General features: G+C 61.3%; 56 protein-coding genes and 4 tRNA genes. 46 read left to right on the top strand and 14 right to left on the bottom strand.

All coding sequences use genetic code 11. The features are described 5' to 3' along the window. Positions 1-29: 29 nt before the first annotated feature. The 3 genes from GSQ75_RS04755 to dnaQ are packed head-to-tail and all read left to right on the top strand — an operon-like array spanning position 30 to position 1,883. Positions 30-713 (top strand): methyltransferase domain-containing protein, encoded by a 684-nt coding sequence (locus GSQ75_RS04755; protein WP_158753344.1) that lies wholly within the window; start codon positions 30-32, stop codon positions 711-713. Between the two features lie 25 nt (positions 714-738). Then, the gene (gene rnhA / locus GSQ75_RS04750; RefSeq protein ID WP_158753343.1) at positions 739-1,182 is read left to right on the top strand and encodes a ribonuclease HI; all 444 of its coding nucleotides are present in this window, start codon (positions 739-741) and stop codon (positions 1,180-1,182) included. Next, entirely contained in the window at positions 1,179-1,883 is a 705-nt protein-coding gene (gene dnaQ, locus GSQ75_RS04745) for a DNA polymerase III subunit epsilon (RefSeq protein WP_158753342.1), read from the top strand. Before rnhA ends, dnaQ begins: the two co-directional genes overlap by 4 nt. A 297-nt stretch (positions 1,884-2,180) precedes the next feature. Here the strand turns inward: dnaQ and GSQ75_RS04740 are convergent. Continuing rightward, a tRNA-Ser gene (locus GSQ75_RS04740) sits at positions 2,181-2,270 on the bottom strand. 111 nt (positions 2,271-2,381) lie between these two features. Here GSQ75_RS04740 and GSQ75_RS04735 point away from each other — a divergent pair. Further along, positions 2,382-3,083, top strand: a complete 702-nt coding sequence (locus GSQ75_RS04735) for a protein phosphatase 2C domain-containing protein (RefSeq protein WP_158753341.1) — start codon at positions 2,382-2,384, stop codon at positions 3,081-3,083. 110 nt (positions 3,084-3,193) lie between these two features. Here the strand turns inward: GSQ75_RS04735 and GSQ75_RS04730 are convergent, their stop codons facing one another. From GSQ75_RS04730 to ppsA, 3 genes are all read right to left on the bottom strand, one after another. Then, entirely contained in the window at positions 3,194-4,585 is a 1,392-nt protein-coding gene (locus GSQ75_RS04730) for an outer membrane protein transport protein (protein WP_158753340.1), read from the bottom strand. Positions 4,586-4,712: 127 nt separating this feature from the next. Beyond that, positions 4,713-5,513 carry a TetR/AcrR family transcriptional regulator gene (locus tag GSQ75_RS04725; RefSeq protein WP_158753339.1) on the bottom strand — a complete coding sequence of 267 codons (801 nt, stop codon included), beginning with the start codon at positions 5,511-5,513 and terminating at the stop codon, positions 4,713-4,715. Between the two features lie 309 nt (positions 5,514-5,822). Further along, positions 5,823-8,195 (bottom strand): phosphoenolpyruvate synthase, encoded by a 2,373-nt coding sequence (gene ppsA / locus GSQ75_RS04720; protein WP_158753338.1) that lies wholly within the window; start codon positions 8,193-8,195, stop codon positions 5,823-5,825. Between the two features lie 231 nt (positions 8,196-8,426). Between ppsA and GSQ75_RS04715 the strand changes: the two genes are divergently transcribed. Further along, positions 8,427-9,242, top strand: coding sequence for a pyruvate, water dikinase regulatory protein (locus GSQ75_RS04715; protein WP_158753337.1), 816 nt, complete (start codon positions 8,427-8,429; stop codon positions 9,240-9,242). A 26-nt stretch (positions 9,243-9,268) separates the two neighbouring features. After that, a complete protein-coding gene (locus GSQ75_RS04710) occupies positions 9,269-9,730 on the top strand; it encodes a DUF1249 domain-containing protein (RefSeq protein ID WP_158753336.1) in 462 nt (153 codons plus the stop codon). 59 nt (positions 9,731-9,789) lie between these two features. Here the strand turns inward: GSQ75_RS04710 and GSQ75_RS04705 are convergent. The 3 genes from GSQ75_RS04705 to GSQ75_RS04695 form a co-directional block, all read right to left on the bottom strand. After that, positions 9,790-9,866, bottom strand: a tRNA-Asp gene (locus GSQ75_RS04705). Positions 9,867-9,896: 30 nt separating this feature from the next. Beyond that, positions 9,897-9,972: transfer RNA gene (locus GSQ75_RS04700), tRNA-Glu, on the bottom strand. 9 nt (positions 9,973-9,981) lie between these two features. After that, positions 9,982-10,057 (bottom strand) — tRNA-Ala (locus GSQ75_RS04695). A gap of 169 nt (positions 10,058-10,226) precedes the next feature. Between GSQ75_RS04695 and GSQ75_RS04690 the strand changes: the two genes are divergently transcribed. From GSQ75_RS04690 to GSQ75_RS04670, 5 genes are all read left to right on the top strand, one after another. Continuing rightward, on the top strand, positions 10,227-11,993 hold the full coding sequence (locus tag GSQ75_RS04690; protein ID WP_158753335.1) for a cation:proton antiporter: 1,767 nt from the start codon (positions 10,227-10,229) through the stop codon (positions 11,991-11,993). A 162-nt stretch (positions 11,994-12,155) separates the two neighbouring features. After that, the gene (locus GSQ75_RS04685) at positions 12,156-12,935 is read left to right on the top strand and encodes an FKBP-type peptidyl-prolyl cis-trans isomerase (protein WP_158753334.1); all 780 of its coding nucleotides are present in this window, start codon (positions 12,156-12,158) and stop codon (positions 12,933-12,935) included. A gap of 132 nt (positions 12,936-13,067) precedes the next feature. Beyond that, on the top strand, positions 13,068-14,411 hold the full coding sequence (locus GSQ75_RS04680; protein ID WP_158753910.1) for a UDP-glucose/GDP-mannose dehydrogenase family protein: 1,344 nt from the start codon (positions 13,068-13,070) through the stop codon (positions 14,409-14,411). Then, positions 14,408-14,629: a SlyX family protein gene (locus GSQ75_RS04675; RefSeq protein ID WP_158753333.1), complete on the top strand. Its 222-nt coding sequence runs from the start codon at positions 14,408-14,410 to the stop codon at positions 14,627-14,629. The genes GSQ75_RS04680 and GSQ75_RS04675 overlap by 4 nt, the downstream gene beginning before the upstream one ends. A gap of 31 nt (positions 14,630-14,660) precedes the next feature. Beyond that, a complete protein-coding gene (locus GSQ75_RS04670; RefSeq protein ID WP_158753332.1) occupies positions 14,661-15,242 on the top strand; it encodes a DUF2058 family protein in 582 nt (193 codons plus the stop codon). Positions 15,243-15,328: 86 nt separating this feature from the next. Here GSQ75_RS04670 and GSQ75_RS04665 read toward each other — a convergent pair whose 3' ends face one another. Continuing rightward, positions 15,329-17,410, bottom strand: coding sequence for a 3-hydroxyacyl-CoA dehydrogenase NAD-binding domain-containing protein (locus tag GSQ75_RS04665; RefSeq protein ID WP_158753331.1), 2,082 nt, complete (start codon positions 17,408-17,410; stop codon positions 15,329-15,331). A 306-nt stretch (positions 17,411-17,716) separates the two neighbouring features. Here GSQ75_RS04665 and GSQ75_RS04660 point away from each other — a divergent pair, with 306 nt between their 5' ends. The 11 genes from GSQ75_RS04660 (at position 17,717) to recO (ending at position 29,988) form a co-directional block, all read left to right on the top strand. Further along, on the top strand, positions 17,717-18,217 hold the full coding sequence (locus tag GSQ75_RS04660; RefSeq protein ID WP_158753330.1) for a hypothetical protein: 501 nt from the start codon (positions 17,717-17,719) through the stop codon (positions 18,215-18,217). Positions 18,218-18,245: 28 nt separating this feature from the next. Continuing rightward, positions 18,246-20,810, top strand: a complete 2,565-nt coding sequence (locus GSQ75_RS04655; protein ID WP_158753329.1) for a bifunctional diguanylate cyclase/phosphodiesterase — start codon at positions 18,246-18,248, stop codon at positions 20,808-20,810. A gap of 218 nt (positions 20,811-21,028) precedes the next feature. Further along, the gene (gene rpoE / locus GSQ75_RS04650; RefSeq protein ID WP_174236690.1) at positions 21,029-21,622 is read left to right on the top strand and encodes an RNA polymerase sigma factor RpoE; all 594 of its coding nucleotides are present in this window, start codon (positions 21,029-21,031) and stop codon (positions 21,620-21,622) included. Further along, a complete protein-coding gene (locus tag GSQ75_RS04645) occupies positions 21,619-22,287 on the top strand; it encodes a sigma-E factor negative regulatory protein (RefSeq protein WP_158753327.1) in 669 nt (222 codons plus the stop codon). Before rpoE ends, GSQ75_RS04645 begins: the two co-directional genes overlap by 4 nt. A gap of 180 nt (positions 22,288-22,467) precedes the next feature. Further along, positions 22,468-23,943 carry a DegQ family serine endoprotease gene (locus GSQ75_RS04640; protein ID WP_158753326.1) on the top strand — a complete coding sequence of 492 codons (1,476 nt, stop codon included), beginning with the start codon at positions 22,468-22,470 and terminating at the stop codon, positions 23,941-23,943. A 187-nt stretch (positions 23,944-24,130) separates the two neighbouring features. After that, complete coding sequence (lepA, locus tag GSQ75_RS04635; RefSeq protein ID WP_158753325.1) at positions 24,131-25,924, top strand: translation elongation factor 4; 1,794 nt, start codon at positions 24,131-24,133, stop codon at positions 25,922-25,924. Between the two features lie 45 nt (positions 25,925-25,969). Then, the gene (gene lepB / locus GSQ75_RS04630; RefSeq protein WP_158753324.1) at positions 25,970-26,881 is read left to right on the top strand and encodes a signal peptidase I; all 912 of its coding nucleotides are present in this window, start codon (positions 25,970-25,972) and stop codon (positions 26,879-26,881) included. A gap of 164 nt (positions 26,882-27,045) precedes the next feature. Beyond that, entirely contained in the window at positions 27,046-27,429 is a 384-nt protein-coding gene (locus tag GSQ75_RS04625; protein WP_158753323.1) for a DUF4845 domain-containing protein, read from the top strand. A 3-nt stretch (positions 27,430-27,432) separates the two neighbouring features. Continuing rightward, a complete protein-coding gene (gene rnc / locus GSQ75_RS04620; protein WP_158753322.1) occupies positions 27,433-28,092 on the top strand; it encodes a ribonuclease III in 660 nt (219 codons plus the stop codon). A gap of 129 nt (positions 28,093-28,221) precedes the next feature. After that, complete coding sequence (gene era, locus GSQ75_RS04615; protein WP_158753321.1) at positions 28,222-29,154, top strand: GTPase Era; 933 nt, start codon at positions 28,222-28,224, stop codon at positions 29,152-29,154. Positions 29,155-29,277: 123 nt separating this feature from the next. Next, positions 29,278-29,988 carry a DNA repair protein RecO gene (gene recO / locus GSQ75_RS04610; RefSeq protein WP_158753320.1) on the top strand — a complete coding sequence of 237 codons (711 nt, stop codon included), beginning with the start codon at positions 29,278-29,280 and terminating at the stop codon, positions 29,986-29,988. A 19-nt stretch (positions 29,989-30,007) separates the two neighbouring features. On the opposite strand, the gene GSQ75_RS04605 is transcribed toward recO, so the two are convergent. Then, on the bottom strand, positions 30,008-30,745 hold the full coding sequence (locus GSQ75_RS04605) for a response regulator (protein WP_158753319.1): 738 nt from the start codon (positions 30,743-30,745) through the stop codon (positions 30,008-30,010). Positions 30,746-30,790: 45 nt separating this feature from the next. Between GSQ75_RS04605 and GSQ75_RS04600 the strand changes: the two genes are divergently transcribed. The 13 genes from GSQ75_RS04600 (at position 30,791) to GSQ75_RS04540 (ending at position 43,850) form a co-directional block, all read left to right on the top strand. Next, entirely contained in the window at positions 30,791-32,812 is a 2,022-nt protein-coding gene (locus tag GSQ75_RS04600; RefSeq protein WP_158753318.1) for a hypothetical protein, read from the top strand. Between the two features lie 52 nt (positions 32,813-32,864). Next, positions 32,865-33,473, top strand: coding sequence for a YdbL family protein (locus GSQ75_RS04595; protein ID WP_158753317.1), 609 nt, complete (start codon positions 32,865-32,867; stop codon positions 33,471-33,473). A gap of 85 nt (positions 33,474-33,558) precedes the next feature. After that, a complete protein-coding gene (gene rlmD, locus GSQ75_RS04590) occupies positions 33,559-34,896 on the top strand; it encodes a 23S rRNA (uracil(1939)-C(5))-methyltransferase RlmD (protein WP_158753316.1) in 1,338 nt (445 codons plus the stop codon). 5 nt (positions 34,897-34,901) lie between these two features. Next, the gene (locus GSQ75_RS04585; protein WP_158753315.1) at positions 34,902-35,423 is read left to right on the top strand and encodes a CYTH domain-containing protein; all 522 of its coding nucleotides are present in this window, start codon (positions 34,902-34,904) and stop codon (positions 35,421-35,423) included. After that, a complete protein-coding gene (gene nagZ / locus GSQ75_RS04580) occupies positions 35,417-36,433 on the top strand; it encodes a beta-N-acetylhexosaminidase (protein WP_158753314.1) in 1,017 nt (338 codons plus the stop codon). The genes GSQ75_RS04585 and nagZ overlap by 7 nt, the downstream gene beginning before the upstream one ends. Continuing rightward, entirely contained in the window at positions 36,430-36,990 is a 561-nt protein-coding gene (locus GSQ75_RS04575) for a hypoxanthine-guanine phosphoribosyltransferase (RefSeq protein WP_158753313.1), read from the top strand. Before nagZ ends, GSQ75_RS04575 begins: the two co-directional genes overlap by 4 nt. Continuing rightward, positions 36,987-37,733 carry an S-methyl-5'-thioinosine phosphorylase gene (locus GSQ75_RS04570; protein WP_158753312.1) on the top strand — a complete coding sequence of 249 codons (747 nt, stop codon included), beginning with the start codon at positions 36,987-36,989 and terminating at the stop codon, positions 37,731-37,733. Before GSQ75_RS04575 ends, GSQ75_RS04570 begins: the two co-directional genes overlap by 4 nt. A 160-nt stretch (positions 37,734-37,893) precedes the next feature. Beyond that, positions 37,894-38,097: a cold-shock protein gene (locus GSQ75_RS04565; RefSeq protein ID WP_158753311.1), complete on the top strand. Its 204-nt coding sequence runs from the start codon at positions 37,894-37,896 to the stop codon at positions 38,095-38,097. An 81-nt stretch (positions 38,098-38,178) separates the two neighbouring features. Then, positions 38,179-39,234, top strand: coding sequence for a N(4)-(beta-N-acetylglucosaminyl)-L-asparaginase (locus tag GSQ75_RS04560; RefSeq protein WP_158753310.1), 1,056 nt, complete (start codon positions 38,179-38,181; stop codon positions 39,232-39,234). A gap of 12 nt (positions 39,235-39,246) precedes the next feature. Next, positions 39,247-39,978, top strand: coding sequence for a copper homeostasis protein CutC (locus tag GSQ75_RS04555; protein ID WP_158753309.1), 732 nt, complete (start codon positions 39,247-39,249; stop codon positions 39,976-39,978). Positions 39,979-40,045: 67 nt separating this feature from the next. Next, positions 40,046-41,563 (top strand): FAD-dependent oxidoreductase, encoded by a 1,518-nt coding sequence (locus tag GSQ75_RS04550; protein ID WP_158753308.1) that lies wholly within the window; start codon positions 40,046-40,048, stop codon positions 41,561-41,563. Positions 41,564-42,284: 721 nt separating this feature from the next. Continuing rightward, positions 42,285-43,487 (top strand): enoyl-ACP reductase FabV, encoded by a 1,203-nt coding sequence (fabV, locus tag GSQ75_RS04545; RefSeq protein WP_158753307.1) that lies wholly within the window; start codon positions 42,285-42,287, stop codon positions 43,485-43,487. A 111-nt stretch (positions 43,488-43,598) separates the two neighbouring features. Then, the gene (locus tag GSQ75_RS04540) at positions 43,599-43,850 is read left to right on the top strand and encodes a WYL domain-containing protein (RefSeq protein ID WP_158753306.1); all 252 of its coding nucleotides are present in this window, start codon (positions 43,599-43,601) and stop codon (positions 43,848-43,850) included. A 21-nt stretch (positions 43,851-43,871) separates the two neighbouring features. Here the strand turns inward: GSQ75_RS04540 and GSQ75_RS04535 are convergent, their stop codons facing one another. The 4 genes from GSQ75_RS04535 to GSQ75_RS04520 all read right to left on the bottom strand — a co-directional run bounded on the left by GSQ75_RS04535 (position 43,872) and on the right by GSQ75_RS04520 (position 49,303). Beyond that, positions 43,872-45,281, bottom strand: coding sequence for a DUF2130 domain-containing protein (locus tag GSQ75_RS04535; RefSeq protein ID WP_158753305.1), 1,410 nt, complete (start codon positions 45,279-45,281; stop codon positions 43,872-43,874). Positions 45,282-45,283: 2 nt separating this feature from the next. Then, the gene (locus GSQ75_RS04530; RefSeq protein ID WP_158753304.1) at positions 45,284-47,164 is read right to left on the bottom strand and encodes an ATP-dependent endonuclease; all 1,881 of its coding nucleotides are present in this window, start codon (positions 47,162-47,164) and stop codon (positions 45,284-45,286) included. A gap of 188 nt (positions 47,165-47,352) precedes the next feature. Beyond that, a complete protein-coding gene (locus tag GSQ75_RS04525) occupies positions 47,353-48,288 on the bottom strand; it encodes a reverse transcriptase domain-containing protein (RefSeq protein ID WP_158753303.1) in 936 nt (311 codons plus the stop codon). After that, positions 48,281-49,303: a retron St85 family effector protein gene (locus tag GSQ75_RS04520; protein WP_158753302.1), complete on the bottom strand. Its 1,023-nt coding sequence runs from the start codon at positions 49,301-49,303 to the stop codon at positions 48,281-48,283. The genes GSQ75_RS04525 and GSQ75_RS04520 overlap by 8 nt, the downstream gene beginning before the upstream one ends. Before the next feature lie 447 nt (positions 49,304-49,750). Between GSQ75_RS04520 and GSQ75_RS04510 the strand changes: the two genes are divergently transcribed. The 11 genes from GSQ75_RS04510 to GSQ75_RS04460 all read left to right on the top strand — a co-directional run bounded on the left by GSQ75_RS04510 (position 49,751) and on the right by GSQ75_RS04460 (position 55,727). After that, positions 49,751-50,458, top strand: coding sequence for a hypothetical protein (locus tag GSQ75_RS04510; RefSeq protein WP_158753300.1), 708 nt, complete (start codon positions 49,751-49,753; stop codon positions 50,456-50,458). Between the two features lie 316 nt (positions 50,459-50,774). Further along, positions 50,775-51,002 carry a type II toxin-antitoxin system PrlF family antitoxin gene (locus GSQ75_RS04505; RefSeq protein ID WP_158753299.1) on the top strand — a complete coding sequence of 76 codons (228 nt, stop codon included), beginning with the start codon at positions 50,775-50,777 and terminating at the stop codon, positions 51,000-51,002. After that, positions 51,002-51,403 (top strand): type II toxin-antitoxin system VapC family toxin, encoded by a 402-nt coding sequence (locus GSQ75_RS04500; RefSeq protein ID WP_158753298.1) that lies wholly within the window; start codon positions 51,002-51,004, stop codon positions 51,401-51,403. The genes GSQ75_RS04505 and GSQ75_RS04500 overlap by 1 nt, the downstream gene beginning before the upstream one ends. Before the next feature lie 30 nt (positions 51,404-51,433). Further along, positions 51,434-51,949 carry a DUF2127 domain-containing protein gene (locus tag GSQ75_RS04495; RefSeq protein WP_158753297.1) on the top strand — a complete coding sequence of 172 codons (516 nt, stop codon included), beginning with the start codon at positions 51,434-51,436 and terminating at the stop codon, positions 51,947-51,949. A 177-nt stretch (positions 51,950-52,126) separates the two neighbouring features. Further along, positions 52,127-52,396, top strand: a complete 270-nt coding sequence (locus tag GSQ75_RS04490) for a YlcI/YnfO family protein (protein WP_158753296.1) — start codon at positions 52,127-52,129, stop codon at positions 52,394-52,396. Continuing rightward, positions 52,393-52,701, top strand: coding sequence for a type II toxin-antitoxin system RelE/ParE family toxin (locus tag GSQ75_RS04485; RefSeq protein ID WP_158753295.1), 309 nt, complete (start codon positions 52,393-52,395; stop codon positions 52,699-52,701). Before GSQ75_RS04490 ends, GSQ75_RS04485 begins: the two co-directional genes overlap by 4 nt. Positions 52,702-52,776: 75 nt before the next feature. Continuing rightward, positions 52,777-52,992, top strand: a complete 216-nt coding sequence (locus tag GSQ75_RS04480) for a hypothetical protein (RefSeq protein ID WP_158753294.1) — start codon at positions 52,777-52,779, stop codon at positions 52,990-52,992. Between the two features lie 202 nt (positions 52,993-53,194). Continuing rightward, positions 53,195-53,506, top strand: coding sequence for an antibiotic biosynthesis monooxygenase family protein (locus GSQ75_RS04475; protein ID WP_158753293.1), 312 nt, complete (start codon positions 53,195-53,197; stop codon positions 53,504-53,506). A 46-nt stretch (positions 53,507-53,552) separates the two neighbouring features. Further along, on the top strand, positions 53,553-53,867 hold the full coding sequence (locus GSQ75_RS04470; RefSeq protein ID WP_158753292.1) for an EthD family reductase: 315 nt from the start codon (positions 53,553-53,555) through the stop codon (positions 53,865-53,867). Positions 53,868-53,979: 112 nt separating this feature from the next. Continuing rightward, positions 53,980-54,873 (top strand): alpha/beta fold hydrolase, encoded by an 894-nt coding sequence (locus tag GSQ75_RS04465; protein WP_158753291.1) that lies wholly within the window; start codon positions 53,980-53,982, stop codon positions 54,871-54,873. Further along, on the top strand, positions 54,870-55,727 hold the full coding sequence (locus GSQ75_RS04460; RefSeq protein WP_158753290.1) for a sigma-70 family RNA polymerase sigma factor: 858 nt from the start codon (positions 54,870-54,872) through the stop codon (positions 55,725-55,727). Before GSQ75_RS04465 ends, GSQ75_RS04460 begins: the two co-directional genes overlap by 4 nt. A 184-nt stretch (positions 55,728-55,911) precedes the next feature. Here the strand turns inward: GSQ75_RS04460 and GSQ75_RS04455 are convergent, their stop codons facing one another. Beyond that, positions 55,912-56,292: a VOC family protein gene (locus GSQ75_RS04455; protein WP_158753289.1), complete on the bottom strand. Its 381-nt coding sequence runs from the start codon at positions 56,290-56,292 to the stop codon at positions 55,912-55,914. Positions 56,293-56,416: the final 124 nt, after the last annotated feature.

Below are 56,416 nucleotides of genomic sequence, written 5' to 3'. Positions count from 1 at the left end.
TGGAAACAGATTGGGATCAGGCCTGTTGCATGCTTCAACGTGATCACGACATCTATGCCAGTGCGCCATTGCGCCGATTGCTGGATGACCAGATGCGTGTGATGGCCACTGACTTGCAGCGCTGTTTCGGTTCGCATGGGCTGCTGTTGGGCGCTGCCGTGGGTGATACACCACCCGCGTTGCCATTGCTCGGCTGCTGGACCCGACTGTGGGTGGACAACAGCCGTTATCGTGGAGATCTGCACGCGGCAACGGATGAACCGCTGCCGTTCGTGGATGATGCGTTCGACTTGGTACTTTTGCGCCATGCGCTGGAAGTCGTGCCAGCGGCACCAGCCTTGCTCGCCGAAGCAATGCGCGTGCTGGCACCAGGTGGCGTGCTGGTGGTAACCGGTGTGCACCCACTCAGTGGCTGGGCACCTTGGTTCTACTGGCGCGCGCGCGGCAAGCGACAGGCCATGCAGGTCCCGTTGTGGCTCAGCCACAGCCTTCAGCAAGCAGGGCTGGAGATCGAACGTGCACAGCGGGTGGGTTGCGCGTGGCCCATGGCGACAGGGGCCCCGATCGGCGTGAATGCCTGGGGCGGCGGCTATGTGTTGATCGCGCGCAAGCGACACCGCATGGTCACGCCGCTACGGATCAAGCCGGTGCCGGTTCGGGTGCCGGCCAGTGGCCGATTGTCGCCTGGTACTCGGCGCAGTTCGGCGCTGTAACTTTCTATGGGATACGTGGACAACGATGAGCGAAGTGGAAGCATTTACCGACGGTGCCTGCCTGGGCAATCCGGGGCCGGGTGGTTGGGCGGCGCTGCTGCGCGCCAAGGGCAGCGAACGCATGGTCGCTGGCGGTGACGCAGCGACCACTAACAACCGGATGGAGCTGATGGCAGCGATTGGCGCCTTGGAGGCATTGACGCGCCCCTGCCAGGTCACTCTCACGACCGACTCGCGCTATGTGATGCAGGGCATCGAGGAGTGGGTGCCGAAGTGGCGTCTGAATGGCTGGCGTACCGCGGACAAGAAGCCGGTGAAGAACCAGGATCTATGGCAGCGCCTGTCCGCGGCGGTCGGCACCCATCAAGTGCGCTGGAAGTGGGTGAAGGGCCACAACGGTCACGCCGAGAACGAGCGGGTCGATCAGGCCGCGCGTGAACAGGCCGAACTGATGAAGGTTACGGCATGAGACAGATTGTCCTCGACACGGAAACCACCGGCCTGGAAGTCCGCCAGGGGCATCGGCTGATCGAAATTGCCTGCGTCGAGATGTTCGAGCGTCGTCTTACTGGTCGGCACTACCAGACCTATCTCAACCCGGATCGTGCCATCGACGAAGGGGCGCGGCAGGTCACCGGCATCGCCGATGAATTCCTGCTCGACAAGCCGCGCTTCGCCGAAGTCGTGGATGAGTTCCTGGCCTTCATCGACGGCGCCGAACTGATCATCCACAACGCCAGTTTCGATATCGGATTCCTCGACGCGGAACTGGCGCGACTGGATAACGGCAGTGGCCGGATTGGAGACCGGTGCAGTGTGCTCGATACCCTGGCGCTGGCGCGCGAACGCTACCCGGGTCAGCGCAACAGCCTCGATGCGCTGTGCAAGCGCTTGGGCGTGGACAACTCGCGGCGTGATCTGCATGGCGGCCTGATCGACGCCCAGCTGCTTGCTGACGTTTACCTCGCGATGACATCGGGGCAGGAAGCCTTCGATCTGGGCTTTGGTGGGGCGACCGAACAGCGCGATAACGCGATTGCCGCGCCAGTGGTATTGCATGCGCGTCCACTTGTCCTGCGTGCTTCGGCGGAAGAGCTGGCTTTGCATGAGCAGCGGTTGGATGCGCTGGACAAGAGTGCGGGTGGGATGAGTGTGTGGCGGGTGGGGTGATTTTGCTGGAGAGGTAAAACGCCGCATGTTCGATGCGGTGACGTGTGGAGTGGGATAGTTCGGCCCATCCTTGGGCCGAACCCCTTCGCTGCGGGACCAGGGGGCCAGCTATTCGGCTGTCCAAATTCGTTCCGGACGAATTGTCGACTGCGGAGGCAGGATGTGGGAGCGAACGTCGGCGCAGCCGACGGCTCGAAGGACGAGGCACAGGAGTGCCGAGTAACCCGGGTGGGTTCTCATCCCCGCCGTCACCATCAGAAAAGCAAAACGCCCCACTCGTGGGGCGTTTTGCTTTTCTGGCGGAGAGGGTGGGATTCGAACCCACGGTGCGCTTACACGCACGCCTGATTTCGAGTCAGGTACATTCGACCACTCTGCCACCTCTCCAGTGGGTTGCATGGTGGCTCATGCGAGCCGGAGATAATACGCGAGAGGACTTGCCGTGACAACAAGCAGTAGTTCCGGCATGCTGCAACAGCTCGCCTTACCTGAAAGCCCATGATCGAATTCGGACACGGAACGCATGTTGGCCTACGCCGCACGCGCAATGAGGATACGTATTACGCCGATGCCTCGCTCGGCCTGTTTCTGGTGGCCGATGGCATGGGCGGCCACCAGCACGGTGAGGTTGCGTCCGCCTTGGTGCGCGATGCCATGGTCGACCTGGTCAGTCGTGGACAGAGCCTGATCGAGGCGGTGCATGGTGCCGCTGAGCGGATGCAGGCCCACGCCCGTCCCAGCTTCGATGTACTGCCGATGGGGACGACGATTGCGGCGCTGCGATTGACCGTCGACGGCTACGAAGTTGCCTGGGTGGGCGACAGCAGGGTCTACATGTGGAAGCAGGGGCTCCGGCAGATCAGTCACGATCACTCGCTGGTGCAGGCGCTGGTCGAGGCCGGTCAGCTTGATCCGGCACAGGCGTCACAGCATCCACAGCGCAGTGTTCTTACCCAGGCGCTGGGTGTGACGGGCGCCGAGCAGCTGCACATTGGTATGGCACGCGGGCAGCTGGAGCCTGGCATAGGCTTTCTGTTGTGCAGTGATGGTCTTACCGAGAGCGTTAGCGACGCGTCGATTGCACGTACGGTCGGACGTACCGACCTGGCATCGCAGGAATGCGTCGACCAGCTGCTGTTGAGCGCGCTTGACGGTGGTGGCGACGACAACATCACCGTGATCATCGTGCGCTCCAGCTGAGGACATCGTGACTGCAGGCGGCGGCACGTGCATCCATCGATGCCTGCTCCGTCAGCAGAAAAGACAAGGGCCGCTTGCGCGGCCCTTGTCTTTTCCGGGTGCTGCATGACTCAGAAGCGATAGGTACCCGACAGGCTTACCACGTCACCGTGGTCGTTGAACTTGCCATTCATGGTGCCGGCACCCAGAGCCACCTGGTTGGTCTGGTTTACTGACGTATCACCGACGAACTGATGCTGATAACCCAGATCGACGGTCATGTGATCGGTAGCCTGGTAGCCGAAGCCGAAGCCGACCAGACGACGAGAGCCGTCCGGAATGCGCGGGTCGCGGCTGATGATGTTGGTCGGGGTTTCGTCATAGCCAACGCCAGCGCGCAGCGTCCACTGGTCGTTCAATTTGTAGTCGCCACCGACTGCATACATCATGCTGTTGCTGTATTTCTGCGGCAGGTTGACCAGCGTCTGGCCGTTTGAGGTGAGCACAAGGCTCTGGAAGCTGGACCACTGCGTCCATTTCATGGTGCCGGCCACGCTCAGGCGATCGCTGAACACGTGCAGCCAGTCGATGCTGGCGAACGCAGGCGTATTGAGATTGGCGCTGGCGGGGGTTTCGCCATTCGGATTCAGCACGGGCAGGTTCGCATTCGGAAATACCGTCGGAGCCAATGCGATGAGCGCCTTGCCAGCGTCGCTGCCATAAAGTTCGTAGTGGCCGCCCAACGTCTGGTTTACCCGCGAGTGATAGCTCAGGCCAAGGGAGTCCTGCTGAGTCGGTTTGAACTCGGCGCCCAGGAAGTAGCCGAATGCAAAGCTCTTCTTGACGGTCACATTCAGCTGCACATCACCGCTCTGCGGGGCGCCGAGGATGGGTGCGCCGAACAAGGCCGCTGCGGAGCCATACGGGTCAAGCGTGGTGTTGAGCTGCGCCTTGGTACGCTGGCCCAGAATGCCGGCGCCGAGGGAGAGCTGATCGTTGACCTTGAAGCCGGCCGAGAAGCTCAAGGCGATCGATTGCAGGCTGGTCTTGGTACCGAAATAGCGTCCCTGCCAGTCCGGGTTGTAATTGCTGGCGAGGCCGAACGGCACCGTGAGGCTGCCACCGAGGGTCAGGCGGTCGCTGACGGGTGCAGCAAAGGCCATGTTCGGGAACGGCACGAACTTGCCGAAGCCATTCGGATTGCCGCCGGTTGTCGGATTGCCCTGTTCGTCGCGGAACGAGCCCTCGAACTGCGAGCTCGGACGAATACCCGTGCCAGTGGCCTGAAACACCGGACCCGTAAAGAACGCCATTGCAGCCGGGTTGTTGAAGACCGCCGTGGGATCGTCGGTGAACAGCGAACCGCCGGCATTGGCGCGTGCCCAACCGGCGGCATTGTCGGTGGGGAGCTGGAAGGCACCGGCTTCGGCGCGAAGGGGATGCAACAGGGCGGTCGCCACGGCTAGGGCGAGGCTGGCCTGGGTGCCGAAACGGGCAAAGCGCTGCAGGTTATGACGGTTCACGATGGTTCTCCTCTGTTGGCAGTCTGGGGTGGGTGCCCACAGAATGTTTGCTTCTTGGTTACGGACTGATGCGTCTGGGGTAGTCGTCGGCAATGCCGGCAGTGATGATGGCTGGTGGTTGTTTTGTTCAGGAGGCCAGCCTCCCTTCCTTGATCCATTGCTGGTCGCCGAGTCTGCCACGGGTCTCATGGTGCGGTGTAGCAAGTGGTTCCGCGTTGGCGACGGCTGTGCTGTTGTCAAGTTGCAGTATCCGGTCGATCAGCTGGATCTGTTCGGGGCTGTCGAAAGGGGCGGTGAGTATGGGGGATATCAGCGAGATCAGCCGCGCCAGCAGTTCAGCGTCGTTGATCGCCTCCCCCTTGCTGATGCTGGCGATCAGCTCCTGCATGTCCTCACCAGCCAGCATGCCGGACAATGCCTTCAGCGCGAAGTGCAGGCGCAGCCCAAGTTCGTGGCGTGGCAGTGCGGGCAGGGCGCGCGAGAACGCCTCGAAGAAACGTCCGGAGATCGACCGGTAGTGTTCTTGCAGATAGCCATGGATGAAGGGTGATGGATCGCTGTAGACCCGACCGAGCAGGCGCATGAACGCTGGACCCGACGTGCTGCCATGGCTGAGTCGGAACGCGGGTACAAACAGCATGCCGAGCACGGTCGTGGCATCCAGGCCTGTGGGATTCAGCTGCTCACAAGCGCTGAGCAGTTGCAGGCGTTCGCGGTTGAGTCGATCCAGGCGTTGCGACAGCAACTCCTGCATCAACGCTTCCTTGCCGCCGAAGTGATAGTTCACGGCGGCGAGATTGGCGCCGGCTCGTGCCGTGATGTGACGCAGCGACATCGCCTCGTAACCGCGGTCGATAAACAGCCATTCGGTGGCTTCAAGCAACCGTTTGCGGGTATCGCTGTGGCCGTGGCGCTGGGTTGTACTCAAATGGTGTGCCCCAAGGCGAGTGTCGAGAATGGCGCTGACAGCTGCTTCAAATATTGGATTGAAACAAGTGTATGAACGCTACCGATGGCGTCTCGCTGGGGCAAGTTGCAGTGCACGATCGGCGCAGGGGGCGAAGGGTGACGCAAGAAATAACGTGTCGCCAGGACTCGCTGTCCCTTGCTAGGCAACGAATAACTAACGAACCGAAGGCGGTTTCGATAGTGCCCATAGAATGGAAAGGGCCGGATGATTCCGGCCCTTTTGTTGCGCTGCAATGTCAGATGTACCTGGCAACGAGGCGAAAACGGCTCACTCGGCCTTCTTTTTTGCCAATCGCAACCAGGTATCGACCACGGTGTCCGGGTTCAGCGACAGCGATTCGATTCCCTGTTCCATCAGCCACTCGGCCAGATCCGGGTGATCACTCGGGCCCTGACCGCAGATGCCGATGTACTTGCCCTTGGCGCGGGCGGTCTTGATCGCCATCGACAGCAATTTCTTCACCGCCGGGTCGCGCTCGTCGAACAGGCTGGCGACGATGCTGGAGTCGCGGTCGAGACCGAGCGTGAGCTGGGTCAGGTCGTTGGAGCCGATCGAGAAGCCATCGAAGATGTCGAGGAATTCATCGGCGAGCAGGGCGTTCGAGGGTACTTCGCACATCATGATGACTTTCAGGTCGTGCTCGCCCTGCTTGAGGCCGTTCTTGGCCAGCACTTCGATGACCTTGCGACCCTCGCCCAACGTGCGCACGAACGGGATCATCACCCAGACGTTGTCCAGGCCCATCACCTCGCGCACGTGCTTGACCGCCTTGCACTCGAGTCCGAACGCTTCGGCGAAGCTGGGATCGACGTAGCGGCTGGCGCCACGGAAGCCGATCATCGGGTTTTCTTCGTGCGGCTCGTAGCGCGAGCCGCCGAGCAGACCGGCGTATTCGTTGGACTTGAAATCCGACAGGCGCACGATCACTGGCTTCGGATAGACCGAGGCGGCGATGGTGGCGATGCCTTCGGCGAGGCGGTCGACGTAGAAGCTCACCGGATCGGCGTAGCCGGCAATGCGCTCGTCGATCTTCGCCTTGGTCGCGGCATCCTGCTTGGCGTATTCGAGCAGTGCCTTCGGATGCACGCCGATATGGCTGGCGATGATCATCTCGAGACGTGCCAGGCCGATGCCTGCGTTCGGCAGCATGCCAAAATCAAAAGCGCGCTCCGGGTTGGCCACGTTCATCATGATCTTCAGCGGCGCTTCGGGCATCGCACCGAGGTCGGCGGTGATGCGCTCGAACTTCAGGATGCCCTCGTAGATCGTGCCGGTATCGCCTTCGGCGCAGGACACGGTGACCTCGGTGCCGTCCGGAATCTTGTCCAGCGCATTGCCGGTGCCGACCACTGCCGGGACGCCCAGCTCGCGCGCGATGATCGCTGCGTGACAGGTGCGACCACCACGGTTGGTGACGATCGCGGAGGCGCGCTTCATCACCGGCTCCCAGTCGGGATCAGTCATGTCGGCGATCAGCACGTCGCCTGGCTGGACCTTGTTCATGTCGGCCAGCGAGCGGATCACGCGTGCCTTGCCGGCACCGATCTTCTGGCCAATCGAACGACCTTCAGCCAGCACCTTGCCCTTTTCGTTGAGGCTGAAGCGCTCGAGCTGGGTGGCATGGGCACGCGATTTCACGGTTTCCGGGCGCGCCTGCACGATGTACAGCTTGCCGGTGTTGCCGTCCTTCGCCCACTCGATGTCCATCGGACGGCCGTAGTGCTTTTCGATGATCAATGACTGACGCGCCAGCTCCTGCACATCCTCGTCATTGATGCAGAACTTGTTGCGCATCTCGGCAGGTGTGTCTTCGGTCCGGACGCGTTCGCCCGGTGCGCTGGAATACACCATGCGCAGCTGCTTAGCCCCGAGATTGCGGCGCAATACGGCGGGCTTGCCGGCGTTCAAGGTCGGTTTGAATACATAGAACTCGTCAGGATTGACCGCGCCTTGCACGACCATTTCGCCGAGGCCGTAGCTGCCGGTGACAAAGACCACATCGCGGAAGCCCGATTCGGTGTCCAGCGTAAACAGCACGCCAGAGGCGCCGACATCGGAACGCACCATCAGCTGCACGCCAGCGGACAGGAACACGTCCTCGTGCTTGAAGCCCTGGTGCACGCGATAGGCAATCGCACGATCGTTGTACAGCGAGGCGAAGACTTCCTTCACCTTGTGCAGCACGTCGTCGATGCCGACCACGTTGAGGAAGGTTTCCTGCTGGCCGGCGAACGAGGCGTCTGGCAGGTCCTCGGCGGTGGCGGAGGAGCGTACGGCGACAGCGATGTCGTCGGTACCGGCGTCCTTGCACAGCTTGATATAGGCGCCCCGGATGGCCTGCTCGAGTTCGGCGGGCAGGGCGGTGTCGACGATCCAGCCGCGGATCTCCTTGCCGGCTGCGACCAAGGTGTCGACGTCATCGACGTCAAGCGATGCCAGGCGATCCTGGATCCGTTTGGCCAGACCGCTCTTTTCCAGATATTGCTGGAACGCGTCGGCGGTGGTGGCGAAGCCACCCGGCACGGACACACCAAGCTTGGCCAGGTTGCCAATCATTTCGCCGAGTGAGGCGTTCTTGCCACCAACCTTGCCAAGGTCAGTCATGCGCAGTTGGTCGAGCCAAAGCACCAGATCGTTCAAGGGTGTCTCCTCAAGAGCTTTCGATGGATAACGGTATGGATGCGTCAGGCAGACCGGAAGCGGGCTGCAAAGGACTGGTATTGTCCGCTGCCGATGATGCACAGCACAAGAAGACCATTGCCTCGGGATGTCATTCCAACGGCATACCAGTCAGCCGGCAGTCAATCGGCGACAGCATTTTGCGCTTGGGTTATGGTGCAGATGAATGCATTCCAGCAACCAGGTCCCTGTATGCAGCGAACGGTTTTCTTCATCTCCGACTCCACTGGTATTACCGCGGAGACGATCGGCAACAGCATCCTCGCTCAGTTCGAGGGTGTGCAGTTCGACAAGCATCGACTGCCGTTCACGGATGACGCGCAGAAGGCGGAGGCGGCCGCGTTGCGCATCAAGACCAATTACGCGCAAAGCGGTCAGCGGCCGATCGTGGTGAATACCATGGCCGAACGTGCGCTGTGCGACATCGTCGCAGCCAGTGGCGCGCTGATGCTGGATGTCTTCGCACCGTTCATCGGTCCGCTGGAGGAGGAGTTGGGGGCCAAGCGTTCGGGTGCGGTCAATCGCTCGCATGGGATGGTCGATTTCGAGAAGTACGAGGCGCGCATCAATGCGACCAATTACGCGCTTTCCCATGACGACGGCATGGATGTGGATTACGCGCAGGCCGACCTGATCCTGGTCGGTGTATCGCGTTCCGGCAAGACGCCGACCTGTCTGTACATGGCCTTGCATTACGGCGTCAGCGCCGCCAATTATCCGCTGACCGATGATGATCTCGACAAACTCGAATTGCCGACGCGCCTGCGTCCATACCGTGATCGTCTGTTCGGCCTCACCATCGAGCCGCAGCGACTGGCGCAGATCCGCGAGCAGCGTCGTGCCGGCAGTCGTTATGCCACCTTGCAGCAATGCCGCTGGGAGCTGGAGCAGGCTGATCGCCTGATGCGCCAGGCCGGCATTCCCAGTCTCAACACCACGCATGTGTCGATCGAGGAGATCGCCAGCAAGATCTTCGATCGTTTCGGGATCGAGCGAACCATGTTCTGACGACCTACCGGAGTTGCCGTAACTGTATGAGTGCCGTATTGGACAATCGCAACAGCCTGTTGCCGGGACGCTTCGAGTTCCTGATGGGACTTTATGCGGAAAATTATCATCGGCTGACGCGCTTGTTCGCGCCGCAACAACTCGCTCCAGGCCACTACGTCTCCGATGTGGATGACGGACTGGACGTGCATCTGCATGTACAGGAATGTCATCCGTACACGCTTGAGCTCGAGCTCACCTATGGCTTCGTCGATGCGCACACGGGCTTGCGCGCGCCGTCCGCACAGCTGCGGATGTATACCGATGCGCATGTGGCCGAGGCGCTGCATTGCCATCCCGGACGACATCTATGGCAGGTGTTGGGACCGTTCACGCCGGCGCATACGGTGTTCCAGCATCGTCTGCGCATGAACGGCTTTCTCTCGCGCTGGCTGGAGTACTTGGTGGAGCAGGGTCATTCCACCAGCACGCTGCGCCCGCAGGTTTGATCGGTACGACCAGATGGCAGGCAACAAAAAACCCGCACAAGGCGGGCTTTCCGTTTCAGTGGCGGAGCGGACGGGACTCGAACCCGCGACCTCCGGCGTGACAGGCCAGCATTCTAACCAACTGAACTACCGCTCCACATTTCTTTCCAGCTATTGCGGGCCAACTTGGCGTCCCCACGGGGATTCGAACCCCGGTCGCCACCGTGAAAGGGTGATGTCCTAGGCCTCTAGACGATGGGGACAATTCAAGTTGGTGGAGCCAGGCGGGATCGAACCGCCGACCTCCTGCATGCCATGCAGGCGCTCTCCCAGCTGAGCTATGGCCCCGCCGCTGGAAGCCCGAAAGAATAGGTCCGAGCCAGATATCCGTCAAGCTTTTTTTCACATTCGGTGAACAATGGCGTCGAGGATCGGCTGCGACAGGCGTCAGTGCACAGGCAGCGGTCGATCACGGTTCGTTTAAGCTGCGGTGACCAGATATCTGACGAGTCGCGGCATGCACGAAATCGGCTTCATTCGCGATCTAGCCATGGTGATGCTGGTGGCTGGTGCCACCACGATCCTGTTCCAGCGACTGCATCAACCGGTGCTGCTTGGCTACATCCTGGCTGGTGTGCTGATCGGTCCGCATACACCGGGTGTGCTGGTAGCTGATCCGCGCGCGATTGATGACATCTCCAATCTTGGCGTAGTGCTGTTGATGTTCACGCTGGGGCTGGAATTCAGTGTGCGCAAGTTGCGCAAGGTCGGTATCGGCGTGCTGGCCGTGGCGGTAGGCGAAGTCGGCTTGATGCTGTGGATTGGTGCCGGCATCGGTGGCTTGTTCGGCTGGAAGGGCATGGATGCGCTGTTCCTCGGTGCGATCATCTCGCTATCGTCGACCATGGTGGCGACCCGTACGTTGGTCGATGGCGATCAGCGGCATCAACGGTTTGCCCAGCTGGTGGTGGGACTGCTGGTGGCCGAGGACATGCTCGCGATCGTCATGCTCACTCTGTTGACCGCGGTCGCGATCGGCGGCTCGGTACATGCGGAAGCAGCGTTCACACTGATCGGCCACCTCGGTCTGTTCGTGGTGGTGGGGATGATTCTTGGCTTGCTGTTGCTGCCGCGGCTGGTGGATTACGTGGCCGGCTTCGGGCGTGATGAAACGCTGCTGGTCAGCGTGCTGGGTATCTGCTTCGGCGCCAGCCTGTTGGCGGCCTGGATGGGTTTCAGCGTGGCACTCGGCGCATTCCTCGCCGGGGCGGTGGTGGCCGAATCGCGCAGCGTGGGGCGCGTGCTGCATCTGGTGGAGCCATTGCGCGACATGTTCGCGGCGCTGTTCTTCGTGGCGATCGGCCTGAAGATCGACCCAGCGATGCTGCTGCAGTACGCGCTACCAGCGCTGCTGATCGCGACGGCGGTGATCATCGGCAAGACGCTGGCATGCAGTCTGGGTATCTTCGTGGTCGGTCACGATGCACGTACGGCGCTGCGCTCGGGGCTGGGCATGGCGCAGATCGGCGAATTCTCGTTCGTGATCGCCACGCTCGGACTCTCGCTGGGCGTCATCAGTGATTTCATTTATCCGATCGCGGTGGCGGTGTCGGTGCTGTGCATGGCCGCGTCGCCGTATCTGACGCGTTCGGCGGACGGATTGGCCGATGGCTTGCGGCGGGTGACGCCGCGTTCGATCCGCCTGCTCGCGACCAATTACAGCGGCTGGCTGGAAAACCTCAAGCCGGTCAACGAAAACGCGGCGATCGCGGCGATTTTTCGCCGTCTGCTGTGGCATATCGCGATCAACGTGTTGCTGGTGGTGACCCTGTTCATCGTGGGTGCCTATGTCAACGCACATAACTGGAGCTGGTTCGCCATGTTCGGCATCGACCGCGACCTGCGACACACCTTGATCTGGGCGTGTGCGCTGTTCCTGTCCCTGCCGATGCTGATCGCGGTCTACCGCAAGGCCGAGGCGCTCGGCATGTTGCTGGCCGAGATCGGCATACGCGAACGGTTTGCCGGGTCCTATACGCAGGCCATCCGCAACGTGCTGGCGCGGGTTATCCCGCTGGTGACCCTGCTGGCGCTGGCTGTGCTGGTCAGCGTACTGGGCTCGACCATCCTGCCACCGCGCGGTATTGCGTTGTTGTTAGTGGTACTCGTCGTGGTGCTGGCGGTGGTGTTGTGGCGCGGTCTGGTGCAAATGCATGCACGCCTGCAGGCGGCGTTGAAGGAAACCCTTAACAAACCGGGGTCGTCGACGGGCGGCCCGGGCTGACCGGCCAGATCATGCAATGGCGGAGGGAACCTTTATGCTGACTGACGGTCGGAGCCATGCAACGTTGCCAAGACCGGACAAGCACCGCACAATGCGAGGCCTGCCTCCATCGGGGGGGCCCGGCCGGCGACGCCGGCATATCCAAACACGAGGGAGTTTCGAATGAAGCATTTTCTGCGCCCCACGCTGACAGCGGCCGCGCTGGCCATTGCGCTGGGCATGACTGCGGGCGTGTACGCTCAGGCCGCCAAGCCCAGCGCCGCCAGCGCGGGCACGATCGACAAAGCCAAGGTTAGTTACGTCATCGGTTACCAGTTGGGTCAGTCGATTCAGCCGATCATGCGTGACGAACTGGATTCTGCTGCGGTAGCACGTGCAGTTCAGGCTGCGCTGGCGGGTCAGAAACCGACCATGACTCCGGAAGAGGCCAAGCAGGTCATGGAGCCCTTCATGGCCAAGATGCAGGCCAAGTACCAGGCTGAAATGACCCAGCTCGGTGCCAAGAACAAGGCTGAGGGCGACGCCTTCCTGGCCAAGAACAAGAGCGCTGCTGGTGTGAAGACCACAGCCTCAGGCCTGCAGTATCAGGTGCTCAGTCAGGGTACTGGCGCCCGTCCGGGCCCGAACGATACGGTCGAAATCAACTACACCGGCACCTTCATCAACGGTCAGGTGTTTGATGCTTCCGCCCAGCACAATCCGCCGGGCGCCGCCAAGATTCCGCTGGCTGGCGTGATCCCTGGCTTCCGTGAGGGCCTGCAGCTGATGCAGGTTGGCGGCCATTACAAGCTGTACATCCCGTCGGCGCTGGCTTACGGTGCACAGCCGCAGCCGCCGATGCCGCCGAATCAGACGTTGATCTTCGACGTGACCTTGGTCAGCACGGGCCCGACACCAGCTGGTTCTGCTCCCCAGGGCGGTGCTCCGGGTGGCGGCCAGTAATACCGTTTCGCGGTCATGACACGAAAAGAAGGGCGCGGAGACATCCGCGTCCTTCTTTTTTGTCATCGTGAGTACCGACCGCTGCACGGTTAGAATAGGCCGTTTACGCTTCCAAGGATCATCGCGACGATGATGAAGGTCACCATCTTCGGTACCGGCTATGTAGGACTGGTCACCGGTGCCTGCCTGGCTGAAATGGGCAACCATGTGATCTGCGTCGATATCGATGCGGCCAAGATCGAACGCCTGAAGCGCGGCGAGATTCCCATTTACGAACCAGGTCTGGAATCAATCGTCAGGCGCAATCATGCCAGTGGACAGCTGGATTTCACCGTCGACGCGGCCCCCGCGATCGCGCATGGTGAGGTGGTTTTCATCGCAGTCGGCACACCGCCGGACGAGGACGGCAGCGCGGATCTGAAGTATGTACTCGAGGTAGCCAGAACCATTGGCCAGCATCTGGATCGCTATACCGTAGTGGTGAACAAGTCGACCGTGCCGGTCGGCACCGCCGATCGGGTGCGCGAGGCGGTGACATCTGAACTGGCCTTGCGCAGTGCCACGATCGGGTTCGACGTGGTGTCCAACCCGGAATTCCTGAAGGAAGGCGCAGCCGTCGAAGACTGCCTGCGGCCGGATCGCATCATCGTGGGCGCTTCCAGCGAGCGTGCGGTAGCGGTATTGCGCAAGCTGTATGCGCCGTTCAACCGCAATCACGAGCGCATGGTGGTGATGGACGAGCGTTCGGCCGAGCTGACCAAGTACGCGGCCAATGCGATGCTGGCGACCAAGATCAGTTTCATGAACGAGATCGCGAATATCGCCGAGCGCGTCGGTGCCGATGTGGAACTGGTACGCCAGGGCATCGGCTCGGATCCGCGGATCGGTTACCACTTCATCTATCCCGGTGCCGGCTACGGCGGCTCGTGCTTCCCCAAGGACGTGCAGGCGCTTGAGCGCACCGCGCGCAGCCATGGGTATGACGCACACCTGCTCAGTGCCGTCGAGGCAGTGAACCTGCAGCAGAAGGCCAAGCTGTTCGAGCTGATTTCGCGCCATTTCGATGGTCGGCTGGCGGGCAGGACCATCGCGCTGTGGGGGCTGGCGTTCAAACCGAACACCGACGACATGCGCGAGGCTTCCAGCAGGCGCCTGATGGAGGCGTTGTGGGAGGCCGGTGCGAAGGTGCGCGCGTTCGATCCAGAGGCGCGGGAAGAAGCAAGTCGACTGTATGGCGAACGCGATGACCTGTTGCTGTGCGAGCACGCCTATGATGCCCTGCAGGGCGCCGATGTGCTGGTCGTGGTCACCGAGTGGAAAGCGTTCCGCAGCCCGGATTTTGCGCGTATCCGCGCGGCGCTGGTCGATCCGGCAATTTTCGATGGCCGCAATCTCTACGATCCGGCAGCCGTGGAAGAGGCAGGTCTGGCCTATTACGGCATCGGCCGTGGCCGCAGCCTGCAGGCGCCCCGATGAACACGAGCGACTCACTCATGCAGCGGCTCGACGAAATGGAGGTCAAGCTGACCTTCATCGATGACACAGTGCAGGCGCTCGCAACGGCGGACGCTGGCTTGTCGCAGCGCATTGCCGGGCTTGAGCGTGCCTTGCGCGAGCTGCGTGGCGAGCTTTCGACGATGCGCATCGCGCAGGCGGATGATCCGCACGACGAGCCACCGCCGCCGCATTACTGATACCCCAGATCAACGACCACGGATCATTCACATGGCCGATTCCCTGCGCGATCAGCTGCTCAAGAGCGGCATCGTCAAACAGGTTCAAACAGAACAGCGGACTCGCGATGACAAGCGTCCGGCTGCGTCGAGCGCCAAGCCGGTACGCAAGGGTGGCAAGCCGCATGTCCCGTCGCACGCTGCGCGGCCGCCGCGCCAGAGCCAGGAGGACATCGATCTGGCGAAAGCCTACGCGATACGCGCGCAGACCGAGGCGAGCGAGCGCAAACGAGTCGAGCAGGAAGTCGCTGAACAAGCGCGCCTGCGCCGCGAGCGCAAGCTGAAGATCCAGCAGTTGCTCGATGGCAAGGCGTTGAACAAGGCCGAGGCCGATCATGCACGCAATTTCGAATACGGCGGCAAGATCCGCCGGGTGCATGTGGATGCTGCGCAGCTGGCCGCGCTCAATGCCGGTGAGCTGGGCGTGGTGCAGCAAGGCGGTCGTTACCTGCTGGTCACCCGTGAAATCGCCGAACAGGTGCGCGACATCGATCCGCACCCGCTCGCACTGCTGGTCGACCCGAATGCCAGCGGCGTGGGCGAGGATGGCGTGCCTGACGACCTGATGTGGTGATCACGATTCCGGCGGAGTTGAAGCCGGCCCGATAAAAAGCGCCCGGCACTTGCCGGGCGTTTTCGTGTGAGTGACCGTGATGCTGGTCAGTTCACGGGAGCAGCAGGCAACTCGAAGCCGCTCAGCGCCAGCGCGGGGTGATCCCAGCCATTTTTCGGTTTGAAGCGATCGCCGTAGCGCTGGGCTAGTTGCTCCAGTCGTGCCTTGAGCTTGTCGGCGCCTTCGCTGCGTGCGTACTGGATCGGGCCGCCGCGGAACGGGGCGAAACCGGTGCCGAAGATCACGCCGGCGTCGAGCAGATCGGCATCATCGACCACGCCATCGGCGAGGCAGGCGATCGCCTCGTTGACCATCGGCAGGATCATGCGCTCCTGCAGGTCCGGCGGCATTACATAGTCCTTGTCGACCTCGGGTTTCTGCGGCTTGCCGTCCTGCCACACATACAGGCCCTGGCCGTCTTTCTTGCCGCGTTTGCCAGCCTCGAGTTTGTCGTCCAGGCCCGGCGGGACTTCCAGCCCGAGGAAGGGCGCGAGTTCCTTGCCGACCGAGGCGCAGACATCCAGCCCCACGGTATCGGCCAGTTCGATCGGCCCCATCGGCATGCCGAACTTCTTCGCCTCGCGATCCAGCACCGGGCCCGGCACGCCTTCGCTGTACAGGCGCAGCGCCTCGAGCAGGTACGGCATCAGGATGCGATTGACCAGGAAGCCAGGCGTGCCCTTGACCGCCACCGGCAACTTGCCGATCGCCTTGCAGAATGCCAGTGCGCGTTTCTCGATCGCCGGATCGAGCTGGTCGTGGCGCACCACCTCGACCAGCGGCATCTGTGCCACCGGGTTGAAGAAGTGCAGGCCGAGGAAGCGTTGCGGCGCTTTGAGGCCTTCGCGCAGCGCGTCCAGCGGAATGCTCGAGGTGTTGCTGGCGAGGATCTCATTGGCCTGGAACTGTGGTTCTATCCGGCTGTACAACTCGCGCTTGGCTTCGGCATTTTCATAGATCGCCTCGATCGCCAGGTCGGCTGAGGCCACTCCGCTGCCTTCGACATCGGCGCGCAGGCGCCGGACGGTTGCTTCGACTTTTTCCGGCGTCTTCAGCTTCTTCTCGTAGAGCTGGCGGGCACGGTCCAGCGCGGGCTGGATGAATTTCATCTCGCGATCCTGCAGGGTCACGTCGAAACCCTTGAACGCAGCCCATGCAGCTATGTCGCCGCCCATCACGCCGGCGCCGACCACATGCACATGCTTGATGTCCGGATCGGTGCTGCCACCTTGGCCCTTCAATCGTTCCTGCAGGAAGAAGATGCGGATCAGGTTCTGCGCGGTCGGTGTCTTTGCCAGTTTCGCCACCGAGCGCGCTTCGAGTTTCAGCCGCTGCTGGATGCTGGAACCGCCGCGTTTCCACACATCGATCATCGCGAACGGCGCTGGGTAGTGTTCCTTGCGTACCTTCGCCGCAGTCTGCTTGAACACCATCGGCGCGAGAATCTGGCGGGCCAGCCACGTGTTGGTAGCCCAGGCCTTGGCGCGCCGCGCGAACGGATGCGGCTGCGGGTGACGCAGCAGCAGGCGCGCCTCGACCAGCAGTTCCTCGGGACGGGCCAGGCGATCGACCACGCCCAGGTCCAGCGCGCGCTTGGCTGACAGTGACTTTCCGGTGAGCATCAACGGCAGGGCTTCGGTTGCGCCGATCAGGCGTGGCAGGCGTGCCGTACCACCCCAGCCGGGATGGATGCCGAGCATGACCTCCGGCAGCGCGATCCGGGTCTTGTCGTCGTCGACGGCGATGCGCTGGCGGCAGGCCAGGATCAGTTCGGTGCCGCCACCCATGCAAGCACCATGCACGGCGGCCACCGTGGGGCAGGGCAGCCGCGCCAGTGATTCGTATACGCGCTGACCGTGCTCGATGTTTTCCAGCACCGTGTCGTGTTTCGCGTATTCGACGAAGGCCTTGATGTCGGCGCCTACCGCGAAGCCCGAGGGCTTCGCCGAATGGATGATGACGCCTGCCGGCTTCTCGATCGCAAGCCGCTCGACGATCTGTTCCAGTTCGTCCAGTACGGCGCGGGAAATCGCGTTGACGCTGCTGTCGGCACGGTCGAGAGTCAGTGTGACGACACCATCGTCACCCTCGCTGGTCTTCCAGTGGTTGAAGCGCAATCCTTCGAACATGGGCGGGTACGGCGTGGTGGAGGAGGCCTGAACCATACCGTTCTGTGGTCTTGATTGCGAGATGTGACGGACTAGCTTGACCATGGCTGGGGAGCAGGTGTGAAATCGGATACCCGTCGGGATGGCTCACCGATCCGGGATTGCCGGGTGAAAAGGCGGAGGCATGGCTATCTGACCGCACAATGGGTCGATCCATCGTGGTTCAATGAGTCATGGGGCAGCCAGGGGGTGGCTTGCTTGACGGACTATCCATGGCCAGTCGCCGGTGAGCTGGTACTACAGCCGAGGCTGCAAGACAGGAACGCAATGACTTCAGTGATGGCCTCCGCTCCACCGCATGCCGGCGCCGAGATTTTCGAACGCATACTGGCGGCAGCCAGTGGTCTGGTTGTGCTGGAAAGCAGAGATGTCGATGCCCACGCACTGATCGACCAGTTCCGTGCCATTGCCCGGCATACCGGACAGGCCGTCTATCTGTGGCAGCCTGATACCGGCCTGAGCAGCCTGCGTGACGTGCATGTGCGGGTTCCGGATTGCCAACGGCTGGGCAACGCACTGCGCTACATGCAGCAGAGCATGCATTTCGGTGTCTATTTCCTGGTCGGGCTGGAGTTGCCGTTATCCGCGATGAATGCCACCTTGCTGCGCCAGTTGGCCCGTGCCCCGAAGGAACACTTGCGGCGCGTCGTGTTGATCGATGCGCCAGCGGCACTGGCCGAGCATCTGGGCGCGCTGGCAGTGCGCCTGAGCAGCGAGGACAGCCAGCCGCGACGTCTGCGTCTGCGCGATGGCCGTTGGCTGGTTTGAGGCCGGATACTTTGAAGCGGACCCGCACATGAACTCTGGCATCCTGGTAGTCGCTTCACAACGCGAGTTGCGCCGCAACCTGTTCGATGCGCTTGATCAAGCGGGTTATCCGCAGATCCTCAGTGCGCGTGATGTATCGCACGCCGCAATCCTGCTGGAAGGACGGCCGTTGTTGCCACCGTTGCAGCTGATGGTGGTAGTGCTGGCTGGTGACGGGCAGCAGGCTTTGACTGTCTGCGAACAGTTGCGCCGTCTACCGGGTGGATCCGATACGCCGCTGATCGTGGTGTTGGCCGACGAAGCCACGATCAACCCCGCCGACCTTCCGGTGGGTATCACCGACTGGCTGTCGGCTGCCCAGATAAGTAACGAACTGGTCGCGCGATGGCGGCGCTCGCAAGCCGGATTGCAAAGTCCGCGCAAGGCGGTCGTGGCACCGGTCAGCAGCGCTGGCGAGGATTATCGTTACGTCTTCGACGAAAGCGACAGCGAATGGCTGATTGCCGACGCCCAGACGGGTCGTCTGCTTGAGGTCAGTCCGACGGTGGCCAGGCACAGCCGCCTGCATGCCAGTCAATGGGAAGGGCTGCTGCTTTCCGAAGTGCTGCGATTCGAGGGTGTTGCGATCGAGCAGGTACTGGCCGAGGCCGACCGCAACTGGTACCCGTGCCAGCGAAAATCGAGCCTTGGCGTCGACACCGGCCAGGCCAGCGTTCGGCGCATACGACATGCCGGGCGCGATGCGCTGGCACTGATGTTTCGCAGTGATCGCGCCGATCTGCGAGCCGAGGCTTCCTTGTCCCTGCTCTCGCGTATCTTTGCGTCGAGCAGTGGCGTCGATGCACAGATTGCCGCCGGCCGCCTGCTGTTCGACGAACTGGGACTGGACTACCTGGCCGTCTGGTCGGCGCGCCCCGACGGCGCCGATGCACCGACGCAGATATTGCAGCTGTGGAATGGCGATGATCCGGTGTGGCCGCCGGCGCAATTGCAGAGTTCATTGCAACTGGTGCTGGGCGGCAAGCCCATGCTGTATCGCGCCGATGCGAAGCGGCTGGCACCGACCGATCCATTGTTGCAGCAGCTCGACCTGGCTGGCTTTGCCGGTCTGCCGCTGTACGACGAACGCCACACGGTACTCGGTGCGATGCTGGCCGGCAGCCGCCGGGGTTTCGGCGAGATGAGCATCATCGAGCCAGTGCTGCGTTGTTCCGCAGCGCGCTTTGCGCAGGTGCTGGAACTTGGGCGTACGCGAGAGCAGGGGCGCGCGGAAGGTCTGGTCGATGCGTTGACCGGATTGCCGAACCGGCTGCTGTTCAATGACCGGTTGGACACGATCATCCGAGAAGCGACACGCAATGGCGAGTGCTTCGCGGTGCTGTTTGTCGACCTCGACCGCTTCAAGGCCATCAACGACACCTACGGCCATGCTGCCGGAGATCAGGTGTTGCGAACGGTCACGCAGCGTCTGTGCGGCAGCATCCGCGCATCGGACACGGTGGCACGCTATGCCGGCGACGAGTTCACCATCGTGTTGCGGCATATCGTGAAGAACGACGACGTGCTGCGGGTGGCTGAAAAGATCGTGCAGGTGATGGAGGTACCGTTGTTCCTCGAGGACGGCACCGAACTGCAGGTCACCGCTTCGATGGGCCTGAGCTTCTTCCCCGACGATGCGGGCGATACGGAAACCCTGCTCAAGCATGCCGATGAGGCAATGTATGCGGCCAAGCATCTCGGCCGCAACAATTTCCAGATCTTTGAGGTGAGCCCGGAGTACGCCCAGGAACACGGCATGGCGTTGAAGACCCGCCTGCGCCATGCCGAAGGCAATGGCGAGCTGCGGGTGGTATACCAGCCGCAGGTCAATACCGAGAGCGAGGACATCGTCGGGATGGAGGCGCTGGTGCGCTGGGAGCATCCTGAGTTGGGCTTGATCAGTCCGGCGGTGTTCATTCCGCTGGCCGAGGAGACTGGCCTGATCATCTCGATCGGCGAGTGGGTAATGCGCACCGCATGTCATCAGGCAAAGGAGTGGGAACAGCGTTACGGACTGCGCCTGCGGCTGGGCGTGAACCTGTCCGCCGTGCAGCTGATGGAAGCGAAACTGCTGGATACCGTGACCAGGGTGCTGAACGAGACCGGCATGGATCCCACTTTGCTGGAGCTGGAGATTACCGAGAGCATCAGCATCAAGGAAGCGCCGAATCTGGTGGAGAACCTGCATGCGCTGCACCGCTTGGGCTGCCATATCGCGATCGACGATTTCGGCACCGGTGCAGCCTCGCTGGATTACCTGCGCCGGTTGCCGGCCGATCGCATCAAGATCGACCAGAGTTTCGTGCGCAATATCGGCGTCGACCCCGACGACGAGGCGATCGTGCGTGCCACCATTGAAATGGCGCATCGCCTGAAACGTGCCGTGGTCGCTGAAGGCGTGGAAATCGAGCAGCACATGGAGTTCCTGCGCAGCCATGGTTGCGACGAACTGCAGGGATATCTGTTCTGTCGCCCGCTGCAGCCGATCAGCTTTGACAAGTTGCTGGCCGAGCGTAAACGTCTGCTGGATGTGCCGGTGGCCGAAACGGCTTGAGCCAGAGGCAGGCGTCCCCATAACAGGCATTGGCCTGTTGCCAGGTACGACGACAGGCTGACCCCTGGCAATGACAACCAGTGAACGGGCTGTGCGTTATGGTTGAGGCGCTCTCCACACATGCTGAACTTGCGCGTACGACGGCGGTCTGAGCGTCGCGCTCAGCTCCAAACACGTTCCCGCAGCGGATGACGGCATTGACGACGGATACAGCCCGGATGGGCGAAAACGAACTGGATCGCGCGTTGGTCGAGCGTGTCCAGGGTGGGGACAAACGGGCCTTCGACCTGCTGGTACTCAAGTATCAGCACAAGGTGATCGGGCTGGTTTCGCGTTACGTGAGAAGCCATGCCGAATGCGAGGACATCGCGCAAGAGTCGTTCATCCGTGCGTGGCGGGCGATTGGCTCATTCCGTGGTGACAGCGCTTTCTATACCTGGCTGTACAAGATCGCGGTGAATACCGCCAAGAACCACCTGGTGGCGATGGGTCGGCGTCCGCCGACCGACGATATCGACGCCGAGGACGCCGTGTTCATGGCCGGCGCCGAGCGCATGCACGACAGCGCCACACCGGAGCGCGAGATGATGCGCCAGGAAATTGAACAATCCGTGTTTTCCACTGTCCAAGCCTTGCCCGAAGAGCTGCGGACAGCCATCACGCTGCGCGAGGTGGATGGCCTCAGCTACGATGAAATCGCCGAAGCGATGGGCTGTCCGATCGGTACGGTGCGTTCGCGCATCTTCCGGGCGCGTGAGGCGATTGACGAGAAACTGCGGCCACTGTTGTCAGACCGCGAGGATCAGGCATGAATCAGGATATCAAGGAAAATCTTTCCGCTGGCATCGATGGCGAGTTGTCGAAGGAACAGCTGCGTTTTCTGCTGCGCCGACTCGACCACGACGTTTCGCTGCAGGAAGCCTGGGCGCGTTACCACGTCGCCCGCGATGGTTTGCGCCAGCAACTGCCGCCGATGGCTGCCCCGGGTTTTGCCGAACGTGTGATGCTGGCGATCGAACAGGAGTCGCTGCAGGTCGCTTCCGCGCGGCGACCGAGCCACTGGCTGCGTTGGTCGGCCGGTGGCGCGATTGCCGCCAGCGTGGCCGCGGCTGCGCTGATGGTCGCCCAGCCGACCGGTGATATGGAGCACGCTGCTACCGCCGCGCTGGCCAGCCAGCAGCCGAACAGTGCGATCGCCCATGCCATGCCAGCAACCAGTCGAGCGGCCAATCCTGCCGTCGTGCCACCGTGGCTGAGCGGCAATTCCGCCGGACTACTCAGCCAGCAGGCATCGGCCACGCTGGGTACACCGTTTGACGTAAACCAGCCGGTTTATACCCGCCGCCTGTCGGCTTATCCGTCACTGCGCAAGTACCGGATGCTCGACAATAAAGACGGCAGTTATTTGCTGCTGCTTGACCCGCAGCAACAAGCCACGCCGGTGGATGCACCGCGTCAGGCTGCTGGCGCACAATAAGTCGAGTCCGCGTGCTTGCCCGCGGTTTTCTCCCATCGTCTCGCTCCCGCCCGGCCCGTCATACGGGCCGGATTGATGATGAGTGCGTGGGGACGCGTTTCCGTAGCCCAAATCCATTGCGTCCGGAAGTCGTGAAATCCTGAGATCTTCCGGGCCTGGCCAATCCAACAAGGAGGAGTCATGAATCGTTCCATCTTGCATACCATGGCGTGCTGCGCGTTGATCAGCCTTGCTGCCATCAACGGAGCGCAAGCGCAGTCCGCATCAGGCGCCGCGGCGCTGCCGGATTTCACCACCATCGTGCAGAAGAACGCACCTGCAGTGGTGCACGTCGAAGCCAAGTACAGCGGCGAAAGCCAGCAATCAAATCAAGGCGTGCAAGGGCAGGCGACGCCGCCTGGTCAGGGCGATCCCGATGATCCGCAGGCCGAACTCTTCCGTCGCTTCTTTGGCATGCCGACGATGCCTTCGCCGCAGGAGCAGAAACATACCTCGCTCGGCTCGGGCTTCATTATTTCCAGCGACGGCTACATCCTCACCAACACCCATGTGGTCGATCATGCGGACAAGGTCATCGTGCGCCTGCAGGATCGGCGCACCTTGACCGCCAAGGTGATCGGCACCGACCCCACCTACGACATCGCCCTGCTCAAGATCGATGCCGGTGGCAGCCTGCCAGCCGTGAGCATCGGCGATTCGCGCAGCCTCAAGCCGGGCCAGTGGGTACTGGCGATCGGCTCGCCGTTCGGCTTCGACTACACCGTGACCCAAGGCATTGTCAGCGCGGTGGGACGCAACTTGGGCCAGCAAGATCAGCCGTATACCTCGTTCATCCAGACTGACGTGCCGATCAACCGCGGCAATTCCGGTGGTCCGCTGTTCAACCTGCAGGGCCAGGTAGTCGGCATCAATTCGCAAATCTATTCCAATACGGGTGACTATCTCGGCGTGTCGTTCTCGATCCCGATCGACGTGGCGATGAGCGCGGTGCAGCAGATCAAGGCCAAGGGTTACGTATCGCATGGCGTACTCGGGGTAACCGTGCAGCCGGTCGACGACGACATCGTCAAGGCCTTCAAGCTCGACAACGGCTCGGGTGCCGCGGTGGTCCAAGTCACTCCCGGCAGCGGCGCAGCCAAGGCGGGTATCCAGCCGGGTGACATCGTTCTCAGCTACAACGGCCAGGTATTGCAGCAGTCCGCGGATCTGCCGCCGCTGGTCGGCATGACCAAGCCGGGCAGCAAGGTACCGGTCGAGATCCTGCGCAATGGCCACCGGCAGACGCTTGAAGTCACCATCAGCGAAGCATCACGCGACCAATCCGCGGCGGGCAGGCAGAGTGCTGCAACTTCGGCGCGCAGTGGTGCCGCTGCGCTTGGCCTGACGGTACAGCCGCTGGATAGTGACACCCGCAAGCAACTGGGATTGCCGCCAGGGCAGGGTGTAGTGATCAGCGACATCAGTGGTCTGGTGGCGGCGCAATCTCCCTTGCAGGCTGGCGATGTGATCCTGATGGTCAATCAGCAGAAGATCGGCAACGTTGCCGAATTCCAGGTTGCGACGAAGGACGTGAAGCCTGGCAGCACGGTGCTGCTGCTGGTGCGTCGTGGCGATCAGAGCCAGTTCATCGGCCTGACCGTGCCAGGCGGCAAGTAGCCCACGACCGGCCGTGACAGCAGGTGTTAGGGAGGGTGTCCATCGAGGACACCCTCGCTGCGGAGTTGGACGCGACGGCAACGGCGGGTTCCATGCGATAATGCCGGGTTAGCGTCGCCTATGGCGATGTGCTGTCATGCATGGTGCGTGGTGGCAAAAACCAAGCCTTAAAGGCCGCCAGCGTTCCATGGAATTGATCCGCAACTTCTCCATCATTGCCCATATCGACCACGGCAAGTCGACCCTCGCCGACCGCATCATCCAGATCTGCGGCGGCCTGGCCGATCGCGAGATGGAAGCGCAGGTGCTGGACACCAATCCTATCGAGCGCGAGCGTGGCATCACGATCAAGGCGCAGTCGGTGTCTTTGCCGTACACAGCGCGTGACGGCAAGACCTACCAGCTGAATTTCATCGATACACCGGGCCACGTCGATTTCTCCTACGAGGTCAGCCGCTCGCTGGCCGCCTGCGAGGGTGCGCTGCTAGTGGTCGACGCGGCACAGGGCGTCGAGGCGCAGTCGGTGGCAAATTGCTACACCGCGGTGGAGCAGGGCCTGGAAGTGGTACCGGTGATCAACAAAATCGACCTGCCGACCGCCGACGTGGAAAAGGTCAAGCTCGAGATCGAGGCGGTGATCGGCGTCGATGCCACCGACGCGGTGGCGATCAGCGCCAAGACCGGCCTCAACGTGATCGAGGTGCTGGAAGCGATCATCGCGCGCATCCCGCCGCCGAAGCCGCGCGATACCGACCGGCTGCAGGCGCTGATCATCGATTCCTGGTTCGACAATTATCTCGGTGTGGTGTCGCTGGTGCGCGTCATGCAGGGCGAGATCAAGTCCGGCGACAAACTGCTGGTGATGTCGACTGGGCGGACTCATGAGGTCGGAGACGTCGGCGTGTTCACGCCCAAGCGCAAGAAGCTGGACAAGCTCGGCGCTGGCGAGGTGGGCTGGATCAACGCCTCGATCAAGGACGTGCACGGCGCGCCGGTGGGCGACACCTTGACCCATGCGGGCAAGCCAGCCGACAAGGCGTTACCCGGTTTCCAGACCATGCAACCGCGTGTGTTCGCTGGCCTGTTCCCGGTGTCGTCGGATGACTATCCGGCGATGCGTGAGGCACTGGACAAGCTTCGCCTGAACGATGCCGCGCTGTTCTTCGAGCCGGAGTCCTCCGAGGCGATGGGCTTCGGTTTCCGCTGCGGCTTCCTCGGCATGCTGCACATGGAGATCGTGCAGGAGCGGCTGGAGCGCGAATACGATCTGAACCTGATCACCACGGCGCCGACCGTGGTCTACGAGGTGCTCAAGACCGACGGTTCGATCCTGATGCTGGACAACCCTGCCAAGCTGCCGAGCAACTCCAGCCTGGTGCAGGAAATCCGCGAGCCGATCATCGTCGCCAACATCCTCACACCGCCGGAATACATCGGCAACGTGATTACCCTGTGCGAAGAGAAGCGTGGCGTGCAGCGTTCGATCCAGTACTTGGCCACCCAGGTGCAGATCAGCTACGAGATGCCGTTGGCCGAAGTGGTGATGGATTTCTTCGACCGACTGAAATCCGTCTCGCGAGGCTATGCCTCGATGGACTACCACTTCGAGCGCTTCGAAGCCGGCCCGTTCGTGCGTACCGACGTGCTGATCAACGGCGAGCGCGTCGACGCGCTGAGCCTGATCCTGCATCGCAGCCACGCCGACCGCAAAGGACGCGAACTGGTTGAGCGGATGAAGGACCTGATCCCGCGCCAGCAGTTCGACGTGGCGATCCAGGCGGCTATCGGCGCGCAAATCATCGCCCGTTCCACCGTGAAAGCCTTGCGCAAGAACGTCTTGGCCAAATGCTATGGTGGCGACGTCAGCCGCAAGAAGAAGCTTCTGGAAAAGCAGAAAGAAGGCAAGAAGCGGATGAAACAGGTCGGCCGGGTAGAGATTCCGCAGGAAGCTTTCCTGGCCGTACTGAAGGTCGACAAATAACGCACGCGATCAGCGATGATCCGACAGGTAACCTGGAGTTAAGGCATGGAATTCGATTTTTCGGCGATTCTGCTTGGCCTCACCGTGCTGTTCGGCGTGGTCTGGGGTCTGGATCGCCTGTTTCTGTACAAGCAGCGCAAGGCCCGTCTGGACGCGTCCGGCAAGGAGTACAGCGACCCGATGCCGGTAGACTGGGCGCGTTCGCTGTTCCCGGTGGTGCTGGTGGTACTGCTGTTGCGCTCGTTCGTGGCAGAACCCTTCCGGATTCCGTCGGGCTCGATGATGCCGACGCTGGACGTGGGCGATTTCATCCTGGTCAACAAGTTCGCCTATGGCCTGCGCATGCCGGCATTCAACAACAAGTTTGTGAGCCTGGCTGAGCCGAAGCGCGGCGACGTGGTGGTATTTCGCTTTCCCGGTTACCTGTGCGAGGACGGTGGCACGCTGGTTCGCAGCGGCGACATGAGCTGCGCCGATCCGCATGCACCGGTGCCACAGCAGAACTGGATCAAGCGGGTGATCGGCTTGCCTGGCGATACCATCGAGGTGCATGGCGACGATCTTGTAGTGAACGGCCAGCCAGTGACGGCCGACGAGATCGGCCCGTATCTGGGCAACCCGCAACGCAGTGTCGACCAGATCATGCTGAGCATGGGCGCCACCGTCTGGAACGAACACCTGCCAGGCCTGGGTGGCAGAACGATCAACCACACGATTGCCCGAATGCCGGCCTACACCACGCCGAACTCGATTCCCAACGACCGGGTGCCGTCCAAGGTGCCACCGGGCTGCTATCTGGTGATGGGCGACAACCGCAACGACAGCCTCGACAGCCGCTGGTGGGGCTGCATGCCGGAGCGGAACCTGGCTGGCAAAGCGTTTCTGATCTGGATGAGCTGGAAGGGTTGGGGTACCGGTGGTGTTGATTTCTCGCGGATTGGCAGCGTCATCCACTAAGCGAACCGACAGGTCAGAACGAGACGGTGTCGAACACTTCGTACACTGGGACACCAACAGTGCGAGAATCCACAGGCATAATCGGTACGCCGGATTGATCCAGTTGGAACCCGGCAGACCAACTATAGATGGGCACGCCGCACAGTCGGCATAGCGAGGGGACTATGAAATCGAAGCAGTCGGGCGTCACTCTGATCGGGTTTCTGATGATCATGGCCATCGTGGGCTTTTTCGCCTTCATGGCGATGAAGCTGTTGCCCTCGTATTCCGAATACATGGGCGTGGCCAAGGCGATGAGTCAGATTGCCAGCGAGGGTACCAATGGCAAGACGCTGGACGAGATTCGTCGCGAACTGTTTTTCAAGATGAACTTCCAGTACGTCGACGATGCCACCATCAAACCGGCGGATATCACCATCCAGCGCGATACCGGTGGCGCCAATCAGCTGCACGTGGCCTATGACAAGAAAATTCCATTCATGTACAACATTGATTTCCTGCTGCACTTTGAAAAAAGCGTACCGCTGCAGGGCAACCTGGGCGAGTAATCCTTGAAGCTGCCTTACCGTTTTCGCGACCCTGCACTGGCGCAGCTGGCACTTACCCACCGCAGCATTGGCAAACCGAACAATGAGCGACTGGAGTTTCTCGGCGACGCGCTGCTTGGGGCGGTGATCGCCGAGATGTTGTACGAGGTACACCCCAAGGCCAGCGAGGGCGAGCTGTCCAGGTTGCGCGCGCAACTGGTCAACGGCCAGGAGCTTGCGGTGGTGGCGCGTGAACTGGAGCTGGGCGACGAGTTGAAACTCGGCGCAGGCGAGCTGAAGAGCGGCGGTTTCCGGCGTGACTCGATTCTTGCCGATGCCTTCGAGGCATTGGTGGCGGCGGTGTATCTGGATAGCGGTTTCGACACCTGCCGCCATGTTGTACGTGAGTTGTTTGGCGAGCGGATCGCGGTATTGCGGCGATCTTCCAAGGACGCCAAGACCCGGTTGCAGGAGTGGTTACAGGCCGGTAGCTGGCCGTTGCCACAGTACGAGCTGACTGCCAGTCATGGCGAAGATCATGCCAAGACGTTCGATGTCAGCTGCACGATCAGCGAACCGCTGCCGGTCAGTGTCGAGGCCCGCGGCGGCAGTCGCCGGGCCGCCGAGCAGGATGCGGCCGAAATCGTGTTGAACCAGCTGCTGGAACAGCATCGCAAACCCTGATTTTCCTTGTTTCGCCAGCCCGCACGGCGGCATGGCATCGCAGCTGCCAGGCTGTGCCACGCGTGCCAGTGTCTGCCATTTCCGGCAAAGCACTACACTTGCCATCCGACTTGCCGAGCACCTCACACCATGAACCACGAACTGGAATCCGCCGCCGGCACCTTGCCGCACGAGAATTTTCGCTGCGGCATGGTCGCGCTGGCCGGACGCCCCAACGTGGGCAAGTCCACCCTGCTGAATGCGTTGATCGGCTTTCGCCTGTCGATCGTCAGCCCGCGACCGCAGACCACCCGTCATCGCATTCTCGGCATTGCCAACAGTGAGGCGGGGCAGATCATGTACGTGGATACGCCAGGGCTGCATCGCGGCGCCAAGCGGGCGATGAACCGCAGCCTGAATCGTGCGGCTCGTTCTGCCATCAATGACGTCGATCTGGCGGTGCAGGTGATCGAGGCCGGCCGCTTCACCGACGAGGACGAGGCGCTGTACGCCGCCCTGGTCGAGCAGTCGTCGCCGCGGTTCCTGGTGATCAACAAGGTCGACCTGAACAAGGACAAGACGGTGATGCTGCCGTTCGTGGCCGATCTGGTGGCCAAGCACAGCTACGACGAGATCCACTACGTCAGCGCGCTCAAGGCGCAAGGTCTGAAGGAGCTGGAACAGGCGATCCTGAAGCGACTACCGGTACAGCCACCGGTATACGGCGAAGACGAGATCACCGACCGCAGCGAGCGCTTCCTTGCCGCCGAGATGGTGCGTGAGCAGCTGATGCTGCGGCTCGATCAGGAACTGCCGTACGCGACCACGGTGGAGATCGAGCAATTCAGCGACCGCCCGGACGGCATTGCCGAAATCCACGCGATCATCTGGGTCGAACGCGATGGCCAGAAAGCGATCGTGATCGGCAACGGTGGCGCCCAGCTCAAGGCGATCGGCACCAGCGCGCGGCGCCACATGGAGCGCATGTTCGAGCGCAAGGTGTTCCTCAAGCTGTGGGTGAAAGTGCGTGAGGGCTGGGTCGACGACGAGAACATGCTGAAGAAGTTCGGCTATACCGATTAGGAGTGAGAGTTGAGGAGTGAGAAGTTAGAGATGGGGCAAGAAGAGCGGTTGCGGCTGAGGAAGCATCGCCGCCCCGGCTTTTTCTCTCACTTCTCACTTCTCATTCCTCACTCCTGATTTTTCATGCGCCTCGAACAGCAACCCGGTTATGTCCTGCATGCGCGGCCATATCGCGAGACATCGTTGCTGCTGGAATGCCTGACCCGCGAGCACGGTCGGTTGGGCGTGGTGGCACGTGGGGTGCGCGGCGAACGCAGTCGCCTGCGACGCGCCCAGCTTGAGCCGTTTCAGCCGCTGGCACTGGATCTGCTGCTGCGCGGCGAGCTGGCCACGCTGACTGCGGTCGAGGCAGCCGCTACACCGTTACGCTTGATCGGCGACGCCGGGCTGGCCGGGCTCTATCTCAACGAACTGGTCGTACGCCTGACCGAACGGCAGGATCCGTTTCCGTTGCTGTTCGACGCTTACGCGCAGACGCTGGTACGGCTGGCCCACGGCGATCCGCTGGCGTGGAGCCTGCGCCGGTTCGAGCGCGACCTGCTGGAGGCGATCGGCTACGGCCTGCAGTTGCAATACGAACTGGAGACCGGCGAGCCGCTGGAGCCGGATGCGCACTATCGCTACCTGGTCGAACAGGGGGCCGTGCGCTGTGCCGCGGGCCATGCGCAAGCCCTGCGCGGCGGCGATCTATTGGCGCTGGCACAGGATCAGCCACCCGACAACACCGGCCTGAAAAGCCTGCGTGACCTGATGCGCGAAGTCATCCGTTTTCATCTGGGCGGTGGGGAACTGCGCGCCTGGCGGGTACTGGCAATGGCGGTATCACGTCGCTGAGGGTACTGCGAGAAGCCTGTTAGCGATCCAGCGCTTGCAAGGTGGCCAGTAGCGTCTTGCGAAAGCGGGCCAGTGCCGCGTGGGTCGCATCGTGTTGCGACAGCTGTTGCTGCATCCACACGGTCTGCGTCGCCAGCGCGGCAGCGCCGCAGAATCCGCAGGATGAACGCAGACGGTGCAGCCGCTCGCCGAAGCCTGCGCGGTCGCGGCTCAGTGGTTCCAGTTCCTGTTCAAGCTGGACCAGTTCTTCGCGCAACAGCAGCCGCAGCGCACGCATGGTGCAGGTGTCGCCGGTACTGGTCAGGGCAGCCTGATCATCGAGTACGTATGCCTGGTGCCGTTCCGGCTGAACCAGCGCCAGCATGCGTTGCAGGTCAGCCACGCTGCAGGGCTTGAGCAGGATTTCGCTGAATCCGGCGGCAAACAGCGACTGGCGATCGCGCGGTGCCAGTTCTGCGGTGGTGGCAACGGCAATGCTTTCCGCCGAGTGTGCCCCTGCGTCTCCACGCAGCGCGGAGAGAACCTGCAGCCCGCCCGCACCCGGCATGCGGCAATCCAGCAGCAGCAGGTCGAAAGCCTCGGCACGGGCCTGCGCCAGTGCCGTCGTGCCATCGCGGCAGGCCTGCGCCTGCGCGCCAAGCGAGCGGAGTCCATCGCACAGGAAACGGCAGCTGGCGGGGTCGTCGTCCGCCACCAGTACCCGAGGATGAAGGATGGGTTTGGGGTCGATTTGCAGGGTGTCGGGATGGTTGGGCATGACGAAATCCGTGTCGTTCAGCTTTATTTGGCAGAATGGCGCGACATGCGTTCCACATCAAGCCATCTTTTGCTGTGTTGCTGCCTGCTGCTGGCGATCGGCTGGGTCATGCCTGCGCGGGCCGATGTGCTGCTGACCGCCAAGTCGGTCAACGTGCCGGGTGCCCGCTTGCAGCAGGTGACGGTCAGGATCGGAGAGGGTGCCGCGAATGGGCTCCATCTGCAGCTGAGTGCGACACAGGCGGATGTGCCGGCCATGGGCTGGCGGCGGTTGGGCCTGACGCTCGACGGTGGCCTGCAGCGCGACGAGCGCCTGCGCTGGATTTTCGATGGCAGCATGCATCTGGCTGGTGCGCAAGGCGGGGCACTCAGCGATGCTCATGTGAACATCCAGCTGAGTGAGTCAGCGAACACCTTGCTGGTCGATATTCTGCAGGGCAAGACCCAAGCCAATACCGCGTTGCCGCTGGATCAGCTCAGCCATGCGCAGATCAGCCTGAAGAACCTTCCTGCCGGCTGGCTGCAGGGTCTGCTCGGCACGGTATGGAGCGGCCGTCCTACCGCTGGTCGGCTTGATGCCGAGCTGGCCCTGGACGTGCGTGATGCAGGTCTGCAGTCATCCGGGCAGTTCACCCTCAATGGCGTCGGCTTCGATACCCCGACTGGTACGCTGGCTGGGCAGGGCATGAACGGCAACGGTCGGTTCAGTCTCGATACCACTGGCGGCCCGGCATCGATCGACCTTGATGCCAGCCTGCATGGGGGCGAGTTGTTGCTGGGTCCGCTCTACGCGAAATTGCCGGCTCACTCGGTGCAGCTTGGCTTGCACGCCAATGTACAGGGCGGTGCCTTCGATTTGCAGCGGTTGCGGGTGAGCGATGCGGATGCGCTGCAGCTGGACGGCGCACTCGCGTTCGATGCCAAGGGCGAGCTTAAGACACTGAAATTGGATCACCTGCATGCCAGTTTCCCGGCAGCCTACCAGAGCTACGCCCAGGCGTGGTTGAACACGCTGGGCCTGCGCGACATGAGCATTGCCGGTGAGTTGGACGGTAGTCTGGATCTGCGTGCGGATGGCTTGCACAGCTTTGCGTTCAACACCGATAGCCTGAACTTGGCCGAGCCGGATGGTCGTCTGGGGATCGACGGCTTGCGTGGCGGCCTGGACTGGGCGGTGCAGGACGAAAGGCCTGCAACCACCCTTGGCTGGCGCAGCCTGCAGTTCTACCGGATCAGCAACGGTGCCGCACAGTCGCAATGGCAAAGCCGCGGCGGCACGCTCGGCCTGCGCCAACCATTGGAAGTGCCAGTGCTGAAGGGGCAGCTGCGAGTCGGTGAGCTGGATTGGCGCCCAGCGGCGGCGAAAGGTCAGCGACTGGAAACCTCACTGGTACTGACCGGAGTTGACATGGCTGCCTTCAGCCATGCCATGGGCTGGCCGGCGTTCCCCGGCACGTTAGGTGGTGCAATCCCTTCGCTGCGCTGGGTCGACGATCGCTTCGAGCTGCAGGGCGGCCTGTCGGCCAGCCTGTTTGGTGGCTTTGTCGATATCACCCGGCTTTCGTTGCAACAACCATTCGGATCGAGTCCGGTATTGAATGGTGACATCGCCTTGAATCAGCTCGATCTGGGCGCGATCACCAGCGTGTTCGACTTCGGCAACATGACCGGTCGGCTGGACGGCTCGATCGACGACCTGCGCCTGGTCAACTGGAACCCGGTGGCGTTCAAGGCGAACCTGCTTGCCGGCAACGGTGGGCGCATCAGCCAGCGCGCGGTAAACAACCTCACCACAGTTGGCGGTGGCGGTATTGCCGGCGGCTTGCAGGGTGCCGTGCTGAAACTGTTCAAGACCTTTGGCTACAAACGCATCGGTCTCGGTTGCATGCTGCAGGGGGCGGTCTGCCAGATGAGTGGGCTGGAGGCCAATGGCGACGGTTACACTATCGTCGAAGGCAGTGGCTTGCCGCGCTTGCAGGTCATCGGTCACCAGGCCCAGGTCGACTGGCCGACCCTGGTACGGCGGCTTCGCGATGCCATCAATGGCACGGCACCGGAAATCCACTGACGGACCGACGTTGCGTGCTTCCCTCACTGTGTTTTGACCGCTGGAGTCTGTCATGCGCAAGCTTGTCTACGTCATCCTGACCTCACTGGCCGTGGCGTTGGTCGGCTGCGTCACCATCAATGTGTATTTCCCGGAAGCAGCGGCGCAGAAAGCCGCTGATCAGTTCATCGGCAATGTGCTGGATGATGCCGGGCAAGCCACGCCACCGGCTTCGAAACAGCAGAAACCCGCCACGGACAACCATGGCCAGCCGCCGTCGGCGATGCTGCTCGATCTGCTGATCCCGGCTGCGTACGCGGCCGATACGCCGAACATCCGCATCCAGACCAGTACCACCGAGGCGATCGGAGAGCGTACCCGCCAGCGCTTTCAGGGTGAACTCGGTGCGCTACTCGACAGTGGCGCCGTCGGTTTCACCAACGACGGCATGGTAGCCATGCGCGACCCTGCCAAGGTGCCGCTCAGCCAGCGCGCCCAGGCCAGTGCCACGGTGGCCGACGAGAACCGCGACCGTGCAGCGCTGTACCGCGAGGTCGCCAATGCCAACAACCACCCGGAGTGGGAGCCGCAGATTCGTGCCACGTTCGCCAAGGGCTGGATCGAGAAAGCCCACGCAGGCTGGTACTACCAGGATGCCGCTGGAGCCTGGCAGAGAAAGTAAGCCATGGCGTCAACCGATGGGCGCCATCCGGGCCGATCTGTGATAATCGGCGGCCAGCCAGTACGGCCTCATTCGTTCAAGCCTCATGTCCCGATCCAACTCTGTTCCGTCGACTCCCTTTGAAGCGGTCATCACCGATCTCAGCCACGACGGTCGCGGTGTAGCCCGTATCGATGGCAAGACGGTGTTTGTCAGCGGTGCGCTGCTGGGCGAACAGGTAATGGCCAAGTTGCGCAAGCGTCATCGCCACTTCGACGAAGCCGAAGTGGTCGAACTGATCACCCGCTCGCCGCATCGGGTGGAGCCACGTTGTCGCCACTTCGGTCAGTGCAGTGGCTGCTCGCTGCAGCACCTGGATGCCGAGTCGCAGATCGCCACCAAGCAACGCGTGCTGGCGGAGAACTTCGAGCGCATCGGCAAGGTGGCGCCGCAGTCGTGGCTGCCGCCGCTTACCGGCGAACCTTGGGGCTACCGGCGCAAGGGTCGCCTGTCGGTGCGCAACGTGGTGAAGAAGGGCCGCGTTCTGGTGGGCTTCCGCGAAGAGGAGAACCCGCGTTTCGTCGCCGATATCCAGCAATGCGAAGTGATGCATCCGGCGTTGGGTCCGAAAGTCGGCCTGCTCGCCGAGCTGCTCAACGGCATGGATGCGGCCAACGACATCCCGCAGATCGAGTTTGCCGGTGGCGACGACACCATGGCGCTGGTATTCCGCCACATGCAGCCCTTGAGCGAGCGCGACCTGGCGGCGTTGACCGCCTTCGGTCAGCAGCACGAACTGGCGATCTACCTGCAGCCAGGTGGCAACAGCAGCGTGCATCCACTGTGGCCCGAACAGCCGCGACTGGCTTTCCGCATTGCCAGCGGCGATGCGCATATCGATGACGTCGAACTGGAATTCCTGCCGCTCGACTTCGTGCAGGTCAATGCCGACATGAACCAGCGCATGATGGCGCGCACGCTGGAGCTGCTTGATCTGCAGCCGACTGATCGCGTGCTCGACCTGTTCTGCGGTCTGGGCAACTTCACCTTGCCGATCGCCCGTCGCGTGGCTGAAGTGGTCGGCGTGGAAGGCGAGCACGGGCTGGTCGAGCGTGCCGCGCAGAATGCCGCGCGCAACGGCATTGCGAATGCGCACTTCCATGTCGCCAACCTGTTCGAGGATCAACGCGACGCCGACTGGGCGCGGCAGCCATGGGACAAGGTGCTGCTCGATCCACCGCGTGCGGGTGCTGACAAAGTGCTGGAATACCTGCCGCACAAACAGACGCGGCGCATTGTGTATGTATCCTGCCATCCAGCCTCGCTGGCGCGTGACGCCGGCATCCTGGTGAATCAGCACGGCTTCAAGCTGATATCAGCGGGCGTGATGGACATGTTTCCGCATACCGCGCATGTCGAATCCATCGCGCTATTTGAAAGATAAGAAGCATGGGCATCGAGATCGAACGCAAGTTTCTCCTCGCCAGCGATGATTGGCGTGGGGCCATTGAGCGCAGCGAGCCGATTGCGCAGGGCTATCTGGTCGGTGCGCAGGCGCTACGCGATGGCAGCGCGCGTGCTTCGGTGCGTGCCCGCCTCGCCGGCGAACAGGCGTGGCTTAATATCAAGGCAGCCACGCTTGGCATCGAGCGAGCCGAGTTCGAGTACGCGATACCGGCGTCTGATGCCAGGACCTTGCTGGATACGCTGTGCGATGGCGTGCTGGAAAAGGTCCGCCATCATGTCCGGGTCGATGGCGTGCTGTTCGAGATCGACGAATTTCTCGGCGACAACGCGGGGCTGACCGTTGCCGAGGTCGAGCTTCCGGCTGTTGATGCACCTTTCCCGCGACCGGCGTGGCTGGGTCGCGAAGTGAGTGCACTGCCGCGCTACTACAACGTCAACCTGATCGCGCACCCGTACCGGCAATGGTCGCTGGCCGAGCGCGCTGCCGAGGATGCCGCATGCTGATGATCGGCGTGGCCGGACTGCAACTGGCCGAACACGAAAAGCACTGGCTCACGGCGCCAGGAGTCGCCGGCGTGCTGCTGTTTGCGCGCAATTACCAATCGCGCGAACAGTTGATCGCCCTGTGCGAATCGATTCGCGAGACAGGCGGTGACGAACTGCTGATTGCGGTCGATCAGGAGGGCGGCCCCGTTCAACGTTTCCGTGAAGACTTCACCCGCCTGCCGCCGTTGGCGGCAATCGGCGCGGTTTACGACCGCGATCCCGGCGAGGCGGTGCGTCTGGCCGAAGAACACGCCTGGGTGATGGCCAGCGAGTTGCGCGCCAGCGGCGTCGATTTCAGCTTTGCGCCGGTGGTGGATCTGGCCCGCGGCAATGCGGCGATCGGCCTGCGTGCCTTCCATGCCGACCCGGCAGTGACTGCCGAGCTGGCGCAGGCCTATGTGCGTGGCATGCATCTGGGTGGCATGGCTGCGGTGCTCAAGCACTTCCCGGGGCATGGCTCGGTCGCCACCGATACGCACAAGGCGCAGGCGATCGATCCGCGCAGCCTCGAGCAGATCCGTCGCGACGACCTGCTGCCGTTTGCCGAGTGCATCGAGGCGCGGGTAGAGGCGGTGATGATGGCGCACGTGATCTACCCTGCCGTGGACAGCCAGCCAGCTGGTTATTCGAAGGTGTGGATCGGGCAGATCCTGCGCGGCGAGCTGGGCTTTGCCGGCGCGGTGATAAGCGACGACATCAGCATGGCCGCCGCGGGCGCTGCTGGCAGCGTGGGTGAACGGGTAAGAGCACACCTGGACGCCGGCTGCGATCTGGTACTGGCCTGTTTCCCCGACGTGGTGGACGAGGCGATCGCCGCAATGCAGGGCGATGTCGCAGCGATGCCACCGCAGCTTGCTGCCATGCGTGGTGCCTTGGGTGCGAGCTGGGAAGGTCTCACCAATAACCCGCAGCGCGATCGTTTCGTCGCGCGCATCACGGCGTTGAATGCCGATCGAGGAATCGCATGAACACCCCAATACCTTCGCTTGCCGATGCGCTGGCACAGTCGGATCTTCTGCACGAGCGCGACGAACTGGAGACCGTGATAGCCGACATCGGTCGCCGGATCGACGCTGCACTGGACGGCGAACGCGCGGTCTTCCTTACCGTGATGAACGGCGCATTGATTTTTGCCGGTCAGCTGGCGCTGGCGATCCGCACCGACCTGGAATTCGACTACGTGCACGCGACGCGTTATCGCGGTGCGACCTCCGGCAGCGATCTGCACTGGCTGCGCGCGCCGCTGGTGCCGCTGGCCGGTCGCGTGGTGCTGCTGGTCGACGACATTCTCGATGAGGGCCACACGCTCAAGGCCGTGCGTGACGATTGCTATCGGCGCGGTGCAAAGCGCGTGCTGATCGCCAGCCTGTGCACCAAGCGGCATGATCGCCTCGCAGAAGGCATCGCCTCCGATTTCAATGGCGTCGAACTGCCGGATCGCTACGTATTCGGCTATGGCATGGACTACCACGAGCAGGGACGCAACCTGCCGGGCATCTATGCCTTGAAGGAGACTGCAGCATGAGCACGATCGATCTTGCCGTGATCGGCGGCAGCGGCCTGTACAAGTTTCCTGGCCTGGAAAATGTCACGCGGCATACCGTAGACACGCCGTACGGCGCTGCCTCGGGCGACGTGGTGATCGGTGACTTCGCTGGTCGGCGCGTGGCCTTCCTCGCGCGTCATGACGAGAGCCATACCCTGCCGCCGCATCGGGTGAACTACCGCGCCAACCTGTGGGCGCTGCACAGCCTGGGCGCGCGGCGGGTGATCGGCGTCAATGCGGTAGGCGGTATCCGTGGCGACATGGGACCGCGGGTGATCGTGGTGCCCGACCAGTTGATCGACTACACGCATGGCCGCTTTACCAGCTTCTGTGACGTCGACGGTGCCGAGGTGAAGCACATCGATTTCAGCGAGCCGTACACCGAGTCCCTGCGCCAGCGCTTGCTGGCGGCGGCGCGTGAAGCAAATATCGGGGTGATCGGCAGCGGCTGCTATGGCGCCACCCAGGGGCCGCGGCTGGAGACCCGCGCCGAGATCGCGCGGATGAAACGCGACGGCTGCGATCTGGTCGGCATGACCGGCATGCCCGAGGCATCGCTGGCGCGTGAGCTGGAGCTGGAATACGCCTGTCTCGCACTGGTGGCGAACTTCGCTGCTGGTTGTGGTGATGAGGCGGAGATCAGCATCGACGAGATCTTTGCGCATCTGGCGGCAGCCACGGCCGAGGTGCCGCGTATCCTCGCGGCGATGCTGAAAAGCTGAGTACAGCATCGGGCTTTGCCGGATCGGTGCATCGCTGCATATTGCGTTCAACCTGAACAAGTTGGTACTTTCCCTTCGCCGGGACGGCGAACCAGCGGGGGGATAGTGGTTCTGCAAGGGAAGCTCGGCGCACCCAATCCATGATCCAGAGGTTCACGCAATGAGTTTCGGTACGGTCAAGTGGTTTAACGACGCCAAGGGCTTTGGTTTCATCGCGCCTGAGGACGGGGGAGCGGACGTTTTCGTCCATTTTTCGGCGATCACCAGCAAGGGCTTCCGCAGCCTGCAGGAAGGCCAGCGCGTACAGTTCGAAATTACCCAGGGGCCGAAGGGTGCCCAGGCTTCAGCTGTCGAAGCTGCCTGATCAGCCAGTCATACGTTGTGATGCAAAAATAAACCCCGCATCCTGTGCGGGGTTTTTTGTTTTCCGTAACAGGAGGATGGAATGACCGACCGCAGAAATTTTCTCAAGAACTCCCTGCTGGGAGCCACCGCCTCGGTACTGGCATGGGGCGGCAAGTTGAGTGCCGCCGCACCGGAGTCCCGCGCGCCAGTGGCATCGGGCGCAGCACGGGTGATCTCGACCTGGGATTTCGGCGTGGCGGCAAACCAGGCGGCGTGGACGATTCTTGGCGCGGGCGGCCATGCGCTGGACGCGGTCGAGGCCGGTGCGAGGGTGCCCGAGGCCGACCTGAAAAACCACAGCGTCGGCAGGGCCGGTTATCCGGATCGGGACGGCCACGTCACCCTCGATGCCAGCATCATGGATCACAACTACAACTGCGGCGCGGTCGCCGCGATCGAACACATCGCGCACCCGATCTCGGTGGCACGGCGGGTGATGGAGCGCACCCCGCACGTGCTGCTGGTCGGCGAAGGTGCGTTGCAATTTGCGCTGGAACAGGGCTTCAAGAAAGAAGAACTGCTCACGCCGGAGTCCGACAAGGCCTGGCACGAATGGCTGAAGACGGCGAAGTACAACCCGTCGATCAACAGCGAAGTGCACGACTACGGCAAGGGCGGTACCACCGGCATGCCCGGCGGCGCCAACAACCACGACACCATCGGCATGCTGGCGATCGACGCGCAGGGACGCATGGCCGGCGCGTGCACCACCAGCGGCATGGCGTGGAAGATGCGTGGCCGCGTCGGCGACAGCCCGATCATCGGCGCCGGCCTGTACGTCGATGGCGAGATCGGCGGCGCCACCTCCACCGGCGTGGGCGAGGAAGTGATCCGCAACGCCGGCAGCTTCCTGGTGGTCGAGCTGATGCGCCAGGGCCGCTCACCGCAGGAAGCCTGCAAGGAGGCGGTAATGCGCATCGTCAAGCGTCGCCTGGAGGCATCCAAAACCATACAGGTCGGTTTTCTGGCGATGAACCGCGCAGGCGAGGTCGGCGCATACGCCATCCAGCACGGTTTTTCCTACGCCGTGTGCGATGCGAAGAAGCAGGATGGCCTGATCCCGTCGCTAAGTCTCTACACCACGAGTTATTCATGATCCCGTTCACCCATGCTGCTTGAGATCGCCACAAACTCGGTTGCCTCCGCGCTGGCCGCCCAGGAAGGCGGAGCAGGGCGTGTCGAACTCTGCACCGCGCTTGAACTGGGCGGACTGACGCCTTCGCACGCGCAGATCGCGCTGGCCCGCGAACACCTGCGCATTCCGCTGTATGTGCTGATTCGTCCGCGCGCCGGCGACTTTCTCTACAACGATATCGAGTGCGAGGTGATGCTGCGGGACATCGAAGCCTGCGTGGCACTCGGCTGTGATGGCGTGGTACTCGGCGCGCTCGATGCCGATGGCGAGGTCGACATGCCGCGCTGCCGTGCGCTGGTCTCCGCCGCAGGCAACGTGGGCGTCACCTTCCACCGCGCTTTCGACCTCGCGCGCGATCCGTTCTCGTCATTGGGAGACCTGATCGAACTCGGCTGCGAGCGTGTGCTGACGTCAGGTGGCCGGCCCACTGCGATCGAAGGGGCGGAGCTGATTCGTCAGCTGGTCGAGCTGTCGACCGGGCGTATCGTCGTGATGCCGGGGGCAGGTGTGGATGCCGGGTGCATCGGCAAGCTGCGGGAGATGACGGGAGCAAATGAATTTCACGCGTCGGCGAAACGACAGTATCTGTCTGGCATGCGCTGGCAGCCATCGTTGTTGACTGATATGCAGGGCGGAGAATGGCGCAGTGATGTGGAACAGATACGAGGCATCCTTGTTGCCTTGAGCGATGCCGGACGAGGCTAAGCTCCGCTCCAGAAAGAAACTGGATTTGACCGCCACCATCCACTGCAACCAACCATCAGGAGCACCCATGTCGAATACTGATGTCCTGATCGTAGGTGCGGGCCCGACGGGCCTGACCCTGGCTTGCACGCTGGCGCAGCGGAAGGTGCGCTTCCGCATTATCGAGGCCTCGCCTTCGCCGCAGGCGGGCTCGCGCGGCAAGGGCGTGCAGCCGCGCACGCTCGAAGTGTTCGACGACCTGGGCATCGTCGATCGGGTGATCGCCAACGGCAGCTTCGAGATGAATATGCTTCAGCACGACGGGAACGGCGCGACCACGGAATCGCCGCGTCGTTACCTTCCACCCAGGCCTGACGCGCCCTATCTGTCGTCGTTGCTGACGCCGCAATGGCGCATCGAGGAAGCGTTGCGCGCCAGGTTGGGCGAACTCGGCGGTCGAGTTGAATTTGGCGTTACGCTTTCCGACTACGTGCAGGAGGACGACGGCGTGACCGCCCAGCTCGCCGGCCCTGAAGGCGAAGAGACCATCCGCGTGGGCTGGCTGGCCGGCTGCGATGGCGGCAAGAGTTCCATTCGCCAGCGGGAGGGCATCTCTTTCCTGGGCGATACCCTCGAGACCGTCCGGATGATGCTTGGCGATGTCCGCCTGACGGGACTCGATCGCGACCATTGGCATGTGTGGCGCAGCGCCGAAGGCTTCCTGGCGCTTTGCCCGCTGCCCTCCACCGATACGTTCCAGTTGCAGGCGTCGATCGCGCCGGGCCAGGACGATCAGCCGTCGCGGGAGGCCTTTCAGCACCTGATCGATCGACGCACGGGACGACAGGACATCCGCGTGGAGGAGACCGGCTGGGAATCCATGTGGCGGGCCAACGTGCGCATGGTCGACCGCTATCGCGCCGGCCGCGTGCTGCTGGCCGGCGATGCCGCCCACGTCCATTCGCCCGCGGGCGGGCAGGGCATGAATACTGGTATCCAGGATGCCTACAACCTGGGCTGGAAACTCGCCGCCGTGCTGGGCGGCGCCGACGCAAGCCTGATCGACACCTACGGCGAGGAGCGCCTGCCGATCGCCTCATGGGTGCTGGGCGTTTCCAACGAGCTGATGAACGCCGCGGTGGCCGCGCGTGGCTTCGTGCTCAGCCGCGACGAAAAGACCTTGCAACTAGGCCTGGGCTACCGCGGCTGCAGCCTGTCGCAGGACCAGCGGCCAGACGGCGATGGCCTGCGTGCGGGCGACCGCGCCCCGGATGCACCCGGCCTGTCCGGCTCCGGCGAGTCCACGCGCATCTTCGATCTATTGCGCGGACCGCACATCACCTTGCTCGGCTTCGGCACACGCTGGCGATCGGTGGTCGACGCATGTGCCGCAACGTTCGGTGACGACGTGCGTGGCTATGTCATCGCCGCGTCACCGCACGCTGCGACGAACCTTGTGGATGAGCAGGGCCATGCCCGTACTGCCTACAGCGACGATGCCCTTTTCGTGATCCGACCGGACAATTACGTCGGCCTGGTGGTGGCGGACGCTGATCCCGCGCCGGTGCTGGATTATCTCCGACACATCACGGCACCGGCTTCCTGATCGGGTAGCGAAAGACCTAGTGGCGATTCTGCAACGGAGACGGTACCTCTGATTGCCTCGTTTCCCCATATCGTCATTCCTGCGAACCCCACAAAAGGGGGCAAGGGCAGGAATCGCTCTTCAACAACGAAGCCATCCATCCTTTTGGCCCTTCGCAACAGCAACTGCGATCCCGGCCTCCGCCGGGATGACGAGTAAGAAAACCTCCCCACATCGTCATTCCGGCGAACCCCACAAAAGGGGCAAGGGCCGGAGAAGTTTTTCAACAGCGAAGCTGGTCATCGCTCTTCAACAACGAAGCCGCCCATCCCTTCGGCCTTTCGCAACAGCAATTGCGATCCCGGCCTCCGCCGGGATGACGAGTAAGAAAACCTCCCCATATCGTCATTCCGGCGAACCCCACAAAAGGGGCAAGGGCCGGAATCGCTCTTCAACAACGAAGCCGCCCATCCCTTCGGCCTTTCGCAACAGCAATTGCGATCCCGGCTGCCGCCTGGATGACGAGTAAAAAACCTCCCCATATCGTCATTCCGGCGAAGGCCGGAATCGCTCTTCAACGACGAAGCCATCCATCCTTTTGGCCCTTCGCAACAGCAACTGCGATCCCGGGCTTCGCCGGGATGACGGACAAGGAGCGATGCACGCAACCTCCCTACGGCAGCGCATGGGCCTCCCGCTTGGTTAATATGGCGAATTGCCGAACAGCAGCAGGAGCCACCGAGTGATCATCAAGCCCAAAGTCCGCGGATTCATCTGCATCACCGCCCATCCGGTCGGTTGCGAACACAACGTGCTCGACCAGATCAAGGTCACCCAGGCTGCAGGCCACACCAAGGGCAACGGCCCAAAGCGCGTGCTGGTGATCGGCGCCTCCACCGGCTACGGCCTGGCCTCGCGCATCACCGCCGCGTTCGGTTACGGCGCGGCCACGCTGGGCGTGTTCTTCGAGAAGCCCAGCAGCCCGGAGAAGACCGGCACCGCCGGCTGGTACAACTCCGCGGCGTTCGACAAGGCGGCCAAGCAGGCCGGCCTGTACAGCAAGTCGATCAACGGCGACGCGTTCGCCAACGAAACCCGCGCGCGTGCGATCGAGATCATCAAGAACGAGATGGGTGGCCCGATCGACCTGGTGGTCTATTCGCTGGCCTCGCCCGTGCGCAAGCTGCCGGACACCGGCGAGGTGGTGCGCTCGGCGCTCAAGACCATCGGCCAGCCGTTCACCAACACCTCGGTCGACACCAACAAGGACACCGTGATCGAGGCCACCATCGAGCCGGCCACCGAGCAGGAAATCAAGGACACCGTCACCGTGATGGGCGGCGAGGACTGGGCGCTGTGGATCGACGCGCTGAGCGCCGCCGGCGTGCTGGCCGAGCACGCCAAGACCGTCGCCTACAGCTACATCGGCACCGAGATCACCTGGCCGATGTACTGGCACGGTACCCTGGGCCAGGCCAAGCAGCACCTCGACAACACCGCCAGGCAACTGCGCAGCCGCCACCCCGGCCTCGAAGCCTACGTCGGCGTGATGAAGTCCGTCGTCACCCAGGCCAGCGCGGCCATCCCGGTGATCCCGCTATACGTGTCTATCGCCTTCAAGATCATGAAGGAGAAAGGCATCCACGAAGGCCCCATCGAACAGGCCAACCGCCTGTTCCACGACCGCCTCTACCGCGCCGACGGCAACTCTGCGCCCATCGACGACGAAGGCCGCCTGCGGCTGGACGACTGGGAACTGCGCGACGACGTGCAGATCCTCTGCAAGACGCTCTGGCCCACGGTCACCACCGAAAACCTGCGCGAGATCACAGACTACGCTGGGTACAAGCACGAGTTTTTGCAGTTGTTCGGGTTTGATCGGGCGGATGTGGACTATGAGGCTGAGGTGGAGGCGGATCGGCGGTTTGATTGCATCGAACTTTGATTTCGTGCAAATCGTAGTAGATACATAGTTGGAGAAATGTCCACTTATGACCAAACGCTGCCGGTCGTATCGGCGATAGATGACGACGAACTCACTACACACGGAGGCTTCATGAGCATTAAGGAGACCATCGCGGCTGCAGGCCGGAATTTACATACGGTCATCATCACGGCTTACGAGGATGGTGGCGGTATGGAGACTCGAGAGGCTGAGCCATATAGCTACCGCACCACGGGCGGCACAGAGAAGTTCTTCTGCTACGACATTTCAAAGGGCGGCGTTCGAAACTTCCATGTATCAAAAATAGTTTCCGTGTCAGAAACGGAGAATTCGTTTACGCCACGATGGGCCGTGGAGGTCTGAGTTCTAACCCTTCCGAAGAACTCATCCAGCATCGGAAGAGCCATTATTCTTTAGGTCGGCGAACTTGGCTGCCATCGTCGGGTTGCCGCGACTCAACTTCTTGATGGTCACGTCCTGCGCCTTGTCGTTCGCAAGACGAAAGTTGTTCTCTGAGCCGAGCAAAGCATCCTTGGTCTTCTGGAGATGGGTAATGGTCTTGTCTATCTCATCGATGGCTGTCTTGAACTTACTGGACGCTAACTCGTAATTTCGGGCGAAACCGTTCTTAAATGTCTCTAGCTCGTTCTCGAAGTTCGTGACGTCTATGTTCTGCGCCTTAACGAGCGCAAGCTCTGACTTGTACTTGAGCGAGTTCATCGCCGCATTCCGCAGCAGCGTGATGATTGGAAGAAAGAATTGCGGTCGCACGATGTACATCTTCGGGTAGCGGTGGAACACGTCGACGATCCCGGTGTTGTAGAGCTCACTGTCGGGCTCGAGCAGGGAGACCAGAACCGCATACTCGCACCCCTTCTCGGTGCGATCCTTGTCGAGCTCCTTTAGGAAGTCCTCGTTCTTGTTCTTCGTCGCGGTGTGATCGCTCTCGTTCTTCATTTCAAACATGATCGAGACGATCTCAGTGCCAACCTCATCGGAGTCGCGAAAGATGTAGTCGCCCTTGCTGCCAGTCCGCGCGTCGTTGTCCTTCTCGAAATATGCCCTCGGAAACGCCGTCGCTCGAATGCGGTTGAATTCGGTATCGCAGTGCTGCTCTAGGGTTTCGCCAACCATCTTGGTCGACAGGCGAGCCTTCATGTCCCGAAGGCGCCCGATCTCGTCCTCGCGATCCTTGATCTGCGTCTCGTATTTGTCCTTGAGCGACTTCTCGGCGAGCTGCTTCTCAAGCTTCGCTCTCTCAAGGCCACCCTTAAGTTCGTCGCGTTCCTTCTCGACCACAGTCACTGCCTCGGTGATCGCGAGCTTCTGAGCAACCTCGATGGCGTCGAGTTTGGAGTTCAAGCCTTGGATCTCAGCGTCCTTCGTAGCCGCAGCCTTTTGCAGCTCGTTATCGAGCATCGCTTCGGCTAGCTTGGAAGCGGCTTGCTTATCACGCTTCGCTTGCTCAAGTTCGTTCGCGAGCACGTCACGCTCTTTTTCCACGCCGCTTAGGGCTTCGGTCACGGCAAGCTTCCGCGCGACATCTCCGGCATCGAGTCTGGCCTTGAGTTCCTGGATCTCTGCGTCCTTGGCCGCGGCGGCCTTCTGCAACTCACTGGCGACCTTGGTCTCGGCAAGCTCGACGGCGTTCCGCTTGTCTTGCTCAGCCAGCTCAAGCCGATCGTGCAACTGCTTCTCAAATTCGCTGTCGCGAACCTGTTTCAGGATGTTCGCGTACCCAGCCTCGTCAATCTTGAATGCTTTCCCGCAGTGCGGGCAGGTAATCTCGTGCATGGCTAAACTACTCCCGCGTTCGTCAGAATCTGCTTGAGCATCTCTGGAACCGTTCCTTGCGCCTCAAGCGTGGAGGTCCGGTAGGCATACTGATTCTTTCCGAGCTGGATTCCGGCAGCGGCCTCAATTGCCGCACACGACGCGACCCACTCCGTCCAATTGGACTCTAAGTAGGCCTCAAGGTGATCGCTTAGAGTTGCCAAACGATCGCCGACTTGCTCTGGTGGAAAATCAACTTCGGTGCCACCCAAATACTTCAACAGACGACGGTTCTCTGTCGAAAATTTCGTGCGCTCGCCATCTATAACAGCCTGATTCTTGCCCACAGCGTTAGCCCGAACCTCGAAACCGCTGTCCCCGTCGAAGAGTACGTAGGTCGGAATCCCGATGCAGGTAAGGATGGCATGAGCAAGTGGAATTCCACCCTTGCCCCCAACTGAAACAATCGACAGCCCTTGGGATTCAAGTCGCCCCACAGCATCCCGATCGCCGATTCCGTAGAACACGGCTGCCTCTGTATCACCCTCGACAAGCAGAACGCGCGCTGCGAACAACGCAACCGAGAGGCGATTGGTTACGATGCCATCGAGTTGACGAGCGACCTGATCGGCATCAACCGTTTCATTGAGCTTCGTCTTCACATCGTCGACTGTAGCGAAGTGGACAGTGACTACAGGAGTCTCGTCGGACGATCTCGTCAGCCGCCTGACCTGATCGAAATGCCGCGCCTCAAGGAAGTAAGGGCTATGAGTCGCATAGGTCACTTGGATGCGCTTAGCGGCGTCCTCCGCAAGCGATCGGAGCATCTTAGCGAACGCTTGGGCTTGAATCGGGTGTTGATAAAGTTCCGGCTCCTCGATTGCCAGACAGATGACACCCTCTGCTGATGCTGCGCCTGACTGCGCGAGGAGTTGGAGCGCCGAGATCAGAAGCGTGCGCTGAAAGCCGTGCCCCTGGCGCTCCACAGCAGTCTCCGTTGCGCCATCGAGAACTGCCAACTCAAATGTGGTTCGAGGAGCCCTGAGCTCCACCTCTGCAGGGGAAACGGTGACAGCACGACCGGGAGAGTAGGACGCAACGATACCGTTGAGCTGTGCCGTCATCACCTCCAGCTGCTCTTTGAACTTCTCTTCATACACCCTCTGCTGCCTCACACGTGACTCCTCGACGATCTCCGCAATAGCCTCGTCAGCAGCAGCACGGTCAACTGAACGCTCCAGGATTCGACCGATGATGCTCGACTTGCCGTCGCTTGACTCGTCGCTCGCCCGAAGGTCAGCAGTGACTAGGACGAAGTCAAAAAGTCCACTCATCTTGCCGCCACTGTTGAAGCCGAAGAAATTGGTCTGCAGCGCTTCGGGGGCGTCGATGAGCTGACCAGTTTGAGATGCCTCCCATGTCGTTATCGCCTGCTCAACGGCAATGCCGGTTTTGGCCTCCGGAAGACTCAGTTCTGGGCGCCTACGCCGGAGATCGGCGTACAGATCCTTCTTCGCGGCCGCACCGCCTGCCGCCTTGATTGGGTTGAAATCCGGGAAACCCTTCGCATTGGCGGAAAGCACATCGGAGCCATCAGGTGATCGCTGCTTCCATGCCGTGAACGTGGCAACTCCGTCCGGCGCATACTTGCCAAGTGCATCGCGGTCCTTGGCGGTGAGGTCAGCGAATGTCACCTGAACCTCGATGTGTTCGTCAGTCGCCCCGAAGGAGCAGTCCTTCTCGGTCAGAGATCCCGACTTGCCATTGAAGTACCAATCGAGCGCACGAAGCACTGTGGACTTGCCGGCGCCGTTCGGGCCGATGAATGTCGTGACGGAATCGAAGGGGATCATCACATCTTTCAAAGTGCGAAAGTTCTTGATGCGAACTGATTGGATCTTCATTGCTGGTTCCACCTCCCTGTGCCTTTCGTCAAGAGGAAGCCCGGGTCGGAGTGCACTTTAACAAGCCGGATTCTTTGGATGCGCCCCAGCCAAGCAGTTCCCTGAAGCTCCAAATTGGACCAGGGACCCGCAACTATCGGGGTCAACCTGACCCCGATCTTGGAGGGGTGAAGCGGCGGTGCCAAAAATCACTTTGTATGAGGGAATGCGACATGGAAGTCGCTCGCTAACTTTGTGTAAAAGGCGGGGTCGATTTGCCTAATATGAGCCAAAAGGCCGAACAGCCGCTTTTGCTCGTCGTCGTCTAATTTATTTTTCTTTCGCAGTGACAGCAGAAAGCGCGCTTCAGATCTCAGAGTCTTTGTCGCAGCGGTGCGATTGGACTCAAGCATGTGCACCCCGGTAACGTAAGCTGTACCCTTGGGGACACTGCCAAAGTGTGTTTTCTTGTGGTTTATAGTTAAATCAATGGCGCGATATTTTTTGACAAACTGTACGATGACATCGTAAATGTCGCGGCAAGCATTTTTTATATTTGTCGAGAAGACTAAGTCGTCCGCGTATCTTGTGTAGGTTACGTTTGCGCTCGCAAATTTTGCCCTCAATAAGTCAATTATTTCCCTGTCAAACTCAAACATTGTGCAATTTGCAATGTATGGGGATGTTGCATAGCCAATTGGCAGGCTCGAGTCTTTTGCAAAGCAGGCTTTCTCTAGCAGAAGCATCGATTCAGGGGTTGCTGTATTGAAATTTTCAAATATAGATTTTGTTTGATTGATTATTTTCTTGAATGAATTGAATTTAATTGATGGGAAAAAGTCAGAAAAGTCTATGCGGAGAAAATATTTGTTTCCTAAATGGATTCCCGCGTTTTTTATGATCGAGGATCCCGGTGAGAAAGCCTGGCTTGCGGGGTGTGCCGGAAGTTGCCGAAGGTAGTACTGAATAAGAGGGTAGTGTAAGCCCTTAGTTTCTATCGCGGCCTGCCATGTTATTCGCTTGCTTCCGTCTTGTTTCGGAATCTCGATGCGTTTAAGCCGATAGGGTGCCGTGCGGGCTATTACTAGAGCATTCTCGCGGGTTGTTCCTAGTGCTGAAGAGCAGATGTCTAATAGATCAAGCATGCTGCAAGTCCAGATGATGCCGGGCTGCTAGAAAGGATGCTTGAAGGGCAATTTTATTGATGGGAATTTGAAGTAATGGCGCCAGCTGTGTAGAAGTTAAATAGTCACCATTCTTTTCAACAAATCCAAGCGCAATGAGTAATGCATTATATAATTTAAGTGCGTCGAAATTTGCTTTCCCAAATAGGAAATTGTAGACAGATGCAAGCTCCGCTGGTCGGATTTTTCGCGATGAAAATATGAGATCGTGGCAAAATGAAAAAGCCCAGCGATTCAATTCCCCTGTCGGCTTAAGTTTTTCCATATCGAGAAGTTCGTTGTCCGGCTGACGATTTTTAATAGCTGAGCTAATCGCCGGGAATATCGTGCCGATGGCGTCTCCGTATTCAACTCCGCCGGCGGCCATTTTGTACCAGGCGACGCCATCTGGAGAGCTTTCTATTATTGCGCTTATTGGGCCCTGATTTATAAATGATGGTGCGCTTTTAAATTGTTCGTCGTTAATAACAAATATTTTTTTCCTCAAATCTTTTGTTGCAAACGCGCCTAGTTCGGTAAATGCACTGTTGCTCTCCAGTACGATCACTATGACGTCGGCAAAATTGCTTATAGTTTGTTCGATATCATAAAGGTTTTGCTTTTTTGTGCGATTCTCTAGGAATTTCATGAAGTCCTCCGCGATAATTGTGCGGACTTCCGGGTGTTCTTTTTTTAGGAATCGGCCTAATGCAGCGCGACGCGCAGATATTCCACCAGCGAGCTTGTTGGCTCCGCAGAGAAAGATAAAAGACGATGGTCTCTTCTTGACTGGCTGAACGCGATTGGCTTGCAGCGCGGACTTAAGTTCAGATAGGTGCTTGAAGAGAGCCGATTTTTCGCTTTCCAAGAATCTATCTAACGTCTCATGCTTACCTGATGCGGACGGTACCGGCTTTGCGGCCAGGCCGTTGACTAACGGCCTGGCCGCAAAGCCGGTACCGTCAGATGTGGAACAATATTCAGAGTGATACGCCACGTATCACTTTGGGCTTACGCCCAAGTCGCTAAGCGAAGCCAACATATGGTATTGCACCTTAGATAAGCAATAGGCAGGTTTTGACGTTGAGCTTTTCTGCTTGTTGATTTCGAGACCCATCCAGGCGGCACTAGTTCGACCATGCAACAACTAACGGGGTCAGGTTCACTCATCCACGCCTGTCTTGACTCCCCTCCATTGCCGTAGCAGACTCGTTTGCAAGGAGCGTCGAAACTCCCCTAAGAGCGGTACCCACCTCCGTCATACTGGTGGGTTTTTTGCGCCTGTTCGCAGGTGCAAGCCGACGTGATTCCTGCGTCGGGAGGGCGGCTAATACAACACCCTTCAGGGGAATACGCCCGCCGGCTCTTAGCGGTTTCGAACCTCCCGACACCCCGTCCGCCGTCATGCCGTGGACGGATACTTCTATGGAACTAGGAGGCGACCATGTCGACGTTCGATTCGGAAGATTTGGAAACGACGGGCTATTTCCTGCCGGAGGACAGCCAGCTGCGGCTGAAGCAGCTACGCGAGTACGTGGGGTTCCTGACCAACCTCGCGCGACCGCGCAGGCCGGATGAGGATCAGGAGTGGTATGCGGAGATTCGCCCGGGCGAGGTGGCGATCTGCATGGAGTTGCTGGAGGAGCAGATCGGGCAAGTGCTGGACGAACTCTCCTGGCCGGCCGAGCGTCGCGAAAGGGTGCCTGCGCCCGAGGCCAAGGCCGAACGTGACGCCGAGCCGAAAGCCGCCGCCGTCACGGCAGCGGCGGACACGGACGGCACCGAACCGGAACTTGCCGGGTCGGCGATGAACGAGGCGACCAAACGCTACGTGGCTGGCGTCACCCTGGATCAGATCGACGAGCTGGCCCGGCTGGGCGACATTCTCCGCGCCCATGGCGACGTGGTGGTCGCCACCGATCAGGCGGATTTCGCCGACGTCACGCTGTCGATCATGGGCGATGCCATCCTCGAGCATGCGGAGAGGCTGCAAGACATCATCCGTGAGGTCGACCGCGTGCAGCGGATCGATGAGCGGCACGGCACGAAACCGGGCGTGCGCGAGGAGCAGGCCAGCTACCTCGCGCTGCCCATGCACGCGCCGATGAGCCATGCGTTGCCCATCGTGCGGCAACTGCCCGCCTACCATTGACCGGCACCCGCGCGCGCCAGTGGGCCAGTTGCGCTCGCTGGTGCGTATCCCGTCGTTTCGTATTTCTGGAGCGTCACCCCAACGAAACAGGCGGATTGGCATGGTGATAATTCGAGACTATCGGGTCGACTATCGGGGTCAGGTTTACTTACTGCCGTGAGAAAGTGAACCTGACCCGATCTTTAGTGACTACTGCTCTCGATCATCGAAGTGCGTTTCGACCCGACCCGGGTTTCGCACGGAAAGACCCTTGGTCACGAGCTTGCGCGGCCTGGAAAAATTCCTTACTATTTATCAAATAGTAAGGAGACTCGCCATGTCCGAAGCCGTCATGACCAGCAAGGGCCAGGTCACCATCCCCGCCGACATCCGCAAGGCGCTCGGCCTGGTCGCGGGCGAACGCGTAGTGTTTACCCAGCTCGACGACGGTTCCACCGTCATGCGTGCCAAGACTCGTTCGATGGGTGAGATCAAGGGCATGCTGAAATCCGCCGTGAACAAACGCAAGGTTTCGCTGGACGACATGCGCATCGGCCGGCGCTGATGGCCGGGCTGGATACCAATGTCCTGGTGCGCTGGCTGGTAGATGACAATGCCGGCCAGTCGCGCCGTATCGCGGAAATGCTCGAGTCCGCAGCGCGCCGGGATGAAACCCTTTTCGTACCCCTGACGGTCATGCTGGAACTGGAGTGGGTGTTGCGCTCCCGCTACGCATTTGCCAAACCCGACATCCTGCTGGCGTTGAACGCCCTGCTCGAAACCCGGGAACTGGAGTTTCAGACCGAGCCTGCCGTCGAACGTGCATTGCATGCCTATCGGCAGGGCACGGCAGACTTTGCGGACTGCTTGCACGCCGCAGCATGCTGGGTTGAGGGGAAGGCACCCATGCTTACCCTGGATGCCAAGGCCGCCAAGCTGGCCGATGCAAAACTGCTGGCGGCGTAATCGCTGTTCTGATTCCCGGAATGTCTTGCCATGTCCGATATCCGCCGCGACTCCCAAGCTGGGCCGACCGATACGCGCAAGCCCCGCAACCATGGGTGGCTGCGTGTCATCGCGGTGTACAAGGCCGCCAAGACCATCGGCTTGATCCTGGTGGCGATTGCGGCCTTCCATCTGGATCGTTCGCAGAACTTCGAACATCTGGTGCACTGGCTGGAGCAGTTGTCGCTGAGCGACAGTAATGGCCTGCGCTGGAGGCTGGTGGAGAAGCTGCAGTCGATGGGCCCGAGCAAGTTTGTGGCGATCGGACTGGTCGCACTGGCCTATGCCGCGATCTTTGCGACCGAGGGCATCGGGCTGTGGCTGCAGAAGTACTGGGCGGAATGGTTCACGGTCGTCGCCACCGGCTCGCTGGTGCCGCTGGAAATCTACGAAGCGGTGCACCGTTTCAGCGGATTCAAATTGGTTGCGCTGATCGCCAACATCGCGATCGTCGCGTATCTGATACGCGTCGCCCTGCAGTCACGGCAATCTCGCTCAGTCGAGTGATCGGACCCCTTCCGGGGGTGGTGTCGGGGGACAACTTGGTGGGTCTGCTTGCTCAAGCTGCCCAAGGGCGACTAAGCGTTGCTTCCAGGGATCGTCCTTACCTTCTTTCCGGGCGATTTGCCCCTGTCGTTGAATTGCGCCAAAATGAATCGCAATTGCATCGCATTCGGAGTTTTCATGAAAACCGCAACCATCCCTTCGCTGCGTGTTGAACCGGTTCTGCGCCGCGCCGCAGAGGAAGTCTTGCGCGACGGGGAAAGTCTGTCCGGCTTTGTCGAGTACGCGGTGCGGGCACAAATTCAGCAACGCCAGGAACAGGCCGCTTTCATCGCCCGTGGGTTGGCTTCGCGTGATCAGGCCAAAGCTAGCGGGGTGTACTTTTCGTCTGGCGCGGTGCTGAAAAAGCTTGAAGCGCGATTGGCCAAGGCAAAGAAAGCTTCCGCATGACATTCAAGATCCGCTTCACGGAGGAAGCGTTGGCCGACCTTGAACGGCTGTATGACTTTGTCTTGGTACGTGAGGATGGCGACTGGACCACGGCCGAGCGCGCGCTGGATGCCATCCGCAATGGCCTGGCCTTGCTGGCGAGTTCACCATTCAGTTGCAGGAAGGCTGCGCCTGACAACACGTTTCTACGCGAATTGATCATCGCCTTCGGTGCATCCGGCTATGTGGCGCTGTTTGAAATCGATGACGCCAAAACCGTCACTGTGCTGGCAGTGCGGCACCAGCGCGAAGACGATTACCACTGAGCATGGGAAAGCAGGCGGGGTGGCTTGGCGGACCAGCGCTAAGATGAACCTAGTACGGGGCGAGCGGAGGCGAGGATGTGGAAGCGGGTGGTCGGCTACGGGGCGCTGCTGGCGGCGGGAACGCTCGCCCTGCAGTGGCTCGACTACCAGCGCCTGGTGCGGATGCATTCGGGCGACGTCTACCTGTTCCTGGTCGCGGCCGCCTTCCTGGTGCTCGGCGTCGTGCTGGGGGCGAAACCCGGGTCAGAGTGCACTTTGTTTTGGGAGCAGCATCGGGAAAGTCGACTCTGACCCCGGGTTCTGGCGCCTGATCGCCTGTCGCTCCCGGCAGCATGTCGCAAGAAGAGCCCCGCATCGCGGGGCTTTTCTTTTGCACGCAGCAAGTCGGCAAGGCGCGCCCCTTCGGGATGAATTTCAAAAAATCTTCTGCGTCGCGATCCGTTTGCATCCTTCGGATCGTCCTTGGTGTGTCCCAAACACAAGGAGTCATGCCATGTCCGACGAGTCCGTCATCTTGATCAATCTGCTGAAGGTCAAACCCGAAAAGCAGGGTGCGCTGATCGCTCTCCTGAAGCAGAACACTGAAACGGTGATCCGCACGCTCCCTGGCTGGAAGACGACCAGGCTGATCGCGGCAGGGGACGGCGCTGGCGTCGTCATCTACTCCGAGTGGGAGAGCGCCGCAGCCGTCGAGGCGATGCGCAGCGATCCGCGCATGCAAGCCTGTTTCCCCAAGGTCATCGAGCTGGCGAGCCTGGACTCGATCGTGGGCTCGGCGGTGTTTAGCGAAACCCGTTGCGGGTGAGCACACAGGCAAGTCGGCGTCACACAACCAACAAAGGAGAACCGCCATGGCTCGAATGGTAGTGATTTACCGAACACCGAAGAACGCCGAGGCATTCGACCGGCATTACTTCGACATCCATGTGCCTCTCGCCAAAAAGATTCCGGGCCTGAGGAAATACGAGGTCAGCGACGGCCCCATCGCAACGCCGGTGGGAGCCTCCGATGTTCATCGGATCGGAACGCTGCATTTCGACGACTTCGCGGCGATCGAAAGGGCGTTTGCCAGCGCGGAGGGACAGGCGGCCGGGGCGGATCGCCGACTTTTTGCACCGGACGACTCGGGCGTCCAGATGTTCCTTTTCGACAGCAGGGACGTTTGAACCCGTCGCTCCTGGTTCGCCTCGGTGGGCGAGGGGCCAATCGCGGCGACATGGCGGGCGGCCGCTTGTTCAACTCGCGAAGATCGTAAACTCACATGAAAAGGACTCAGCCATGTCGGCAACCCAAGCAGTTTTTGTTCTGGTCCACGGCGGTTGGCACAACCATACGACGTGGGACAGGGTGACGCCTCTACTTGAGGCCAACGGCTTCGCAGCGTTGACGCTCGACCTTCCCGGCGCGGGGGTGAATGCGATAGCACCCACGTCGCTTGGTCTTCATCCGTTCGACCCCGCGGCGTTTGCCGCCGAGCGCTCACCCGTCGCCGGCGTGACGCAGGAGGAGCGGACGCAAGCGGTCGTCGCGCTGGTAAAAGAGGCGGCGTCGCGTAGCGACGGCAAGGTCATCCTGGTCGGGCACTCGGCTGGCGGGATGACGATTTCGGCGGTCGCCGAGCAGGTGCCGAACCTGCTGCTCGCGGTCGTCTATCTGGCCGGGTTCATGGTGCCGAGCGGCATGCCGCTGCTCGCGATGCTGCAGCATGAAACCCTGTCTTCGGCGCTGGCGCCCGGTCTGTTCGTGGGTGACCCCGTCGCCATCGGCGCGACAAGAATCCATCCCGGATCAACCGACGAAGCCTACCGGGCGCTGCTCAAAGCTTCTTTTTATGCCGACGTGCCGGAGGCCGACTTCGCGCCTATGGCCTCGCAACTTCATTGCGACGAGTCGAACGCCGGCGCGCTGGCCCTGTCGGACATCACGCCGGAAAGATTTGGCACGGTGCCACGCCATTACATCCGCTGCACCCAGGATCGCGCGATTCCCCTGACCGGCCAGGATCACATGATTGCAACGGTTGACGCTGCCCTTGGCGGCAAGACCACGGCCCACACCCTGGAAAGCAGCCATTCGCCCTTCCTGTCACAACCGGCCAACCTGTCGAGAATCCTCATCGACATCGGTGTCCAGTCCCTGGCGCAACAGAGCGCGGAAGCCCTCCATCCATGAACATGGACGCATTCGAGGATGGTCTGAAAGCGCTGCGGCCGCGCCTCCATCGCTACTGCGCGCGCATGACTGGATCGGCGGTCAATGGCGAGGATGTATTGCAGGATGCCCTGGTCAAGGCCCTTCACGCGCGGGCCGAGGGCGCCGAGGTGGATAATCTCGAGGGCTGGCTGTTTCGCATCGCCCACAACACGAGCCTGGATTTCCTGCGCAACCGGTCGCGGAACACGGTCGTGCCGCTTACCGACGACATCGAAGCGGCGGCCATGCCCGAGGCGGACATCGTCGAGATCAGCTTTCAGACGTTTCTGCGGTTGCCTGAACTGCAACGCTGCGCAGTGATCCTCAAGGATGTTCTGGGTCATTCGGTCGACGAGATCGCAGGCATCGCCGGGTGCTCTCCGGCAGCCGCCAAATCGGCGCTTCAGCGCGGGCGCGTTGCGCTGCGGCAACTCGCGCAGGCGCCCGAAGACATCCGGCTGCCGCTGATGTCCGACACAGACCGGCGGAAGATCGCCGCTTATGTGCAGCTGTTTCAGAGCGGCGATTTCGACGCCATCCGTGCCATGCTCGCCGACGACGTGAAGCTCGATCTGGTAAACCGGCTGCAGCTGGAAGGGCGCGACAAGATCGGCCTCTATTTCACGCGCTATGCGGAAGTGGCGAAATGGCGGTTTGCCTTCGGCGCGGTTGAAGGGCAGCCGGCCATGCTGGTCTTCGACAGCGAGGGCCCGATGGAAAGACCTGCGCATTTTGTCCTGATCGACTGGTCGGAAAACCGGATCATCGGGATCCGGGATTTCCTGTTTGCGCCCTATGTGCTCGAAGGCATGGATTGGGCGCGGTTGGGCTGAAGGAAAAAGGTGTCTGGGTGGTCCACGACTATCGGGGTCAGGTTCACTTAAAGCCACTGTCCGAACCGCTCAATGAGCGTGGTGCCGTTTAAGGCAAGGGCCTGCAACAGCAGATGTTCAACGCTGGAATTAAGCGGCGGCGCAGCCATCGCCTTTAACGAATAGTTAGACCGCAGTTGCGCGCTCACTGACCTGCCGGCGGCTCCCAAAGCTCAATCTTGTTTCCATCAGGATCCAGTACCCAACCGAATTTTCCGTACTCCGAACTTTCCGGCTCCCCAACGACGTTGCAGCCCTCGCTGCGCAGTGCACCAAGAAGGGCATCCAAGTCGTCTACACGGAAATTGACCATGAAAGATGCGGTGCCAGGTTCCATCTTGTTCGTGTCTTCAGCAAAAGGAGTCCAAAGGGTCATTCCTGGAGAGCTATCAGGACCACCCCACTCAAAAACCGTTCCGCCCCACTCAGAGACGTCCAATCCAAGGTGGTCGCGATACCACGCATTCAGTGTCTTTGGATCTTTCGATTTAAAGAAGATTCCACCGATTCCTGTAACACGCTTCATGGTGCTCTCCGATTGGGCAGCGGTTTGTTCTGCGGTCTGACACCTAAGCTAAGCGGCCGTGCGGGCCGCAGCACATGATCGCACTGGAAACTTCCTGCGTCCGCTTGGACGAACTGTTAGGCCA

It is taken from the genome of Dyella sp. S184, assembly GCF_009766065.1.
GTDB lineage: Bacteria > Pseudomonadota > Gammaproteobacteria > Xanthomonadales > Rhodanobacteraceae > Rhodanobacter.
This window is presented reverse-complemented; position numbering and strand designations above follow the sequence as displayed.

Coding starts and splice junctions, on each gene's coding strand:
- GSQ75_RS04735 (WP_158753341.1), top strand. CDS start 2,382: ATGATCGAATTCGGACACGGAACGCATGTTGGCCTACGCCGCACGCGC.
- GSQ75_RS04475 (WP_158753293.1), top strand. CDS start 53,195: ATGTCCGACGAGTCCGTCATCTTGATCAATCTGCTGAAGGTCAAACCC.
- GSQ75_RS04645 (WP_158753327.1), top strand. CDS start 21,619: ATGAATCAGGATATCAAGGAAAATCTTTCCGCTGGCATCGATGGCGAG.
- GSQ75_RS04555 (WP_158753309.1), top strand. CDS start 39,247: ATGCTGCTTGAGATCGCCACAAACTCGGTTGCCTCCGCGCTGGCCGCC.
- GSQ75_RS04680 (WP_158753910.1), top strand. CDS start 13,068: ATGAAGGTCACCATCTTCGGTACCGGCTATGTAGGACTGGTCACCGGT.
- GSQ75_RS04505 (WP_158753299.1), top strand. CDS start 50,775: ATGTCCGAAGCCGTCATGACCAGCAAGGGCCAGGTCACCATCCCCGCC.
- GSQ75_RS04540 (WP_158753306.1), top strand. CDS start 43,599: ATGAGCATTAAGGAGACCATCGCGGCTGCAGGCCGGAATTTACATACG.
- GSQ75_RS04465 (WP_158753291.1), top strand. CDS start 53,980: ATGTCGGCAACCCAAGCAGTTTTTGTTCTGGTCCACGGCGGTTGGCAC.
- GSQ75_RS04640 (WP_158753326.1), top strand. CDS start 22,468: ATGAATCGTTCCATCTTGCATACCATGGCGTGCTGCGCGTTGATCAGC.
- nagZ (WP_158753314.1), top strand. CDS start 35,417: ATGCTGATGATCGGCGTGGCCGGACTGCAACTGGCCGAACACGAAAAG.
- GSQ75_RS04605 (WP_158753319.1), bottom strand. CDS start 30,745: ATGCCCAACCATCCCGACACCCTGCAAATCGACCCCAAACCCATCCTT.
- GSQ75_RS04710 (WP_158753336.1), top strand. CDS start 9,269: ATGAGTGCCGTATTGGACAATCGCAACAGCCTGTTGCCGGGACGCTTC.
- GSQ75_RS04600 (WP_158753318.1), top strand. CDS start 30,791: ATGCGTTCCACATCAAGCCATCTTTTGCTGTGTTGCTGCCTGCTGCTG.
- GSQ75_RS04470 (WP_158753292.1), top strand. CDS start 53,553: ATGGCTCGAATGGTAGTGATTTACCGAACACCGAAGAACGCCGAGGCA.
- GSQ75_RS04535 (WP_158753305.1), bottom strand. CDS start 45,281: ATGCACGAGATTACCTGCCCGCACTGCGGGAAAGCATTCAAGATTGAC.
- GSQ75_RS04480 (WP_158753294.1), top strand. CDS start 52,777: ATGTGGAAGCGGGTGGTCGGCTACGGGGCGCTGCTGGCGGCGGGAACG.
- GSQ75_RS04665 (WP_158753331.1), bottom strand. CDS start 17,410: ATGTTCGAAGGATTGCGCTTCAACCACTGGAAGACCAGCGAGGGTGAC.
- GSQ75_RS04690 (WP_158753335.1), top strand. CDS start 10,227: ATGCACGAAATCGGCTTCATTCGCGATCTAGCCATGGTGATGCTGGTG.
- GSQ75_RS04685 (WP_158753334.1), top strand. CDS start 12,156: ATGAAGCATTTTCTGCGCCCCACGCTGACAGCGGCCGCGCTGGCCATT.
- GSQ75_RS04485 (WP_158753295.1), top strand. CDS start 52,393: ATGACATTCAAGATCCGCTTCACGGAGGAAGCGTTGGCCGACCTTGAA.
- GSQ75_RS04715 (WP_158753337.1), top strand. CDS start 8,427: ATGCAGCGAACGGTTTTCTTCATCTCCGACTCCACTGGTATTACCGCG.
- GSQ75_RS04495 (WP_158753297.1), top strand. CDS start 51,434: ATGTCCGATATCCGCCGCGACTCCCAAGCTGGGCCGACCGATACGCGC.
- GSQ75_RS04575 (WP_158753313.1), top strand. CDS start 36,430: ATGAACACCCCAATACCTTCGCTTGCCGATGCGCTGGCACAGTCGGAT.
- lepB (WP_158753324.1), top strand. CDS start 25,970: ATGGAATTCGATTTTTCGGCGATTCTGCTTGGCCTCACCGTGCTGTTC.
- GSQ75_RS04755 (WP_158753344.1), top strand. CDS start 30: ATGCTTCAACGTGATCACGACATCTATGCCAGTGCGCCATTGCGCCGA.
- GSQ75_RS04585 (WP_158753315.1), top strand. CDS start 34,902: ATGGGCATCGAGATCGAACGCAAGTTTCTCCTCGCCAGCGATGATTGG.
- lepA (WP_158753325.1), top strand. CDS start 24,131: ATGGAATTGATCCGCAACTTCTCCATCATTGCCCATATCGACCACGGC.
- GSQ75_RS04560 (WP_158753310.1), top strand. CDS start 38,179: ATGACCGACCGCAGAAATTTTCTCAAGAACTCCCTGCTGGGAGCCACC.
- GSQ75_RS04675 (WP_158753333.1), top strand. CDS start 14,408: ATGAACACGAGCGACTCACTCATGCAGCGGCTCGACGAAATGGAGGTC.
- GSQ75_RS04525 (WP_158753303.1), bottom strand. CDS start 48,288: ATGCTTGATCTATTAGACATCTGCTCTTCAGCACTAGGAACAACCCGC.
- GSQ75_RS04455 (WP_158753289.1), bottom strand. CDS start 56,292: ATGAAGCGTGTTACAGGAATCGGTGGAATCTTCTTTAAATCGAAAGAT.
- rnhA (WP_158753343.1), top strand. CDS start 739: ATGAGCGAAGTGGAAGCATTTACCGACGGTGCCTGCCTGGGCAATCCG.
- era (WP_158753321.1), top strand. CDS start 28,222: ATGAACCACGAACTGGAATCCGCCGCCGGCACCTTGCCGCACGAGAAT.
- GSQ75_RS04595 (WP_158753317.1), top strand. CDS start 32,865: ATGCGCAAGCTTGTCTACGTCATCCTGACCTCACTGGCCGTGGCGTTG.
- GSQ75_RS04670 (WP_158753332.1), top strand. CDS start 14,661: ATGGCCGATTCCCTGCGCGATCAGCTGCTCAAGAGCGGCATCGTCAAA.
- GSQ75_RS04460 (WP_158753290.1), top strand. CDS start 54,870: ATGAACATGGACGCATTCGAGGATGGTCTGAAAGCGCTGCGGCCGCGC.
- GSQ75_RS04660 (WP_158753330.1), top strand. CDS start 17,717: ATGACTTCAGTGATGGCCTCCGCTCCACCGCATGCCGGCGCCGAGATT.
- GSQ75_RS04550 (WP_158753308.1), top strand. CDS start 40,046: ATGTCGAATACTGATGTCCTGATCGTAGGTGCGGGCCCGACGGGCCTG.
- GSQ75_RS04490 (WP_158753296.1), top strand. CDS start 52,127: ATGAAAACCGCAACCATCCCTTCGCTGCGTGTTGAACCGGTTCTGCGC.
- rlmD (WP_158753316.1), top strand. CDS start 33,559: ATGTCCCGATCCAACTCTGTTCCGTCGACTCCCTTTGAAGCGGTCATC.
- dnaQ (WP_158753342.1), top strand. CDS start 1,179: ATGAGACAGATTGTCCTCGACACGGAAACCACCGGCCTGGAAGTCCGC.
- GSQ75_RS04510 (WP_158753300.1), top strand. CDS start 49,751: ATGTCGACGTTCGATTCGGAAGATTTGGAAACGACGGGCTATTTCCTG.
- GSQ75_RS04655 (WP_158753329.1), top strand. CDS start 18,246: ATGAACTCTGGCATCCTGGTAGTCGCTTCACAACGCGAGTTGCGCCGC.
- recO (WP_158753320.1), top strand. CDS start 29,278: ATGCGCCTCGAACAGCAACCCGGTTATGTCCTGCATGCGCGGCCATAT.
- GSQ75_RS04565 (WP_158753311.1), top strand. CDS start 37,894: ATGAGTTTCGGTACGGTCAAGTGGTTTAACGACGCCAAGGGCTTTGGT.
- rpoE (WP_174236690.1), top strand. CDS start 21,029: ATGGGCGAAAACGAACTGGATCGCGCGTTGGTCGAGCGTGTCCAGGGT.
- GSQ75_RS04570 (WP_158753312.1), top strand. CDS start 36,987: ATGAGCACGATCGATCTTGCCGTGATCGGCGGCAGCGGCCTGTACAAG.
- GSQ75_RS04625 (WP_158753323.1), top strand. CDS start 27,046: ATGAAATCGAAGCAGTCGGGCGTCACTCTGATCGGGTTTCTGATGATC.
- GSQ75_RS04500 (WP_158753298.1), top strand. CDS start 51,002: ATGGCCGGGCTGGATACCAATGTCCTGGTGCGCTGGCTGGTAGATGAC.
- GSQ75_RS04530 (WP_158753304.1), bottom strand. CDS start 47,164: ATGAAGATCCAATCAGTTCGCATCAAGAACTTTCGCACTTTGAAAGAT.